Origin of the sequence: Companilactobacillus crustorum JCM 15951, assembly GCF_001434585.1 — a bacterium.
Taxonomy (GTDB): Bacteria; Bacillota; Bacilli; order Lactobacillales; family Lactobacillaceae; genus Companilactobacillus; species Companilactobacillus crustorum.
Genome location: NZ_AZDB01000012.1, coordinates 1 through 51,209 on the forward strand (window position 1 = coordinate 1; position 51,209 = coordinate 51,209).

Sequence of the window (51,209 nt, forward strand, 5' to 3'; positions counted from 1 at the left end):
CATTTACACAAGATTCTTGACGCTACCGATTCTTTTTTACGGTGTTCTAATCCGATTTTTAACAAATAAATAACTTGAAATACGATTTGAAGGGTAAGTTCTGTAAAGGAGAATCACAGTGTTTTTCAGAACTAGTATTTCAACAATTTAAGAATACTTTATCGAACGCGTTTCATGTCAAGCGCTTTTTTTATATAATTAAGTATGATAATTAAAAGGAGTATATATGAAATTATTTAGAAATGATATAACCAAGATTATTTTGGCTACGTTGATTTTTCCAGTAGTGTTAATTATAGTTGGATTAATGTCAAAGAAGCAAAGTACTGCCAGCATCTGGCAAGCAGTGGGAGATTTAGTAGTATTTGTTGTGGCGTATCTTTTGAACAAAAAATACTTTCAACAAAAAGTTACGTGGGTAAACAAAAATAATTTAATGTCGCAACTTTTTACGGCACTACCAGCAATTATTATCGTGGTATTTTTAGATTCGCCAATGTTAATGGTTTCAGATTTTCAAGTGAAGTTTAAGGTGATCGTTATTTGCTTGTTAGTCGGCCTAGCTGAAGAATATGTCTTTAGAGGAATTATGGTAGGGCTTTTCTTGAAAGTGCTGCATAACAATGTTTTTGGGGCTGTAATAGGATCTAGTATTATGTTTGGCTCAATTCATTTCATAAATTTAAAATCATTGCCTATTGGATATGTTTCAGGTCAAGTGATTTTTGCGGCTGCGATTGGAATTCTTTTTGGAACGATTTATATCAAGACTCATAATTTAACAATTGTTATTTTATTGCACGCTTTGAGGGATATGTTTCCCATGTTTTCAAGTAAGACCGTTTTACAGATGTCGCATACAACTTTCTCAATGGCTACTCTTTACGTCACTGTGGTCTTTTTGATAATTGCTTTGGTGATTTCATACATTCAATTAAAAAACTTTGAGATAAAAAAATAAGAAGCTAAGGCTTCTTATTTTTTTTAGTCTAATTTTAGTGGTTGCGTACTATCTAGCCAATTATTGGTTTGGATATTCTTGAAGTACATAGTGACTTCAGAAGTGGTGCTGTTAACCTTGACCAACAGGGCTCCATCAAAGCTTTTTCCAGGTTGTACCTGATTGTTGCTGCTGGCTTGAACCAATTGAGCGTTATCTCCAGTAGCGGTAGTAGCACTAAGCTGTTTATCATCTTGCTTAAGCATAATAGCATTATTTTGAACTTGTTGAGGAGTTTCAGCGGTACTAGTTTTATTGGTGTAATTATATTTAACTAATAAAGCTGCATCTCCATTAGCATCTTTGATCAATTTAACTTCATTAGAAATTTTGAAAGTATACCAATCGGTATCATAAGTTAAGTCATTATAAGTCCCTGGATTTTGAATCTTAGTAGTTGTCTGTTTTTGATCAGTCTGCTTTTCAACTTTTTAGCTGGTTGTTCTTTAGTTACTTTTTGAGCCTTATTAGGTTTGGAAGCTTTCTTAGTAGTTTTCTTTTTAGGTTTAACTTTTTCTATTTTATGTGATGGCTGTGTAGTATGAGTGGTGTTGCTATTGGTATTAGCTTTCCAGAATATGAATATACCAATTGCAATAATCAATATCAAAACAATCGAAATTAGAAAAGTCTTTTTTTGATAAAATGGTGTCTTTTTTCTTCGAAGTGCTTCACGAGTCATACGAGATCCAATGTTGCAATTTTCCCTTTTCATAATGCTACTCCCTATGAATAATTCGTTAACTTTATAATATCATAATTACTTAGCGGTAATTAATTAACTAAAAAATGCTTAGTTTTTTTTAAAAAAAGAATTTAAATCTAGGGTGTTGTATTGACCTAAAAAAAGTGGTATAAATATCTGGTCGAAGTTAATGAGATAGTTATTTTGTGTAGAAGGGGGTCACAATGATGTTGTTTTTTGGTAATCATGGCGACTATGAAGTTACTTGTAATTTCTTTAGCAAGGAAGGTCAAACCATTGCTAAGAAGCGCATTTGTCACAACGTTTCTAAAAAAGAGGCTCGTGACGGTATGAGAGATTATGTTACAAACAGATTCTCTGATATTATTGATGTAGCTCATCCCATTAAAGTTGTTGCTAAGCTAACAACTAAATAGAAGGATAAAATATAAGGGTACCTAAAAGATGAAACTCTCTGAGTTTCATCTTTTTTTATATCTCCAATAAAAAATTGGTATGATAGATACAAGGAGGCAATGTTATGGATCATGATAAAGTAACGGGTAAACGTTTCTTTTATGTGACAGTGCTTAATGTGTTAATTACTATTACAGAATTTATTGGTGGAGTATTATCAGGTAGCTTAGGATTGATATCTGATGCTTTTCACAACTTAGAAGATTCCTTATCAATAGTAATTGCCTATGTTGCCAATGTTGTCGGTAAAAGAAAAAATAATAGTAAGAAAACTTTCGGATACAAGCGGGCAGAAATTTTGGCAGCTTTTGTTAATTCGATTGTTTTAGTTGTAATTACGTTGATGATGGTTTTTGAATCGTTCAGGCGTTTGTCGCAACCACAACACATCAATGGAAAATTGATGATGATTGTAGCAATTATTGGATTAGTAGCTAATTTGGTTTCAATGCTACTATTGTTTTCTGGTTCTAAACATAATTTAAATATTAAGGCAACGTTTCTTCATATGTTAACTGATACCCTGTCATCTATTGGCGTACTGATTGCCTCAGTTTTTGTTATTTTATTCAATTGAAATTGGGTCGATCCACTTATTACAATAATCATTGCTATTTGGCTGTTAAAAGAGGCTTACAGCGTCGTTTCAGAAACAATTAATATTCTGATGGAGGCCAGTCCCAAAATTGATTTGGATGCAGTACAAGAGGCGATTTTAACAATTCCCGAAATAATTAAGGTTCATCACGTTCATGTTTGGATGATTGACGAAAATCATATCATGTTGGATGCACATATTAATGTAAAAATAAGCTGCAATATAGCCCAACTGGATGAATTGTACGATAAAGTAGACAAACTCTTGAACGATAAATTCAATATTACGCATGTAACCTTGCAAGCTGAAGGTTCTAGAGGCCTAGATGATTCATTGATAGATTAATAACTAAAGATAATTGTGCTAAGATTAATAGGTAATTCTATATGAAAGTTGGGAATGGCGTAATATGGTAAAACTTGTCATGGTAAGGCATGGAGAGAGTATTGCTAATGCTTTAAATCAATATACGGGGTGGAATAATGTTGGTTTAACTCAAGAGGGAATCATCCAAGCACATGTGGCTGCTAAGAAACTTCAAGGATTTGATTTTGATCACGTCCATACCTCGGTTTTAAAACGTGCAATTATAACTGCCTATATAATACAAGACGATTTAAATCTCAATTATGTGCCGATTACTAAGTCGTGGCGCTTAAATGAACGTCATTATGGAGCCTTGAGGGGTCTCAACAAAGATGTGACTAGAAAAGAATTTGGCGTTGAACAGGTACATCATTGGCGTCGAAGCTTTTATTCAGTACCACCAAAGCTAAAGCATCCAGATCCTAATATTGGTCCTTATAAATATTATGATTCAAGAATCATGCCTGTTGCCGAAAGCTTGTATGAAGCTTATCAACGAATCATTCCATACTATGTTGATCACGTTGCACCGCGTTTGTTGGATAACAAAAATCAATTGATTGTGGCTCATGGCAGTACGATTAGGGCTTTAATCAAGTATATTGAAGGAATCAGTGATAAAGATATCGATGGAGTCGAAGTAGCAAATGGAACGCCATTGATTTATGAGTTTGATTCAAGGCTAAATATTATTAATAGCAATCGTTAGTAAAAATAATTTAAAAGAAAATGCTTTCTTTTTAAATAATTTGCGTTAGAATATTTAAATGGTCTAGATAAGTTGGATAACATTTTTGATGCCAAAAGAACTTTTTAGATTAATTAATTGTAATAATGTTCATTTAAATGAGTACTAGAGATCGTATTATGAGAAACAATAGTTCCTTATGTATATCAGAGAGCTACCACGTTAAAAAATAATTATTACTAATGTTTGGTCAAATTGAGAGGGAGTTTTTTTATGAATATTTTAATTGCTTTGATCCCGGCTCTTGGTTGGGGATTTATGCCGATCATTACCGGAAAAGTTGGTGGTTCACCAGTTAATCAAATGTTTGGAATTGGTGCTGGTGCAACTATTGTAGGATTGATTTCTTATTTAGTTACACAGCCAAGTGTTAGTACACAGGCATTTTGGTTCTCAGTTTTGTGTGGAGCCTTATGGACTATTGGACAAATTGGTCAATTTATTTCTTTCAAACGAATTGGCGTTTCTGGAACCGTCCCATTATCAACTGTGTTTCAATTAGTTGGTAATTCAATTATTGGTATGTTAATTTTTGGCGATTGGTCAGGGGTACATGCTAAAGTTATTGGTATTATTGCTTTATTGATTGTTGTCGTAGGTGCGTTATTAACATCAGTTACAGATAATACATCTGGTAAAAGCTTAGAAGCTAAGGATGCTATTTTCCTTCTATGTACTACAGTTGGTTTTTGGATTTATTCTTCATTTCCAAATATGCCAATTGTTAAGGCTGAAAGTTCAACTGGAATTTTCTTGCCAGAAATGTTGGGAATTCTTTTAGGTGCTGTTATTTATGCTTTGTTTACTGATAAAAAATCATTTAAACAAAAACAACAGTATCAAAATATTATTGCTGGTATTGCTTGGGGAATCGCAGCTTTTGCTTACATCTTCTCAGCTAAGGCTAACGGAAATACATCTGCCTTTATTTGGACACAATTGAACGTAGTGATTGGAACCTTTGGTGGTATCTTCGTATTACATGAAAGAAAGAGCAAGCGAGAGCTAACTTATACTATTTTAGGTATTGTATTGATCGTTGTTGGTAGTGTGGCAACATCATTTGCTTAATAAAAGATAATAGGAGTCGTAACTTTAATTAGTTACCGACTCCTATTTTTTATATTCTGCAATAAATTTATTTGTTTCATGCCATCGATACTTCAAGCATGGTTTCTTTTAAATAGTCAAATTCTCCATATCCACTATATAAGAAGATATATTGCGTATTATTGTAATTGAATTTAATTCTATTCCATCCGTAATAATTATCTTCTTTGATATCGCTGATTTGATTAATTGGAATATTGATTTGATCAGTATTGATAAGCCCTTTTAAAGAAGAAATAGATAGGGTATCCTTGGAGATTTTAAAACTAACATATCCATATGAAACAGATGAATCCTTCTGAATAATTTAAATGTAAGCAAACATAACTTTCACGTTCCTTTCTTGATTCGCCTTTACCATAAGCCATCGAACGGGTTTTATAGCAAGGAGATTTTTCAAATTATAATAAATTGTTGTGTAATCGGTTACGTAACTTTAAAATATACTTATTTAGTTTAAGGAGGAACCGATTTTGATCAAGCATATCTTTTCTGACATGGATGGCACATTACTACAGGGCAATTGTAAAATCAGTGAAAATAATGTCAGGATAATTAAAGAAAGCCAGATTCCTTTTACATTAGTCTCAGCACGTTCACCAATGGAAATGACAGAGACGATTGATAAGTTAGCTTTAACAGAGCCACAAATCGCTTTCAACGGTGGTTTGATTTTTCAAAAAACTCATCAAGGTATTAAAATTCTTCAAGAAGATGCAATTGAAACTACTGAGGTCGTTCAAGTTTTGGATGAAGTTAAGAAAGATTTTCCTGAGGTTAGCTATAGCCTTTATGATTTGGAATACTGGTACGTTGAAAAAATGGATCGGGGCATCAAATATGAACAGGAATTAGGTGGACAAACACCTCAAAGGACTGATTTTGTTTCTTTATTAAAACAATCAACAACTAAGATATATAAAATTATGTTAATTTCCTTCTCCGAAGAGGAAATGAAAACACTGGTTGAAAAGATGGGAAATTTGAATCGAGGAGATTTAAGCGTCAATCAATCGAGCGAAAACTATCTAGAAATTACGAGTCAATTGGCCCAAAAATCTCGTGGCGTTCGCTATATCCAAAATCTGGAGAGCTTGAATACTGAAGATATGGCTGCCTTTGGGGATGGCTATAATGATTTATCAATATTAAAAATGGTTGGAACACCAATTGTAATGGACAATGCTCTACCCGGTGTAAAAAATCATGCTAAATATGTTACAAAAGATAATGATCATGATGGTGTGGCATTTGGAATTGAAAAATATTTAAAAACGCCATATTAGTCAATATATTGCTGTCTAAAGCAGATTTATCATTTATGAATAATTGATTATAATTGTCGTAAAAAAAGCCGTATGACTTTTAAATTGGCAAATAAAAACACTGAGAAGAATATCCTCAGTGTTTTTTTCAATTAATGGTTTTTGAAATGTGGTTTTCTAGATATAAAGATTCGCCATAACCAGTATTGATAAATGAAAATATTTTTTTGTTATAAATAAAACGAATCAGATCCTCGCCATAAAATTTTTCTATATTTAGGAAGAGAATCTTATCTAGGGGAATAATAGTACGTTTTAAAGGACGGACTCCACGACTCAGAGTTAGAGAGAGGTTGTTTCGGATAAATTCATAGTAGGCATAACCCTTAAAGTCGACAGTATCGTTAGAAAATATTTGAATATAGGTGAACATAATAATCACTTTCTTTTTCTGAATAGTACCAACCATGATAATTGACTGGTTGAAAGGATTATATGTGTGAAATCATATTAATTATATTCTTAACACTTGGTTGTTACGACATGTACAGCGTGAGCGTCTTTTTTGCTTAATAAGAATCAAAAAGCTATTTTTTATTTAAATTATTAAATGAATAATGGCTTAGAAAGTAGATGATGGAGATGGAAAAAGATTTTGCTAAAAAGTTAAATTGGAAGCCACTGATCAATAGTCTAATTTTAGGAGTTGCCTGTGGAACTTCTATGTTCATTCTTTTGAATTATAACTTGGTAGTAGGAATTGTAATTGGATTGATTGTTTTTCTTTTTCAAAGCATATGGGTCTATCCTCATTATTTACCTAATTTATATGGGCATTGGAAAATTACCGATAAAAGTATCTCGTATTATGATTACAGTACTTGGAGTAAACGAATTCAGGCAATCTTTTTGCCAATGTTTCAATCGCAAGTAGAGGTACCCTTTAAAAATATTTCTTCTTATTCATTAGTTGTTAATAAGCATCGAAACAAATGGCAACCACATTATATTATCTTGAAGTTATATGACGGCCATCAGGTGCTTTTAGATTTATCTTGGAATTTATTAAAATCAGGTGAACCAGAAAAGGACGTTGAATGGGCAGTTGATTTTATAACTAGTAAGTTAAATCAAAAAACAGTGCAAGTATTGCAGATGTGAAAAGAATTGCAGCAAAAAAGGCTAGCTTTACTAATTTAATTAGTGAGGCTAGCCCTTTTAATATTCATATTTATTCGTCATCATCGTCGTCAATTTCGCCGTCGATCTTAATATCTTTTAAGGCGGAACGATCTTTTCTAACGAGACGTAAACGATTGAGTGAAACTTTGCCAAGAACTAATGGGACACGTTCTTCCACAACATCATTGTATGATAGTCCAAACCAGTTAGCTGGAGAAATGAATTTTTGAAGGACTAAACGCATGTGAATGATACTTTTCTTAACGTTACTAATCTTAGTATCTGGTGAAAGGACCTCTTTGATGATAACGAAGGAGAAGTCGCCAACTTCACGATCAGGAATAGTTGTGTATTTCTGAGGTTGAGGTTTAATTTCTCCATTCGACATCATGTCATTAACAACTTGACGCAGATAAACATTAACTTTTTGATCAACTCTAAAACCTAAGTAGAGTTGGACACTGACCATATAGTCAGTATCAAAAGTTTCTACGCTATAAGCAGCAGTATAAGGTTCGTCCGTAACATTAACAGTTACGAACCAATAAACTTGAGCTCGCTTAGGACGTTTATCAAGAATGGAATAAAGAATATTTTTCTTAATGCGATATCCATCATGAATCTTAGTTAAGTAAACCAAGTTAGTTGTATAAAGCGGATAACTTGGGTCTTTTCTTAAATCATTTAATTGGTGTTTGAAAGCTAGTAGGGAAACAAAATGGCTCCGATAAGTATTGTCGTCTTTTAGACGTTCGCCGTATCTCCAAGTGAACATAACCACAATAAGAACTGCAGCAATGAACATAGTAATGTAAGCACCATGAATGAACTTACTACTATTAGTTACAAAGAAGATACTTTCAATAATAAAGAAGAAACTGATAATAACGGTCGTAAAGAAGCGATTAGCTCGTTTCATCAACAGCCATTGATGGAGCAAAATAGTCGTCATTAACATAGTAATAGTAATTTCTAGACCGTAAGCATTTGACATATTTTCCGAAGTTTTAAAGTAGAAAACAATAAACATACAAACGACCCAGATAATTGAATTAACAGTAGGAATATAAAGCTGTCCCTTAAAATTAGTAGGGTAGTAAGTCTTCAATCTTGGGAAAATTCTTAGTTTAGTAGCTTCAGATACTAAAGTATAAGAACCAGAAATCAAAGCTTGCGAAGCAATAATAGCTGCCATAGCTGAAAGGAAAATTCCGAATAGTCTAAAGTCAGCAGGAATGGATTGGTAAAATGGATTCATTGCTGATCCCATTTGTTGAAGAGAATGATTATCCTTCACGCTCAAGATCCAAGTAGCTTGTCCCAAGTAACTTAGCAATAAACAAACTTTAACGAAAGGCCAACTAGTATAGATATTAGGACGCCCAACGTGTCCCATATCTGAATACAAAGCTTCCGCACCAGTAGTAGCAAGAAAAATACTACCTAAGATGAAGACGCCTCGAATATTGATTGGGCTTCGTAATAATTCAAAAGCATAATAAGGATTCAAAGCTCGAATCATAGACCAATCTGATGAAAGGTTCATGATACCAACGAATCCTAAGAAAGCAAACCAAACTAGCATAATTGGTCCAAAAGCTCGGCCAATCAACTGTGTACCAAATCTTTGAATAAAGAATAAGGTAGATAAAATAATCAAAGTAACAATAATTACCTGATTTTGGGTACTGATCAAAATAGTATTGTTAATAGCAATACCCTTCAAACCTTCAATAGCTGCTGTAACAGTAACAGCAGGTGTCATCATACCATCAGCTAGAAAGGTTGCCCCACCGATCATAGCTGGGATGATCAACCACTTTGCTCGTTTTCTAACCAAGGTATAAAGAGCAAAGATACCACCCTCACCACGGTTATCAGCACGTAAAGCAATTAAAACATATTTAATTGTCGTGACTAAGGTTAGTGTCCAAAAAATTAATGAAACACTACCTAAAATAAAATTGGTGGACATTTTTTCAAGTCCGCCATTCCCAACCATCAAAGAGTGCATAACGTATAGAGGAGAAGTACCAATGTCCCCGTATACGATTCCTAAAGCAATAAGGAATCCTGCAACGCTCATCTTTGAATGTGGGTTATTTTTAAAAGAATTTAGTTGTGTCTTTTCCATATAAATAATCTCCAAAATAAACAGTTCAACGGCGATTATAACATTAGAATTGATAGTATGAAACAACTTAATTTTAGAGAAAGTCGTTTTGCTATATGTTAGGATATTTAACCGCTATTGATATTACTTTGTGTGGATTGGAACAATTAATGAGGAATCTGCAGTTTTAATTGTGTAGTCAATATCTTGATTTCCTCGCACGGTCATTCCAAAGTCGGTAGCATAAATAATTAATCCTAATTGGTGCCCCTGTAATATCTTATAAAAGGTAGGCTGCAATTCAACGTTAATATCATAAAAAACATTTGGATCTAGCTCATCATTTTTATAAGGAGCAGTACGATTTTGTAAGTTTAGATGTCCCTTGGTAATCATTTTAAAGGGGGTTTCTTTATCATAGGTAAATTCGCGTAGATCATCTTCGCGCCAATCATAGGTTGCAGCCAAAGCATTTTTAGCTAAAAGAATAGGTGAAACAGTTAGACGCTTTTGTGATCCATAGTCGATTAATTGAAAGCTTAATAATCCTAAATTTTGATTGGAGGATACTTTTAAATTAACTTCGGCTTTTCCATCAATAATAAGATCTTTTTTCAGTTCTGCGGTTTTAAAGATTAATTGGTTATTAGTAATTTTGGGATCATTAGATAATAAATCTTTTTCCCAAGCATCGTTATGCTTAATATAAAAATCAAAGTCCTTTTGAGCAAGCTTGTCGTTAAATGATAGTGATTGGTTCACACTATTTTCTGCTGATAATTTATCACTTGATAAATTATATTTAATTTGGTCATTATTGTTATCAGACCAGTCTTTGTAGCTATTCCAGGTTTCGACTTTGGTATTGTCTTGGATGATGACATTAGGGATGATTTCTTTTGCCTGGTTGTCCACACCTAGCAATTCATGAGTTAGCCAAAGGTTGATTATATCGTTATAATCAATTGATCTAAAAGCATTGATATAGATATGCTGACCTTGGTGAAGAATTATTTTTTCTGTAACGCCGTTATTCTTGATTCCATTCCAAAGTCGTTCTACGTTTCGAGGTTTAACATTCCAGTCATTTAAGCCGTGAATCATAAAAACATCAGCTTTAATGTTCTTGAAATTTTTATGATAATTTCTAGCATCCCAGAAGCGATTATAATTTCCTGTATTTCGATCTTCGCCAGTTTCAATATCTTTAATTTGTTGATTCCACAGTTGCTTTACGTTATGAAAATCCCCCGGTTGCAAACGACGACTAAAAGTTTCCTCTGCTAAAACGTCGGCGTCTTCGCCAGGAAAACCATCCGGAGCGATAACTAAGCCACCATCACGATAATAATCGTACCAACTAGAGATAGCAGCCTCACTAATCACTGTTTTTAATCCGGGAACCCCCGTTGTAGCAGCCGCTGTAGCTAACGTTCCCAAGTATGAACGGCCAGTCATGGCGACTTTTTTATTAGACCACCAAGCCTTGATTTCAATGTTATCGGTTCGATTAGTAAAGGCAGGAAGCTGACCTGTTAACCATTTAATAACCGAAACTGTAGAGATTGTTTCGTCCGGATCACCTGTGGTTCTTAAGCCATCTGAATCTTTGGTCCCAATACCAGCCATATAAACAACGGCAAAGCCACGCGCCAAGAAGTAGTTATTTAGCGTATATGAACTTTCTCGAGCAAAATCTTCTTCAGCACGCTTAGTTTGACCATTAATTTCTCGAGGTTCAGGAACCATTTTTGTCTCATTATATTCAATATCTTTATACTGTAAATTATTTGGTTCCTTATGTTTTAGAGGTATATTGACATTATGAGTAAGCTTTTCACCAGTTTCATCATTAGTTCCTTGATTATAGGGACTGGCAGTATACAAAATGGGAACTTTAAGACCTTGTTCAGTCTCTTGAGGACGGAGTATTTCCGCTTTGAGAAGATCTCTTTTTCCATCATGATCACTGTCTTGAGGCGATTCAACATAAACCACTTCGCGAATTAATTTATGGGGATCAAAAACAGGTAATGTTTTGCCATTGAATAAGAGCGGTTGAGTTATCTTGCCATAAAAGGACGTAAAGAACCCCTTGGCGGCTAATGAATCTATGAATGTTTCACCGTTTTTATTATGAGTTGCCAATAACCAATACCATGCGGATTTTAATTCATCAATTGTAAAATTATCGCCGTTATGGTCAGCAATCATCAATTGAATTTTTTTCATGGCTGAAAGAGGATCGGATAAGTTGAAATCAACATCGGGATTAAATTTTAATAGTTGAAGACTAACGTTATAAAAAGCCATAACGGATAAACTAGTGGCGTAATCTAAATATTCGTTGAGATTTTGATCCTCAGTTGCCATATAAGTTTTTAGTTTTTCTTCAAAAATGGAAGAAGTCTTTGCTTCAAGAAAACTCTTGCTGAGAAAACTTTTCCATAGGCGAATTGGGTTAGACTCTGATTCATTATCTTTGTCAAGAAAGCCAATTTCCTTAAGTTCTTTTATTTGATCATTAAAACTTGTAGGACGAATTGCAAATTGATTATTTTTCATATTGACAACTCCTTTTAAGTATTAATTTCATTATAGAGCAGAGACATGATCTTTTGATAGGTATAAGAAAAAAGCTCAATGGTTATTGGATTTTACTTAGGTTGAAGAGAGCATTGAAGCTTATTGATTGGATACAATTAATTTTAAATTCAAATATATAAAAAACAGTTAATGACTATGATGTAAAAAGTCATTAACTGCTTTAATTTTTTAATATTTAAAATTTGAAATCCTTATGCAAATTAAGTATCTATTAAGCTAAGGCTCCCATTGGGTCCCATGGTGCGAGAACTTTAGGTTCCTTGGATTCTGTTTCGAAGGTCTTTTTAAGATCCTCAGGTAAGTATTGCTTGTTGATGACAAGTTGATAAACAAATTCATTGAACCAAGAGTCGCTCATAACAAAGTATCCTTTGTTACCAACTTTTTCGCCCCATGAATTTTCAACTTTCCACTTCAATGGATTGCCGTTTTCGTCTAAATCGACACCAGTGATAACCATAGCATGTGTCATCATACTTTCGATATAGTCTAGGCGTTGAGCTTTAGTCATCTTAAGGTCGGTATTTAGTAAGCCTTCGAGATCATAGATATTTGTATCCATAATACCAATCTTACGATCAGAACTTTGACCAACATCACTACCGAACCAAACTGTTTCACCAGCTTGAAGTTGCTTGATAGCAAGTTTTTTAAAGTCGTTTATTTCTAGATTTAGATGACGAACTTGACGGCCACCAACAACGTTACCGAGCATTTCTACGGTATAGACATGATTATAAGGTTTGTCAGCAGTAGGAGCATTGATTGTTGAAATGTAGCTATCAAGATCCCAGCCAACGTACTTTTTGAAGAATTCTTGAGGAGTGATGCCAGTTTCTTTGTGATAGCTCTTATCATCATCACGATAAGCCCAATCGAACTTAGTAGGAGGAACGCCAACTGTGTAAACTAAAATCTTGTAGATTTCGCTTAGCAATTCATTTTTCTTACGTTCGATATCTTCTTCAGATTTGTTGTCATTTACTAAGTTACGTAGGATAATGGCGTCCTTACGTAGTTTTTTATTGAGAACTGAATTTAATTCAGAGGAATTAGTACGGCTGAATGTATCAGGCATAACGCTCTTAGGAACGACACCATATTTTTGAACAAGTGCCATAACCATATCCCATTGACCACCATCTTGTTGAGGTGTTGTCATTAGGAAGTCAACTTTGCGGTCACCAGTAGGCAATGCTGCAGTATTAATGACATTTTCGAAGAAATAGTTAGATTTTTCCAACTTATCCCAGAAAAGCATGTAACCTTGTGATAATTCCAAGCCTTTGATTTTAAAACTATCCTGAAGAGGGTGTCTCATTGTGTTCAAAGCAGCAAAGACCCAGCATAATCCAGATTGTTTTTGATCGGCAACTTTACCAGTATCAATTTCGACTGAGAAAGTAGGATCCATCGCTACTTTGGAAGCAATTGTTTCACTTGATTTGTATAAACCGTTGTTTGCAACAGCATTTTTAATTGCTGAAGAACCGGGTGTATTTTCAAAAGCGGTTTGAAATTTGTCTAATTCTGATGATGTGATTTCTTTAGTCATACAATATTCTCCTCTATCTGATATTATCGATTACTTTAGGTCCATCTTCGTAACCAACGATAATAGTATTTACTATATTAAGAAATAGTCCATGTGCAACTATTCCCACTTGGTGATCTAACCAATCAGCTAATAAATGCGGATGTTTAATTTCTCCCATTTTGAGATCGATAACGTAATTTTTATTATGCGTTAAGACACGTTTGCCTTGATCATCGAGACGGAACTCGGGTTGAAGATTTTCCTTTTGAAGGTCTGCAAAAGTTTTTTCACAACCAAAGGGAATAACTTCTAGTGGCAATGGAAAACTACCTAGAGTATCAGCCATCTTTGATTGATCAACAATCCAAATATTTTTAGTTGAATTGGTAGCAACCATTTTTTCAAGTAGGTGAGCAGCGCCGCCACCTTTGATGCCTTGATAGTTTTTGTCAATTTGATCGGCACCATCAATTGTTAGGTCGATATGATCAATGTCATTGAGATCCTTAGTAGGAATACCTAAAGATTTAGCTTGCTTTTCAGAGCGTGATGAAGTTGTAACTGCCACAATATTTTTGATGTCGCCAGCTTGATATCTTTTTCCTAATTCTTCAATCATATAGTAAACTGTAGAGCCGGTACCTAAACCTACAACCATATTGCTTTTAATAAAATCAACAGATCTAGTACCTACAGCTTTTTTTAATTCGTTTTGATCCAACTAATTTTCCCCCTTTAAGAGCTTGTGGTAATTTTCGGTTAACAAAAAGCGAATCTCCGGTTTTCTTTCAAAAGTAACTTTAGCATATTCACAAACCGGAACTATTTTAAGATTTTTCAAGTCTGCATAGTCTAAAGCAGCGTTGAGCAACTTGCCAGCGAGACCTTGACCTCGGTATGAGTCGCTAACATAAGTATGATCTAATGAAATTACACCATCAGTAACGGTGGAATAAGTGATTTCACCAATCATTTCATCGTTGTCTTCTAAGTAGAAACGACCGTCTTCGTGTTTCATTTCCATAAAACTACCTCCTGCTTGAATAATTTAATTTTATATTACTCTATTATAAGTAGAAAGTCAGTGTAATGAATAGTTTTATGGCGTCTAAAATGCTATTATTTTAGATATCTAATGCTTAAGGAGTTTTCAATTTGACAAAAAAACGTGGATTTGAAATTGTAAAAAAATACGAAGGTAAAGGAATCAATTTGCCTGTTCGTCAAACTAAAAATGCTGCTGGTTATGATATTGAAAGTGCTCAAGATTTTGTCGTACCATCAATTTGGAAATTTGGTGTTTTGAATGTTTTGAAATTTTTGCTCAATAAAGGCAAAATGGATGATGATAAAATTGTGGAAGTTCAAAAATCAATTAAACCGGTCCTAGTACCAACTGGTGTCAAAGCTTATATGCAAGAAGACGAGGTTCTGATTATTGCCAGTCGCTCTAGCAATCCATTGAAACGCGGTTTGTCGATTCCTAATGGTATTGGCGTAGTTGACGCAGATTACTATAATAATGATAGTAATGAAGGCGAATTGTTCGTTCAGCTGATCAATTTCTTTCCAGTTGATTATAAAGTTAAGAAGGGTGAACGTTTAGCCCAAGGTATTTTTATTAATTATCTTACAACAGACGATGATGAAGGCGGATTAACGAAACGTCATGGAGGATTTGGTTCTTCAGGAATATAATAAGAAAGGAACTATTTTATTGGCTAAAGCTAAAACAAAATTTGTTTGTCAAAACTGTGGGTATGTTTCTCCCAAATATTTAGGACGTTGTCCTAATTGTGGTGTCTGGAATCAAATGGTAGAAGAAGTTGATCATCCAGAGGCTGCCAAAGCAAGCGCTACACCAAGTCGCCGTGTCAGTGATGTAGAATCTAAACCAGTTAAGATTTCGGAGGTCTCTTTTGAAAAAGAACCTCGGGTTAAAACTGATTTAGGTGAGTTGAATCGAGTTTTAGGTGGAGGCATTGTTCCAGGATCATTAATTTTAATCGGTGGTGATCCTGGTATTGGTAAATCGACCTTATTAACGCAGGTTTCAGGACAATTAGCTAAAGACGGTGGCAAAGTACTTTATGTTTCAGGTGAAGAGAGTGCTTCACAGATTAAGATGCGGGCAGACCGATTGGGAATTACTGGCGATAATTTATATCTATATCCTCAGACTGATATGAGTTATATTCGTCAAACAATTGATGAAATGCATCCTGATTATTTGATTATTGATTCAGTTCAAACTATGGACGAACCAGAAATTACTTCAGCAGTTGGAAGTATTTCACAAATTCGTGAGGTTACAGCTGAATTAATGAATATTGCTAAGCAACAAAACGTTACAGTTTTTGTTGTTGGACATGTTACAAAAGGTGGGGCTATTGCTGGTCCTAAGATTTTGGAGCATATGGTAGATACAGTGCTGTATTTTGAGGGCGATACGCACCACAGTTATCGAATTTTACGGTCGGTTAAAAATCGTTTTGGCTCAACCAATGAAATCGGTATTTTTGAAATGCGAACTAAGGGATTGGTTGAAGTTGCTAATCCTTCAGAGATATTTTTAGAAGAACGTTTGGTAAATGCCAATGGTTCTGCAGTAGTTGTATCTATGGAAGGTACAAGACCTATTTTGGTCGAGATTCAATCACTAATTACCCCAACTATTTTTGGAAATGCCAAACGGACGGCAACTGGATTAGATCATAATCGGGTGTCTGTAATCATGGCAGTTCTTGAAAAGCGGGGTAATTTAATGCTTCAGAATCAAGATGCCTATCTAAAATCAACTGGTGGCGTTAAGTTGGATGAACCTGCAATTGATTTGGCTTTGGCAATGTCAATTGCTTCTAGCTATAAAAATACAGGTATTCCGGGAACTGATTGTTTTGTCGGTGAAGTTGGCTTGACTGGTGAAGTAAGACGGGTCAATCGAATTGATCAACGGGTTAATGAGGCTGAAAAATTAGGCTTCAAACGTATTTTTATACCTAAAAATAACTTGGGCGATTGGTCTAAGCATAATAAGATTCAGATAATCGGCGTCAGTACAGTTTTAGATGCAATGAATAAAATTTTTTAATGAGGAGGTTTATATGCGTAAAATTGTAATAAATATAATTTTTGCATTACTAGGAATTGCTGTCGGAATAACAGTGTTGCCTAGTTTGTGGGAAGTTTCAGGTTTAGCAGGAGTTGCTTTTATCAATAACGGCTATTTTGATGGACTTATTGGATGTATTATATTTTATTTCTTGTCGTTTTTGTTTGTTAAACCAATCTTGGATTTAAATCAAAAAATTGAAAAGTATTTAAATTCCAGATCACCGGGTTGGATCATTTATGGATCAGGATTTTTAATTGGTGGCTTAGTTTTGGCCAATATTATCTCAATTCCGTTTTATTTGATGCATAATATGTTTTCAAATGTAATTCCAGTTATTTTAATGATTGTTTTCGGTTGGATTGGTTTTAGAATGGGAACTAGTCGTCGAAATGATTGGAGTAATTTTTCAATTTCAAGACGAAATAATAACAATAATAAAACAGCTGAAAAGAATGACCAATTAGCTTCAGAAGGTGAAGTAACTCGTCGTTCAGCTAAAAAAGATTTTTATCCATATAAAATTTTGGATACTTCAGTTGTTATTGACGGTCGAATTCATCAATTGGCTCAAACAGGATTTTTGGAAGGGAAATTAATGATTCCAGATTTCGTGGTTCACGAGCTGCAATTAATTTCTGATTCCAGTGATAACCAAAAACGTGAACGTGGTCGTCGTGGTTTGGATATTTTAAATGAAATTAAAATGGACCAAACGATCAATTATGAAACAACTACTAGAGATTATGATAATATTCCAGAAGTTGATATGAAATTGCTTAAATTAGCTAAAGAAATCGGTGGTGCTGTCATCACAAATGATTATAATTTAAGTAAGGTAAGTGAATTTCAAAATGTTCAGGTACTTAACATTAACGAATTAGCCAAAGTTTTGAAACCAATGGTTTTGCCAGGAGAAACGATGACTGTTAAAGTTATAAAAGAGGGTACTGAAAGAGAGCAAGGTGTCGCATACCTAGAAGACGGTACGATGGTCGTTGTTGAAGAAGGTAAATACTTCATTAACAAGGATATTGAGGTTATCGTAACTAGCGCATTGCAAACTGATGCTGGTAAGATGATTTTCGCAAAACCTAAGCATTCAATGCATGGTATCCAGGAAAAGAGTAGTGCCAAGGAGAATTCCAATAATCATAATAACGGTGGCAATAATAATCATCGGAATAATGGAAACAAGAATTCAAATAAAAACAACTCAAGAAATAAAAGGGGAGTAAACAGAAATGGCAAAAAAGTCAGATAACAAAATTCGTGTAAGATATGCACCAAGTCCAACAGGTCACTTGCACATTGGGAATGCTAGAACAGCTATCTTTAACTACTTGTTTGCACGTAGTCACAAGGGAACTTTCGTTATCCGTATTGAAGATACTGATACAAAACGTAACGTTAAAGGTGGTACTAAGAGTCAACTAGATAACCTTAAGTGGCTTGGCGTTGATTGGGATGAAGGTCCAGATGTCGGTGGCGACTATGGTCCATATCGTCAATCAGAAAGAAAAGAGATTTATCAAAAGTATATTGATGAATTGCTAGAAAAGGGCTTAGCTTACAAATCATATCTGACTGAAGAACAACTAACAAAGATGCGTGAAGATCAAGAAGCTCATGGTCAAATGCCTCATTATGAATACGAGTTTGAAGGTATGTCTGAAGAAGAAAAGGCTGCCAAAATTAAAGAAGCCGAAGATGCTGGTTTACAACCAGTTGTTCGTTTCCACGTACCAGTAGGTAAGAACTATGAATGGGATGATATCGTTAAGGGTAAAGTTTCTATTGGTTCTGATACTATCGGTGGCGATTGGGTTATTCAAAAACGTGATGGTATGCCAACATACAACTTTGCAGTTGTTATTGATGACCATTTGATGGAAATTTCTCATGTTCTTCGTGGTGATGATCACGTTGCTAATACACCAAAACAATTGATGATTTATGAAGCACTTGGCTGGGAAGCACCTAAGTTTGGTCATATGACACTTATTATCAATACTGAAACAGGTAAGAAATTAAGTAAGCGTGACGAATCTGTCCTACAATTTATCGAACAATATCGTGAATTAGGTTACTTGCCAGAAGCTATGTTTAACTTCATTGCTTTACTAGGCTGGTCACCGGTTGGAGAAGACGAGTTGTTCACTCGCAAACAATTTATCAAGATTTTTGATGAACACCGTTTGAGCAAATCACCTGCTAAGTTTGACCAAAAGAAATTGGAATGGGTCAACAACCAATATGTTAAAAATGCTGATGTTTCAGAAATCACTGATTTAGTAATTGCTAACTTGATCGAGGCAAAACGTATCAGTGCTGATCCATCGACTGATGAAATTCAATGGGTAAGACATTTGACAGAACTTTACATGCCACAAATGTCTTATACACAACAAATTGTTGATTTGTCAGATATCTTCTTTAATCAACCAGAACATCTAACAGATGATGAGCAAAAAGAATTAGCTGATGATGACGCTAAGACTGCTATTGAAGATTTGAAGGGTAAATTAGAGAAGCTTGATCGTTTCACAGCTACTCAAATTATGAATGCTATTCAATCAGTTAGAGCTGATACTGGCGTTAAGGGTAGAAAGCTTTATATGCCTGCTAGAATTGCTACTACTAGAACAATGCATGGTCCAGCAATTGCTGAAACAATCGAATTGTTTGGTAAGAAGCAAGCACTTGCTAATATCGACAAGACATTGAAGGAAATGAATTAGTTTCCTCACCAAGTTAGGTGGAAAGCCAAGAGAAATTGGTTCAGTAGGGAGGTTGTCCTTTTAGAATAAAGTCAATCTTGGGGACAAGTTGTATCCCCCTTACGTTCCAGTCAATTTTTTCTCGACCTGGAGCCGACAATAAAAAAAGAAAACTCAAAAAGAGGTTGAAGGAAAACTTAGTTTGCCTCAATCCCTTTTTTTATAGGTGAAAATCATGTTAAAAATTTTCAATACATTAACTCGCGAAAAAGAAGAATTTAAACCGTTAACACCTAATGAAGTAAATATGTATGTCTGTGGACCAACTGTGTATAACTACATTCATATTGGAAATGCTCGCTCTATTGTAGCTTTTGATACTGTCCGTCGTTATTTAGAATTTTTAGGTTATAAAGTTAAGTTTGTTTCTAATTTTACTGATGTTGATGACAAAATGATTAAAGAGGCTAATCAAGAAGGTATTACAGTACCGGAAGTAGCTGATCGTTATATCAAGGCATTTTATGAAGATATTGCTGCCATCAATGTACAAAAGGCTACAATAAATCCACGAGCATCTGATAATATTCAAGAGATCATTGAATTTGTATCAGATTTGATTGAAAAAGGATATGCTTATGAATCACAAGGGGATGTCTTTTATCGAGCTAGAAAATTCAAGCATTATGGCGAATTATCTGGTCAGAATATTGATCAATTAGTTGAAGGTGCTAGTGAACATATTGGTGACGATGAATTCGACAAGAAACAGGATCCAATCGATTTTGCTTTATGGAAGAAAGCTAAGCCTAATGAGATCAAGTGGGATTCTCCTTGGGGAGCTGGTCGTCCGGGTTGGCACATTGAATGTTCCGTTATGTCAACGAAATATTTAGGCGATACTTTTGATATTCATGGTGGTGGACAAGATTTGGAATTTCCTCATCATGAGAATGAAATTGCTCAAAGTGAAGCTAAAACGGGCCAAAAATTCGTTAACTATTGGATGCACAATGGTTTTGTAACCGTGGAGAATAACGAAAAAATGAGTAAATCTCTAGGAAATTTTGTTACTGTGCATGATTTAGTACAAAAGACTGATCCTCAAGTTCTGAGATTCTTCTTGTCATCCACTCATTACCGTCGACCACTTGAATATTCGCAATCTAATTTGCAAAAAGCTGCTGATAATTTGAGCAAAATTAAAACAGCTTATAACAACTTGAAATTTAGACTGGATAGTGCTGAAGAAGATAACGATGATAGCGATATCTTCACTGACGTTGCTACGATCGTCGATGCTTTTAAGGAAGCTATGAACGATGATTTTAATGTTCAAAATGGACTAACGGAAATTTTCAATTTGGTTAGTTTGGCAAACAATTATGCTGCTCAAGACATAGTTGCGAAAAATGATGTAAATGTTATTCTAGAAGCTATGGTCAATTTGACAAGTATTTTAGGAGTTAAATTGGATGATCAAAAGGATCTTTCTGAAGAGATTCAACAAATGGTCGATCAACGTGATCAAGCACGAGCAGATAAAGACTTTGCTACGAGCGACAAATTACGTGACCAATTAAAAGAAATGGGTGTGATTCTTGAAGATACACCCCAAGGAACACGGTGGCATATTAATGACTGATGTTAAGAAATTCAATGGTGTGACTCTAGCTTATCTAGGGGATGCAGTTTACGAAGTTTTTATCCGTGAACATTTGCTCTCAAAGAATATCGTTAAAGTTAATGAATTACAGCACCAAGCAAAACATTATGTTTCTGCAAAAGCTCAAGCTTCGTTGATAACTTTGATGCTTGATAATGATGTTTTATCTGAAGAGGAAATTCGTGTCTATAAGAACGGACGCAATGCTAAAAAGCAAACGAAAGCAAAGAATACGAGTGTTGTCACATATCATATGTCCACTGGTTTTGAAGCGGTTTTTGGTTATTTGGATATTACAGGAAACAAAGAACGCGTGAAAGAACTAGCACAATGGTGCATAAATGAAGTGGAAAGTGGTGCTGCAGATGACAGACAATTTAAATAATAGTGAAGAAAAAGAATTAGTTTATGGAGTTCATTCAGTAATTGAATTATTGAAGTCCGCCACAGCTAATCAACGTGTTAACAAAGTTTTAGTTCAAAAGGGACTTTCAAGTGAACATATTGCTGAAGCTATCAAATTAGCTAAACGCGATCGTTTAATCGTGCAAGAAGTACCTAAGAACAAATTGGATGATATTAGTGATGGCGGCAATCATCAAGGGATGGCTGCTTATATTGCTCCTTATCAGTATGCGGAAATGGAAGACATTTTTAAGAAGGCTGAAAAGAAGGGCGAAGATCCTTTCATTTTAATTTTGGATAAAATTGAAGATCCACATAACTTAGGTTCAATTATGCGTACAGCTGATGCAGTTGGTGTTCATGGAATTATCGTTCCTAAACACCGCTCAACTGGACTTACTTCAACCGTTGCTAAAACATCGACAGGTGCCATTGAACATGTACCTGTTGTTCGAGTAACTAATTTGGTAAATACGATTAAAGACTTGAAGAAACGTAATGTTTGGGTCTTTGGAACGGCTATGGAAGGCGATAACTACCGTAACTGGAATGCTAAAGGTGCAGTTGCACTTATCATTGGCAACGAAGGTAAAGGTATTTCACCACTAGTTTTGAAACAAGCAGACCAAACTTTGAATATTCCTATGGTTGGACATGTGCAAAGTCTGAATGCTTCTGTTGCAACAGGTATTTTGTTGTATCAAGCTTTTGCTTCTAGAAATGCTTAATTAAACGAATAAAGTATAATTGTAAAAATTATATTTTATTCGTTTTTTTTGTAAACTAATGTTCGCTTTCAAAGCTGTTTTTAAACATGTTATGTTATAAGTATAAAATTATTATTTGTAACGAATTGCCGGATGTACAACGAAAAGGAATTATCATTGATTGAAAAGGTCAGAGATGACGAAGACTCGGTAGCTTTAGATAAATTGGTTCAAAGATATCGTCCCATGATCGATAATATGTACTCGCGGTATTACATTACTAGTTTTGAGCGTAATGATTGGTATCAGGAAGCCCTTTTAGTTTGTTATCAAACTTGTAAATTATTTGATGGAACAAGTGGATCAAGATTTGGTAGTTTTTATAAAATGAAGTTTAAGCATCGAGTTATTGATATAATTCGCCGTGAAAATTCCCTTAAACGGAAAGTCAATAGTCTGACTGAACCGTTTGAAAGTAGCGATGTCAAAGGTCTGGTAATTCCTTGTCATAAAGAATTAGTAGAGTTTAAAGAATATTTCAAATATGTTTCTACAAAAATGAATCTTAGAGAACTAATAGCAGTGCAATATATTTTAGGACATATCTCCATTGAAGAAGCTTGTCAAAATGCTGATTGCAGTAAAAAGTCTATGCGACAAGCGGTTTATAACTGTCATCAAAAGATAAAAAAATTTGATAACCTGTAATCGTCATGAGATTGCAATGGACAAAATTCAATCGAGAGTTTACAATTAATAAGATTAATATTGAATTTTGGAGATAAACATGGGATTAAGAAAAGTCGCCCTTGCTTGTACAGTTTGTGGTTCAAGAAACTACACAATAACTGAGAACCCTAACAGAACAGAACGTCTCGAAGTTAAGAAGTTCTGTAAGCACTGTGGTAAACATACGTTACATAAAGAAACAAGATAACTTCGGAGGATCTAATGAAACTATTTAAATTTTTTGGTAGTGTCAACAAGGAAATGAAATTGGTTGTTTGGCCTACATTCAAAGAAAATAGACGTGATACATGGATTGTTATCGCTACATCATTGATGTACGCAATCTTCTTTGCTTTAGTTGATTGGGGTCTAATTGAACTTTTGCAACACTTCGTAATGGGTAAATAGATTGTAAGACAATCAAAAATTTGCTATTATGGAACTAACGAAAAAAACTTCGACTTGTTCGGAGTTTTTTTATTTTGAATTTTGGAGGAAATTATGGCTGAAGCTGGCGAAAAACAATGGTATGTTTTGCATACCTATTCAGGATATGAAAATAAGGTTAAGGAAAATCTCGAATCACGTGCTCAATCAATGGGTATGGAAGATTACATTTTCCAAGCAGTTGTTCCTGAAGAAGAAGAAACAAAAGTAAAGAACGGTAAAGAAAAGAAAGAAATGGAAAAAACTTTCCCTGGATATGTTCTAGTAGAAATGGTTATGTCTGATGAATCATGGTTCATCGTTCGTAATACTCCAGGTGTTACCGGATTTGTCGGCAGTCACGGTTCAGGTAGCAAGCCTGCACCACTATTACCTGAAGAAATTGATAATATCTTGAGTCAATTCGGTATGAGCACTAACAAGCCATCTGACTTTGAAGTTGGCGAAACGGTTAAAATTACTGATGGTGCCTTTGCTGATAAGACAGGTAAGATCACTGAAATTGATGAAGAACATCGAAAAGTTAAGATTGATGTTGATATGTTTGGACGTATGACTTCTGCTGAAGTTGATTTCACAGGTGTTGAAAAAGAAAAATAACCATTGTTATTGCTAGTAGACCGTGCTACTATATAACGGTATGTTTTTGAGACATACATGTGGGAGAGAAAATTTTGATTCTCATCATGACCACATCACGGAACAAGGAGGTATGCACCGTGGCTAAAAAAGTTGCTAACGTAGTAAAATTACAAATCCCTGCTGGACAGGCTACTCCAGCTCCTCCAGTTGGTCCTGCTTTAGGACAAGCTGGTATTAACATTGTTGCCTTTACAAAGGACTTCAATGCACGTACACAAGATCAAAAGGGTATGATTATCCCTGTTGTTATCTCAGTATATGAAGACCGTTCATTCGATTTCGTTACTAAGACACCACCAGCTGCTGTTCTATTGAAGAAAGCTGCTGGCGTTGAAAAGGGCTCTGGCGAACCTAACACAAATAAGGTTGCCACTGTTACTGAAGACCAAGTTCGCGAAATTGCTGAAACCAAGATGAAAGACCTAAACGCTGCTAGTGTTGAATCTGCAATGCGTATGGTTGCTGGTACTGCAAGAAGTATGGGCTTTGAAGTAAAGTAAAAGACTAGATTTAAGCAGTTTACAGGAATGTGAAAGCATTCTTAACAAGTGGGAGGGGAAAATTTAATTCTCCGAAAGACCACAAAGCAAGGAGGAACTTAGCATGGCTAAGCATGGAAAAAAATATACAGAAGCACTAAAACAAGTAGATAAAAGCAAAACTTATACTGCTGAAGAAGCTGTTGAGTTATTAAAGAAAGTCGATTTCGCCAAATTTGACGCAACTGTTGAAGTTGCTGTTAACTTGGATGTTGATCCTAAACAAGCTGATCAACAAATTCGTGGTGCTATCGTACTACCTAATGGTACTGGTAAGACACAAAAGGTTATCGTCTTCGCTGAAGGACAACAAGCTAAGGATGCAGAAGCAGCTGGCGCTGATGTTGTTGGTTCAGATGATCTTGTTGAAAAGATCCAAGACGGTTGGTTGGACTTTGATGTTGCTGTAGCAACACCACCAATGATGGCTAAAGTTGGACGTTTAGGTCGAGTTCTTGGACCTAAAGGTTTAATGCCTAACCCTAAGACTGGTACAGTTACTATGGATGTTACAAAGGCTGTTAATGATATTAAAGCTGGACAAGTTACATACCGTGTTGACTCAAATGGTCTTATTCACGCACCAATTGGTAAGATTTCATTCGATACAGCTAAGATTGTTGAAAACTTTGATACATTCTATGGTGCAATCGCCAAAGCACGTCCTGCATCATTAAAGGGTAACTATGTAGTTAGTGTCAACATGACATCTACATTTGGACCTGGTCTAAAGATCAACGCTTAATTAGTGTTGACTAATAACCAAAATAATGATAGATTAATATAGTTGATTTCTACCGTAGACTCAGGTGATGAAAGTCTTAATATCCTGCCGAGGCCAGAAGATTATTTCACTTAATCTCTGTGTCCCTTGGGCACAGAGATTTTATTGTTTTTAAGCCGTATTTGTAGAAAATTGACTAAAAAATTGTGGAGGTGAAACGTAATAATGAAGCAAGATGTATTAGCACAAAAACAAGCACAAGTTGATGAAATTGCTAAACAACTAACAGGCGCAAAGTCAGTAATCGTTGTTGATTACTTAGGTCTAACTGTTGAACAAGCAACTGAAATGCGTGCCGAATTACGTGAACAAAATGCTACGATGCAAGTCGTTAAGAATACAATCTTAAGACGTGCTGCTGAAAAAGCTGGTGTTGAAGGTCTAGAGAAGTTCTTCGTTGGACCAACTGCTATTGCTTATTCAGAAGAAGATCCTGTTGGACCTGCTAAGATCGCTGCTAAGTTTGCTAAAGATGTTGACGCCGTTGAAATCAAGGGTGGAATCATCGAAGGTAAAGCTGCGTCTCTTGATCAAATTCAAGAATTAGCTACATTACCAGACAGAGATGGCTTGCTATCAATGTTGGTATCTGTATTACAAGCTCCAGTTCGCGACTTTGCTATGGTTGTTAAGGCCGTTGCAGATAAAGAAGACGGACAAGAAGCTTAATTAATTTAAAAAAACTCATAATATTTGGAGGATACAAACATGGCTTTAGATACACAAAAGATTATTGATGATTTAAAAGATGCTTCAATTCTAGAACTTAACGACCTTGTTAAGGCTATTGAAGAAGAATTTGACGTTAAGGCTGCTGCTCCAGTTGCTGCTGCCGGTGCTGCTGGTGGCGACGCTGCTGCAGAAAAGGATTCATTCGACGTTGAACTTACAGAAGCAGGTCAAGAAAAGGTTAAGGTTATCAAGGAAGTTCGTGGTATCACAGGACTTGGCTTGAAGGACTCAAAGGACCTTGTTGATGGCGCTCCTAAGGTTATCAAGGAAGGCGTTGCTAAGGCTGACGCTGACGATATGAAGGCTAAACTAGAAGCTGTTGGTGCAACAGTTACATTGAAGTAATTCACTTTAATGATAAAATTAATCCTCGTAAGAGGATTTTTTTTTACCCTCAAAAGGAAAGGTGAAACCTATGGCTAATCAGTATTTTGAAAATGATCCTAGTTTGGAACATGAAATAAAAAACTTTAACTTTACGCTTCGCAAACATAATTTGGATTTTATGTCGGATAGTGGAGTTTTTTCACGTCAAACCATCGATTTTGGATCTCGCGTTTTGATTGAAGCAATTGACTTTCAAAATATTCCCCAGGGAAACATTTTGGACGTTGGCTGTGGATATGGACCAATTGGTTTAGCTCTGGCAAAGGATCAATCTAATCGCCAAGTAACGATGGTTGATGTTAATTTGCGAGCTTTAGATTTGGCAAGGAAAAATGCCCAAACTAATCAGATTAAGAATGTGAATATCTTTGAGTCTGATACTTATAAGAGCGTTGAAGGTAAGTATGCCTTGATTGTTTCAAATCCGCCAGTACGTGCCGGCAAGAGCGTTGTAACTTCTATTTTGGCCGATGCTAAAGATTATTTGGAACCAAATGGTGAATTATGGATTGTTTTACAAAAAAAGCAGGGTGCTCCATCTGCTAAAAAACTTATGGACCAAACTTATGGTAATGTTGAAATTGTTACCCGTGATAAAGGTTATTATATTTTGAAAAGTAAAATGATATAAAATTTTACCGAGTAATGTTATATTCATCATGGAGGCGTTTTCTTATGAAGAAAAAAATATTAATCGGTTTAATTCTCGCTGCAGGTTCAGCAGGAACATATTTTGCAATATCTTCTTTAACCAAGCTTTTGAAAAATAAGGCGGTTCAACAAGATCGTAAAAAATTAGAATCTTATGTTGACGAATATCTGCATGGCAATGAAAAATTAATGGAATTTGTTGGAACCTTATCCGACGACCAGGTCAAAGAATTAATTGAAATTCTTGATGCCTTAAAGAAAGAACAGAATCAATTAAAATTAAAGGCACCAGTTTTTCCAAAATACTTAGAAAAGAAAGTAACTAACTTAATTAGCTAAAATGATATTTTCAGAAGAAAAAATAAATGAATATATGGATTTGGCCCTTGATGAAGCAAAAAAGGCCGAGACCAGAAGAGAAGTACCAATTGGCTGCATTATCGTCGACAATATAACGGGTGAAGTGATTTCTCAAGGTTCTAACGAACGTGAAGAAACTCAAGACGCTATTAAGCATGCCGAGATTATTGCAATTGAAGCAGCTTGTCAAAAGGTTGGCAGTTGGCGTTTGGAACATACAAGTTTATTTGTAACTTTAGAACCATGTCCAATGTGTGCAGGCGCTATAATTAATAGTCGAATCGAGGAAGTTGTTTTTGGAGCTAATGATCCTAAAGCGGGATCAGTCGGCTCTATTAATAATCTGTTGGCGGAAATGCGCTACAATCATCAACCGGAAGTATTGAGCAATGTCAAAGCTGATGAAGCAGCTGAATTATTACGGAACTTTTTCAGAGAAATTCGACGTAAAAAGTAGAAAAAGATTTTAATTTATAGTATGATAGTTATTGCCGTAAGGCCTTAGGGCAATGGTGCTCTTACAAATCGTGTCAGATCCGGAAGGAAGCAGCACTAAGTAAGGTGTGTCATGTGCCTTTTGTTATGTATATAAGCCTCTCAATCTGTTCAAGATTGGGAGTTTTTTTGTGTTAAAATTTACATATCAGTTTTTTTGAAGGAGAAAAAATGGCATATCAAGCACTTTATCGAGTTTGGCGACCCCAAACTTTTTCTGATGTAATCGGCCAGGAGGTCATTACCCAGACATTGCGCAATGCGGTTGCTAGTCAGATGACTAGTCACGCTTATTTGTTCAGTGGACCACGTGGTACTGGTAAAACATCCTGTGCCAAAATTCTAGCCAAAGCGGTCAACTGCCTTAATCCACATGACGGTGAACCATGCAACGAATGTGAAATTTGTGTAGCTGCGAATGAGAACCGCTTAAATGACGTGATTGAGATCGATGCTGCTTCAAATAATGGTGTCGAAGAGATCCGTGATATTCGAGACAAAGTTAAATACGCACCAACTGAAGCTAAGTTTAAAGTTTATATTATTGATGAAGTTCATATGCTTTCTCAAGGTGCCTTTAATGCTTTATTGAAGACATTGGAGGAACCACCTGCAAATGTTATGTTTATTTTAGCTACAACTGAACCTCAGAAGATTCCAGCAACAATTATTTCCAGAACGCAAAGTTTCAATTTCCGAAGAATTTCTCGTCAAGATATTTTAAAACGAATGACTTTTATTTTAGATGATAAAAAAATCAAGTACGATGAGGAAGCCTTGAATATTATCGCTGCTTCTGCTGAGGGTGGAATGCGTGATGCTTTGAGTATTTTAGATCAGGCATTATCGTATGGCGATGACGAGCTGACTTTGAAGAATGCTCAAGAAGTAACTGGCGCTTTAAGCAATGAACAAATTGTTTCTTATATGACGGCAATCGCTGACAATAAACCTGCTGAGGCTTTAACAAGCTTGTATCAGATCTTGGCTAGTGGACGTTCGGCTTTGCGTTTTACAGAAATGATTATTCGGGTTTGTCGAAATTTAATTCTTTATAATTCTAATTCCGATCTATCTAAGCAAATGGATAATTCAGTGATGACTCAAGAATTATTGGATATTGCCAATAAGTTTGACAATGCACGTTTGTTCTATATCGTTGATCAAGTTAGCGCTACGCAAAAGAATCTGAAAAATTCCAATCAAACTGATATTTACATGGAAATTTTAACTGTAAAAATCAGTGAACCTAAGTTGGAAGAGGCAACGTCAGAAGAAACAGATACTGCAAGTTCAATTGATAATGTAGAAATTGATAAATTACGTGATGAAATTTCCCATCTTCAAAGTGAGGTTAAAGATCTCTCTAATGGGAAACCTGCAACACCTGTTCAATCAAAACCCAAGGCACATCATCGAGCAAATACAACTGCACGTTTGAATAAAACAGCTATTTATAAAGTATTAGGCAGTGCTACCAAGGACGATTTAGCTAATGCTAAAGATGTCTGGCCTGATTTAATGAGTATGTTAGAGATATCTCAACGTGCTATGATGAGAGTGGCTGAACCTGTAGCAGCTTCTGCCGAAGGAATCGTTGTCGCTTTTGACTACGCAATGTGGTTTGAACAAGTACAAGATGACAGTGAATTTTTGAAAGAACTGACAGATAACGTTAGTCGCTTAATGAAAAAGGATTGTCAGATCGTTCTTGTCCCCAAAGCTGATTGGCCTAAAATTCGTAAAGAATATATTGACAATAATATTGATTCCAGCAATAAAGACAAGGTAAAATCTAAGAAAGAAACTAAAAAAACTGATCCCACCGTTGAAGAAGCAGTAAAATTATTTGGTGACGATATAGTTGATATAAAAGATGACTAGGAGGAATTACTATGAGTAAAGGAATGCCAAATATGGGTGGAATGGGTGGCAATATGGCTAACATTATGCGCCAAGCCCAAAAGATGCAAAAAGAAGTGCAAGCAACAACAGAAGAATTAAATAAAAAAGAGTATACTGGTAGTTCAGTTGATGACTTTGTCACTGTTAAAGTTACTGGTGAAAAGAAGATTGCTGATTTGACAATCAGTGAAAAAATTATTGATCCAGATGATCCTGATACATTGCAAGATATGTTGATCGATGCTTTAAACAATGCTTTTGAAGAAGTAGACAAAGACAAACAATCTAAATTAGGTAAATACACAAACGGGTTGATGTAATGAAATATCCAGAACCAATATCAAAGTTAATTGATAGTTATATGATGTTACCAGGTATCGGTCGTAAGACTGCTACCCGAATGGCATTCTTTACACTTGGAATGGAAAAAGATCAAGTGCAAGAATTTGCTGATAATTTAATTTCTGCAAAGACGGATTTAAAATCATGTAAGATTTGTGGAAATATTACAACTGAGGAAATTTGTCCGATTTGTAGTGACAAGAGTCGTGATCAGTCGACTATTTTGGTAGTTGAACAGGCTAAAGATATCATGTCGTTAGACGACATGAATGGTTATAATGGCTTGTATCACGTGCTAGGAGGGGTCTTATCGCCAGTTGATGGAATAGGGCCAGAGGATTTGAATATTAAGTTGTTGTTGAATCGTTTGAAGCAAAATCAAGCCGTTAAGGAATTGATCATTGCTACAAATGCAACTCCAGAAGGGGAAGCAACTGCTCAGTATTTGGCCAAATTGGTTAAGCCAGCAGGAATAAAAGTAACCAGACTAGCACATGGATTGGCCGTTGGATCTGACATTGAATATGCAGATGAAATGACACTGAAGAGTGCTGTTCTTGGACGCAGGGAGATTTAACATGTTTGGTAGAAAAAAAGTATCCGTCCAAAAAATGGAAGACGATCGCCTTTTAGATAATATTCACCAGATTCAGCAAAGAATTAACAATACACAGAAAATGATCAATAATTCAGTTGATGTTGATGAAACAACGAGAATCAATTTGAAATTAGATAAGCTAAAGTATCAATTCTTGTATTTGGAAGCCAGAAGAAGAAAAGCTAAAGCTAAGGCTACTACCAATATTATCTTCGGTGATGAAGATACATTTTTGAAGCAACCTAGCCGTGCTGAAAAACACTGGTAAAAGATAATAAACTTAAAAAACTGATAATTCAGGTGGATGGAAGATATCTTGCCTAGTTATCAGTTTTTTTATATAAAAATTTGGTAATTGAAAGATATATTGAATTATTGTCGACTGGAAGTTAGCCTAAAGAAAACCCAAGACGTAAAGTTTCATTTCTTTCTGATTTCAAGTAAAATAGTAGTAATCATCTAGGAGAGATATTATATGTCAGGAATATTTATATCATTTGAAGGACCAGACGGAGCGGGTAAAACAACTGCTCTCAAAAAATTAATGCCACTTTTACAGGCAAAGACCGACCAAGAGATCGTGCTTTCACGCGAGCCTGGCGGCAGTCCCATTTCTGAAAAAATCAGAAAGATTATTTTGGATATTCATGATGAAGAAATGGATCCAAGAACAGAAGCGTTGCTATATGCGGCTTCCAGAAGACAGCATTTGATCGATGTTATTTTGCCGACTTTGAAAGCTGGAAAGATTATGCTAAGCGATCGCTTCGTTGACAGTTCTATCGCCTACCAAGGTGGAGGTCGACAAATTGGAACTAGAGAAGTAGCTGCTGTTAATGATTTTGCCATTGATGGACATTTACCAGATTTGACGATTTACTTTGATGTAACCCCAGCGGTTGGATTAGCCCGAATTAAAAAAGATCATGAGGGAGCAATGGATCGCTTAGAAAAAGAAGCTATCAGTTTTCATAATCGAGTTTATGATTCATATATTGATCTGCTTAAAGAAAATCCTGATCGAATTAAAAAAATCGATGCGCAACAAAGTCCTGAGCAAGTTGTTCAAGATGCATTAAAAGTTATTACAGAAAAATTTCCAGAAACTTTTAACAAAGGAGAATAAATTATGAAACTCATTGTAGCCATAGTGCAAGATAAGGATAGTCAACAATTACAAACGAATTTGGTTGAAAAGGATTTTAGAGCCACACAATTACCATCAACCGGTGGCTTTTTGAAAGCCGGCAACTGTACTTTCTTAATCGGTGTTGAAGAGGAAAAGGTTGATGACGCTTTAACTGTTATCAAAAAAACTTGTCATACTAGATCACAATATGTCACACCAACTTTCCTTATGCCAGAAGCGGCCTCTAGTTTAGGCGATCCTGTGGAAGTTCAAGTTGGTGGAGCTACATGCTTTATTTTGCCAGTAGATAAATTTGTGAGATTTTAAAAATGGAGAGTTTAGTAGAAGAGCAGCCAAGGGTTGTCCATGAATTTCAAAAGATTATCTCTTCTCAAATGTTGTCTCATGCGTATTTAATCGATAATGCTTCTTCCAAAGTTAGACAACAAATGGCCATCTGGTTAGCTCAGTCACAGTTTTGTGAGAATCCACAAGAGGGTGCGCCTGATCAGACTTGTCAAAAATGTCGAACGATTGCTTTGGGAGATAATCCCGACGTTTTGGAAATTAAAACTGAAAAACAGAGTATTGGTGTCGATGATATAAAATTTTTCAAAAAGGAAGCCAATATGGCTGCCACTCAAGGAAATCGACGCATTTTAATCATTGATGAAGCTGAAAAAATGACGGTGCAAGCAGCTAACAACCTGTTGAAAACAATTGAAGAACCTGAAGGCAATTTAATGATTATTCTATTGGCTGATTCAGCCAAGCAACTTTTGCCGACGATTCAATCTCGAGTTCAGACCTTCCATTTGTCCAATAAAAGCAATGAGGATGAAATTGCTAGTTTAGTTAAAGAGGGATTTAAAACAGAGCAGGCACAAAGGGCGCTACAAGTTACCGATATTAAATATTTGATTAATATTTCTGGCGATAAGTATGAGTCATTAATGAATGCAATTACTAATTGGCTGAAGGAAGTTAACAAACAAAAAATAAATTGTTTTGTCGACATACAGACCGATATAATGCCTTTAGTTGAGAATAAAAACCAACAACATTTGGTTTTTGACATGTTGAATCAAATTTTTAGTGATATATTATCAATTAGGTACAATTTAGAAAAATCAACATTAGTGTCTGTGGATATCTTGAATAATAAAAATATTAAACGAGTCATCGAAATGTCTGATGACTTATTCACAGCCGAACAAATGTGGAAAAGTAATGTATCGTTCCAGGCTATTTTAGAAGATTTGTCATTAAAATTTGTGGATTAGTAGGTGAAATCATGGCAGAGAAAGATTTATATGATGAATTTGAGACAATCACAAATCAACTAAATGATATAAGTAAAAAAGTTTCTTTGCTTAAAGAAGAGTTATCTAAGACTTTGGAAGAAAAAGAAGAGTTAAAGATAGAGAATCAAAATCTTCGCAAGCATTTAGAAAAAATGGGTTATGAGGATAAGGATTTTAAGGGCAATGAGCTGTCTTACTCACGATTGAATTTGGAAAATTTATATCGTAAAGGATTTCATGTTTGCCAACAATTCTACGGAACTCATCGTAAAGATAAGGAAGAGTGCATTTTTTGTACGAACGTTCTTTATGGCAGTAACGATAAAGGCAAAAAGAAAAAAGTTAAGATTAATTAGATAAGGGGAGCTATTTGAATGAAAGAACAAAGGAGTTTTGTTGATAATTCGAAGGGCTGCCTTTTTTTAGTGCCAACACCAATTGGCAATTTAGAGGACATGACTTTTCGAGCTGTTAACACGTTGAAAGACGTTGATTTAGTAGCTGCTGAAGATACACGTAATACTAAAAATTTATTAAATCATTTTGAAATACCAACAGAATTAATAAGCTTTCATGAGCACAATACTGCACAACGTATTCCGGAATTAATAGAAAAAATGAATGCTGGACTAAAAATTGCTCAAGTCAGTGATGCTGGAGCACCTTCAATTAGTGATCCCGGTAAAGAGTTAGTTAAGGCAGCTATCAAAGCTGATATTGCTGTGGTTCCTTTACCTGGTGCAACAGCTTCTGTAACTGCCCTAATTGCTTCAGGAATCGCTCCGCAACCATTTTATTTCTTTGGCTTTTTGCCTCGGAAGGGTAAGGAAAGAACTGAAGCCTTGAGTGACTTGGCACAACGTCAGGAAACTACGATTGTTTACGAATCGCCTTACCGAGTAAAAAAGACGATTCAAGATTTAATTACCAATTTTGGTGCTGAACGTCAGATCACTTTGGCCCGTGAATTGACTAAGATTCATGAAGCTTTTTTGCGTGGCAGTTTGGCTCAAGTGGCTCAGTACTATGAAGAAAATGATTCCAAGGGTGAGTATGTGTTAATTATTGCTGGCAAGCCTGAAGAAGCAGTTGCGGTTGAATCAGATGATGATTTAGTATCAACTGTGGACAAGTTAATCAAGCAAGGACAAAAACCAAATAAAGCTATTAAAGAAGTAGCTAATCAAAATGGATTAAAAAAGCAAGATGTTTATAATCTTTATCATGGAATTGGAGAGAACGACTAGTGGCAAATGATAGAAACTATACGCTAGAGATGGAAGTACCTTATTATTTTGTCAATTTTACTGGAGACATTCGCTTGTCTGCCTTGGTGGATATGATGTTATTAACTTCTGAGAAGCAATTGCATCAATCTAATGTTGACAGTACTGAAATGGTCAAAGATAACGGTTTAGGTTGGGTCGTAGTACAGTATCATATGGATATTGATAAGATGCCTCGATTAGGACAAAAGTTAAAAATTACTACTCAAGCAACGAGTTATAATAAGTACTTTTTCTATCGTGATTTTTGGGTAGATGATGAAAAAGACAATCGAATGGTTACCGCACAAAGTTCGTTTGTTTTAATTGATATCAAAGAACGTAAAATGGTCAGTGTAAGCGATCGTTTGGATGATAAGTTTGGAGCCGAAGAAACAAGTAAATTACGTCGCTTTAAACGTTTACGAGTGCCAGAAGAGTATGATTTTAAGCAACCGCAGCATATTGGATACTACAATATTGATGTTAATAAACATGTTAATAATTCATATTATTTTGACTGGATGGTTGATACTTTAGATCTCGATTATATTGCCCACCATCAAATCAAGAGTATTGATATTAAATATGAAAAAGAGTTGAATATGCAAAGTGATCCTCTTTCATATGTCAAAGTGGATAATACGAACAATAAATCTATTCATTGGATAAAAAATGGTGACGTACTGAATGTTATCGCTGAATTTGAGTGGGAAAATAAATAAAAAGCAAACTAAATACTTGTTCAGAAAAAATTTAGTGTTAATATAGACGAGTACTAAAAAATTTGGGGTAGGATTCAAGGCGTTAAGTGCTGATGGAACGGAATGTGAACATCGGACAAAGAGTTTTCTCGCGATCTTGTTTCCGCATTCGCCACTTTATATATGTCTCTTTTGCCTATATCTGGTGGCAGCTCCTTTGGGGAGATGTCGATTATGAACAGTAGTAAAAGTACAGTAATAAGCGTTCAAGAAGTCACATGGATGGCTTTGTTGATTGCTATGCAGATGGTTTTATCCAAACTATCAATCGGTAGCAATGTTATGCAAGTAGGTTTTAGTTTTCTTGCAGTAGGTTTGTTAGGTTATTATTTTGGACCAGTTAAGGCTGGAATTGCCAGTGTCATTTCTGATGTTATCAGTAATGTCATAATGCCATCAGCTGGAGGATTCTTCTTTGGATTTACTTTTTCAGCTTTGGTAACAGGGGTTATCTTTGGTTTCATGCTATACAACCATAAAGTAACCATATGGCGGAGTTTTTTAACAATTTTGTTGATTACAGTGATTGTTAATACCGGTTTGAATACATTATGGATTCACATGATGACAAATATTCCTTATGTGACATTATTAATTCCAAGACTTGCAAAAGAGGCGTTCAGTTTAGTTTATCAAACGGGTCTTTTATACATTGTCCTTAGATGGATTTCAAATTCTAAATTTAATAAAATTGGCCAATAAGGTCAATTTTTTTTTTGTAGAAAATTCTGTGCTAAAATAGGTTTTATTAAGAATGAGGGATAATTATGAAAATATTAGCATTTGATACATCTAATAAGCCGCTAACCGTTGCTGTTGTAGAGGACGGTAAGGTTTTAGCGCATTATGAGTCGACTGAAAAAAAGACTCATAGTATTACAATTTTGCCAGATATAAAAAAAGCTTTAGAGAAGGCTAATTTAACCGTAAATGATATTGACCTGATCGCCGTTGCTAAGGGACCAGGCTCTTATACTGGTGTCAGAATTGCTGTTACCGTAGCTAAAGTTTTAGCAGATACGTTATCTAAGAAATTAGTTGGTGTTTCTAGTTTAGAATTATTAGCTGCTAATGGTGACAAAGCACACATTTTGGTGCCTTTGATGGATGCTAGAAACGATAATGCTTTTGCGGGAGTCTATCAAAATTCACGTGATAAATTTGTCAGCATTATTGGCGACCACCATACATCAATGGAAAAATTATTTGATGCATTGAAAGAATATAATGAAGATCAATTAGAATTTATTAATGCAACACCAAGACTACAGGAATTAATTCAAAATCAATTTCCAAATGCCAAAATCATTACGAGTGATAATTCATTGCCAGATGCCGCCAAGTTAGCTCAATTAGCTGAAACAAAGAAGCCTGTTACTGATATAGATGACTTTGTACCGACTTATCTTCGTCTAACTCAAGCTGAACATGATTGGTATGCTAAGGGAAATAAGGACGACGGCAATGTTTCCTATGTTGAAGAAGTTTAAGCAGCTTTTTTCTAAAAATACTATGAAATTTGATTTTGAAGATCAGTCAATAACAATTGAAGATCGTAAGTTTACTTTGAGAAAGGCTAATTCTAAGGATGCTGTGGAATATATGCAAATCCAAGAAACAATTTATCCCATTCCAGTACCGTGGCCAATTGATATTGTACAAATGGAGATCGACAATAAAAACGCCCTTTATTTGTCATTAGTTAATGAGCAGGAAGTAGTTGCCTTTATTGGAATATCGCTGAGCAACAAGGAAGAATCGCATGTAACTAATTTGGCAGTTCATGCAGATTATCAAAATATGGGAATTGGACATCTGTTATTGAATCAAGCTTTTGCTTATTGTCGTAAACGAAATTTTAAAAAAATGTCTCTGGAAGTTGATGTGACCAACAAGTCAGCACTTGCGTTGTATGAAGCTTTTGGATTTAAAGTTAAAACTGTGCATAAAAAGTATTATTTTAGAAATCATCACGACGCATTAGAAATGATCGTTGATTTGTGAGGAGAGTATTGTGGAAAAAGATACATTAATATTGTCATTTGAAAGTAGCTGTGATGAAACTTCAGTTGCGGTTATTAAGAATGGTAAGGAGATCCTATCGAACATAATTGCAACTCAGATTAAAAGTCATCAACGCTTTGGGGGCGTTGTTCCAGAAGTTGCTAGTCGTCATCATGTTGAAGAAGTTACGAAGTGTATTAATCTAGCTTTGGATGAGGCTAAGGTAGGGTATGAAGATTTGAATGCCGTTGCTGTGACCTATGGTCCCGGATTAGTGGGTTCACTTTTAATTGGTATTATGGCTGCCAAAACAGTAGCTTTTGCTCATGATTTGCCGTTGATCAAGGTTAATCATTTGGCTGGTCACATTTATTCAGCTAACTTTGTGACTGAATTACAATATCCCTTTATGGCTTTGCTGGTATCTGGCGGACATACCGAACTTGTTTTAGTTACCGCTCCAGGAGAGTTCCATACTTTGGGAGATACACGTGATGACGCTGTTGGGGAAGCCTACGATAAGATTGGTCGAGTACTTGGCATCAATTATCCAGCTGGTAAAAAAGTTGACCAAATGGCAGCTATTGGGAAAGATACGTTTGATTTTCCACGAGCAATGGTTCAAGAAGATAATTTGGACTTCAGTTTCAGTGGTTTGAAGAGTGCCTTCATCAATACAGTACATCATGCTGATCAAATTCATGAAGAACTCAATAAAGATGACTTAGCAGCTAGTTTCCAAGGAGCTGTTTTAGATATCTTGAGTAATAAAACTTTCCGTGCATTAAAAGAACACCCCGTTAAGCAATTGATCGTTGGTGGGGGTGTTTCAGCTAATCAGGGATTACGTAAACGCCTAGCAGATGAAATAGCTAAACGTCATTTAGATATGGAATTAGTTTTCCCTCCATTACGTTTGTGTGGCGACAACGCTGCTATGATTGGGGCAATGGCTCAGATTCAATACGACAAAAATGATTTCGCTGACTTGGATTTGAATGCAGACCCTAGTTTAGATTTTGATATGGAATAAAAAATTTATTTCGCCAAAATGATTATATATTTAGAAAATTTATGGTACAAAGTAATGGAGGTGTGTTAATGAAAAGCAAAACAAAAATTTCGTATGTTATTTTAAAATATGATGATCAGACTGATAATATTTATACTAAAACTTTGAACAATGGTAATCATGTCTATGAGATTCCTAATTCTGAATATGTTCAAAAAGCAGATTCAACGCTTAGTGATATCAAAAAATATATTATCGGTAAGTTGATTGATTTTAATACGACAATTGATGAAAATCATTTGTTCATTCCTTTTGTTAATGTAACTGTTGATAAGGGAATACGAATTTACAATTATGTGGCGCTGATCTTGGAATCAAACCAAAATACCTTCTCATCCATGAATTTTGAATCTTGGCATCGAGTAAAATTAAATCAAAGGGAAAGAGTTTGGAATCTTGCTTGGGGTAGTGGTTTGACTGATCCGGTCGATTTCAAATTTAAAAATACGGCGATTATGGATTATGCAGCCAATCCTAAGGATAGTCATGAAATCACTTTTTCAAATGTGATGCACTTTATTGATGAACAGACAAATGATTTTCCAATTTTAGGATTATTGTCTGGCAATAAATTTACGATGAAACAAGTCTTTCATTATCAAGATTTATTGGGAGTTGAGGCTTTGAAGGCTGGCGATAATGCTACTTTTGAAAATCAATATTCCGACTCGATCCAAGCTATTAAGGACAATAGAATCACGACTTCTTATAAAATAAAAAATGATTATTTAAAAAAATAACATTCAATTTTAGTATATAAATAAAGCTCAGATGACTTATTAAGTCGTCTGAGCTTTATTGGTTTAAAAAACAAATTTTCTGAAAATTAGCATTTCACTTTATCCTTTATAGCGATCTTCCAACTTGCTCATCCAAAAGGCCAGAGCCATGCCAACAAGGAAAAGGACTAAGCTGAGTCCCCAGTCGCTGATGGTTGCATTTTGATAAGTGATGCTTTCGCTGGAATAAGGATTGGGTACCAAGATTAAAATGGTGCTGGCTAAAACGATTCCCAAAATAAAATGATAAACGCGAGAATGATGTTTTTGAATTAGTTTTTCCATAGCTTTGGAGAAAACGAGCATGGAAATGATTCCTCCAATTGCAATGGGAAGAAAAACTAGTGGATCAAATGATTTAAAGCCTTTTAACATAGGTGCGTATAGTCCTAAGATAATCAATAAATTAGAAGGACTTAATCCGGGAACTAATACTCCCAAAGCTATCAAAATGCCGGAAATAACGAAGCCAAAAAAGTTAGCAGGGATGGTTCCAAATATTTCACTCATGAAGAAGAGGAACAATCCGCCCAAAATTAACATACTGAAAAACCAGATGATATCAATTTTGTCACGTTTGGTTCGGGAAGTAGATTCACGTAATAGTGTCGGTAACGTACCAATTATGGTTCCAGCAAAGCCCCAAAGAACAATCATTTGATAATGGGCCAATAAATATTCTAATGGCTGGGATAGAACTCCGATTCCAACAATTCCACCGATGCCAATGGGTAAGAAATAAAAGAAATCGCGTCGAAAATTTTGACGAATATGAGCCATAAAACTGAGCATTCGTCCATAAATGCCCATGATTGCAGCTAAGACGCCACCGGAAACTCCGGGGAGAATGAATCCTAAGGCAATAATCATTCCTTTCAGAAATCTACTTAAAATATTGTCTTGTTTTGTTTTCATAGACCCTCTCTGTGAAAAGCTTTTTATTAAAATTATCAAATTTTCGATATTTAAGCAATAAAAATAGCGGACCTAAAAGTCCACTATTTATCAAAATCTTCTAATTCAATGGATTTTTCGGTCCATTGTTCTTCAATTTTATCTTGTTGTTCCTTATTCTCATCAAGTTCTTTTTGGAGATCAGCTAATTTGCTGTAAGAAGTTAAATTTTCATCTTTAACCATTTCTTTTTGAATAGCAGTGTTTTTAGCTTCTAATTCGGCTATTTGTTGTTCCAAATCTTCCACTTGACGACGAATCTTACGTTCTTGTTTTTGCTGTTCTTTAGATTGCTGATACTGCATTTTCTTTTCACTGACGGAAGTGCTCTTTTGAGAGGTGTCTTCAGCAGGAGTATCGGTAGTCTTTTCTACATAATAATCATAATCGCCAAGATAGACTTTGCTGCCCTTTTCGCCGATATCAACGATTCGATCAGCTAAAGTATTGAGAAGATATCGATCATGGGAAACGAAGAGAACTGTTCCTGCAAAGTTTTTCAAAGCATCTTCCAAAACTTCCTTGCTATCGATATCCAAATGGTTAGTAGGCTCATCCATTACTAGAAAATTATCATTTTCCATTGATAATTTTGTTAAAGTTAAACGAGCTTTTTCACCGCCAGATAAGCCGGCAATGGGTTTCAAAACATCATCGCCGCTGAATAGAAAGGCTCCTAATTTTTTACGGATAATTTGTTCATCTAAACGAGGGTATAGGTCCCAAATTTCGTGAAGAACATCCTTTTTAGGATCAAGCCCCTTTAGATTTTGATCATAGTAACCAATTTGAACGTTAGCACCAAACTGTGAAGTTCCTTTGATCATAGGAATTTTACCAAGAATAGATTTAAGGAAGGTTGATTTACCAATTCCATTAGGACCGATAATACCAACACGTTCGCCTTTTTTAACGTCCAGATTGATTGGTTCCGACATAATTTGTCCATCATAACCGATAGCAGCATCCTTGACTAATAAGACGTCATTTCCGCTCTCTTTGTCGATGTCAAAGGAAAAATGAACTGATCCTTGATCACTACCAGGGCGATCCAAAACGTCCATATGCTCTAATTTTTTGCGACGACTTTGAGCCATTTTAGTTGTTGAAGCACGGACAATATTTTTTTGAATGTATTCTTCAGTCTTTTTGATCTCAGCTTGTTGCTCTTCATAATGTTTCCAAGCTACTTCTTGATTCTTCTTCTTTTCTTGAAGATAGAAAGTGTAGTTGCCAGAATAGTGAGTTGATGAATGGTGATTGATTTCAACAATTTCATTAACAACTTTGTCCAGGAAGTATTGATCATGGGAAACAATTACTAAAGCGCCACGATAGCCTTTAAGATAATTTTCTAACCATTCAACAGTATTGATATCCAAATGGTTAGTAGGTTCATCCAAAAGCAGGATGTCATGATGTTCCAATAACATTTTGGCCATTGCTAAACGTGATCTCTCGCCACCAGAAAGTGTAGAGATCTTGTCATGCCAAACTTCTTCATCAAAGCCAAATCCTTTCAAGACACTACGGATCTCTGATTGATAGCCGTAGCCATTTTCTTGGCGGAAGGTATTTTGAAGTTGATCATATTGTTTTAGAATATTGTCATAATCAGCAGTGTTGGGATCAGCAATTTTTACTTCTAAGGCATGCATCTTTTTTTCTTGAGCCTTTAAGTAATCAAAGACATGTTCCATTTCAGAAAAGATTTCACTATCGCTATTTAAACCAGAATCCTGGGCTAAGTAACCGATATTAGTATCTTTTTTGAGGGCAATATTGCCACTGTTATAACTCTCTTGGTCAGAGATGATTTTTAGTAGAGTTGATTTACCAACTCCGTTACGTCCGACAAGGCCAATACGGCTGTTGTCTTGGACTTCAAAGCTAACATTGGAAAATAATTTTTTAGTTCCAAAATTTTTGGTTAGGTTTTGTGCTTGTAATAAAATCAAGTTAATAACTCCTTTATCTTATTCACAATTTTATCATTAATTAATATTTTATGTCTTTATAGGATTAACGTATTGCGTTTTTGATGATTTTTATTTACTATGAATGTTAGTGAAATGACACACATATGGTGGTAAATTATGACAAAAACAACAGTTCCAAACGCAACGATAAAGCGTTTACCCATTTATTATCGCTACTTCCAATTCTTAAAGGATGAGGGCACGAAAAAAATCTCTTCTGGTGAATTGTCAGAAGGGGTCAAGATAGATAGTGCTACAATTAGACGTGACTTCTCATATTTAGGAGCATTAGGAAAACGTGGCTATGGTTATGATGTAAACGATTTAGTAGCTTTCTTTAAGAAACTATTGAATCAAGACAAACGGACCAATGTGGCCTTAGTAGGTGTCGGTAATTTAGGTAATGCCTTACTAAATTATAACTTTTCTCGGACAAATAATGTTCGAATTGCAGCAGCTTTTGATATAAATAAAGAAATTGTTGGAACAGTTAAGAGTGGCGTTCCGGTTTATGATATTAGTGAACTTAAGGAACAACTTAACTTACAACAGATTGATGTCTGTATTTTGACCGTTTCATCAAATGCTGCCCAGACAACAGCGGATCTTTTGGCAGATGCTGGCGTACGCGGAATTTTGAACTTTACGCCAGTTATTATCAATGTTCCAAATAGCATTCGCGTTCACTATGTCGATTTGGCAAATGAATTGCAGACATTAATTTTCTTCCTAGACCGTGATAAGTCTATGTCAGAAGAATCAAATTAAACTTTTTGGGGGAAATTTTTATGAGTGAACCATTATTTCTAAAACCAGTATTTCATGAAAAAATTTGGGGTGGCAGAAAGTTAGAAACAAAGTTTGGCTATGATATTCCTGAAGGAACAATTGGCGAATGCTGGGCTATTTCTGGACATCCACATGGTAGATCTCAAGTTGAGAACGGCGAATTTGCTGGACAATATGTTGATGACTTGTGGAAAAATCACAGCGAATTATTTGGTAATCCTAAGGGCAAAGTTTTTCCACTTTTAACGAAAATTTTGGATGCGGAAGCCAGCTTATCAGTTCAGGTTCATCCAGACAACGAATATGCTGCAAAGCATGAACATGAACTTGGCAAGACCGAATGCTGGTATATTATCGATGCCGAACCGGGTTCATATTTGATTTATGGTCACAATGCTAAAAATAAAGCTGAATTGGATCAAATGATCGAATCAGGCGATTGGGATCATCTCTTAAGAAAAGTTCCTGTTAAAACTGGTGATTTCTACTATGTACCAAGTGGTACAGTTCATGCCTTAAATAAGGGTATTATGGCCTTAGAGACACAACAAAGTAGCGATACAACTTATCGTTTGTATGATTATGATCGTGTAGACAAGACTACTGGTAAGAAACGTGATCTTCATATTAAACAATCAGAAGACACAATTACTGTTCCTCATAAAGATCCAAAATTAAATATCGAATCGAAGCAAGTGGGTAAGAATAAGTTTACTACTTTCGTTCAACCACCAGTTTCACCATTCTTCTCAGTTTATCACTGGGAGATTAAAGAACCAGTTGAATTGCATCATCAAATTGGTAAGTATACTCTGCTTTCAGTATTGAACGGAGAAGGTAAAATTACCGTTGATGGCAAAGATTATGACTTGAAGAAGGGTATTCACTTAATCGTTCCAGCTACAGTTAATGAATGGACATTAGCAGGCGATTTGGATATTATTGCTTCAGAATCTGGCGAAGAGTAATTTTAATCAAAATCTAAAAAATCATTCTAAAATACAGAATAATGGAAAAATAAATCCGTATATTCTGTATTTTTTTATGCAAAATTCAAGCAAAAATAGAACAATATTGACGTTATGCTTTGTTTTAGTTCGCACTAATTAATAAAATGAAAAATATTTTAATTTGAAATCGCTATCATTTTCCAATTTCATAAAAAGTCCTCTATAATTAAAGTTAAGTTAATTCAAAGGGGACTTAAAATTGCAAAAACAACGGTTTTTTCGAGTCAGTTTAGGATGGCAAATTATTATTGGTTTGATCCTAGGTATTATTTTAGGGCAGATTTTTTATCAGAATAAGGCTGCTATTCAGGTAATGCAGAACATTGGAACCATGTTTATCTCTATGATCCAAATGATTGTTTTACCAATTGTTATATCTTGTTTGACAGTTGGGATTGCCAATATGGGCGATATTAAAAAGCTCGGTCGAATTGGATTAAAAACTTTAATATATTTTGAAATTATGACAACATTAGCGATTATTATTGGTATTATCGTTGCTAATGTTACCCACCCAGGTACATATATTGACATTCATAGTCTAAAAGGTTCGGATATTAGCCAATATACTGCTACCGCTAAAACGGCAAAACATTCGGGTATTTGGTCAATTCTGATGAGCATCATTCCTACCAACATCTTTGCTTCGCTTGGTAAGGGCGATATGTTGCCAATCATTTTCTTCTCAGTTCTATTTGGTTTAGGAACAGCTTCAATTGGTAAACAGGGGAAAATTATCACCGATACTTTGAATGCTGTTGCTAACGTAATGTTCAAGGTTACTAATTGGGTAATGCGTTTAGCTCCAATTGGTGTCTGTGCTTTGATTGGTGTTACTGTTGGCGAGATGGGCTTTAATTCACTGAAACCGTTGGCGCTATTTATTGTAATAGCTTATGCAACTATGGCATTTTTTGTTTTTGTCGTGATGGCTGCCGTCGGACATTTATTCCATGTTAGATTCTATGAAATGTTTAGAATTATTGAAAATGAAGTTACTTTAGCTTTTACAACCGCAAGTTCTGAAGCAGCTTTGCCAAAGATGATGGAAAAAATGCAAAAGTATGGTTCCTCAAAGGGAATCGTTTCCTTTGTTATTCCTACTGGATATACATTTAATCTTGATGGATCAGCTATTTATCAATCTTTAGCAGCACTATTTTTGGCTCAAGCTTATAATATTCACTTAACTCTAGGGCAACAAATTACCCTTGTAGTTGTATTGATGTTAACATCTAAGGGGATGGCCGGAGTACCCGGAGCATCATTCGTTGTGCTACTAGCCACAGTATCGACAATTGGTGTGCCAATGCAAGGATTAACCTTCATTGCTGGGATTGACCGTCTTGTAGATATGGGACGTACTGCCGTTAACGTTGTCGGAAATTCACTTGCTACAGTTATTATTGCTAAGAGTGAACATGAATTTGATGAAGATAAACGTGAGAAGTATGTTGCATCCTACAAACGTGGAGAATAAAAATCTCTACATGTAGTAAAAAAACAAACTATTTAAACACACAGAAATAGCCTACCGAATTTGGTAGGCTATTTTTTCTGTTCAGCGAAAATATTAATTACATTATTCCCATGGTTAAAACAAAGGCATTCATAATGATATGACTGCCGGCACTGACATAAATGTTCTTCGACTTGTAATAAATAAATGAGAACCAAAGCCCCATTGCTACATAAACTAAAAATCTTGTATCTTGATGCATAAAAGCAAATAAGCAAGCAGAGATAATAGCGGCCAGATAAACATTCATCGGTTTGATCAAGTTAGCGAAGAAAACGCGTCTAAAAATAATTTCTTCCATGATAGGGGCAGCAATCATCACGTAAAGAAAATAATAAGGGTATTCTTTGACCATCAACAATAATCCGATAGTATTTTGTGAACTGGTACTAGCATGAAAAATCAATTTATCAGCGAAACCGATGACATATTGAAGTACAACCGCACCAACAGTTCCTAAGATAATCCATTGTAAATCATGATTTAAATTAGATTTTTTTTCAAAACTATTAGGTCCACTTAGTTTAACTAAGTAGATCATAATGCCAGTAGCTACGATTGCTCCGACGGTGATTGTCAAAAAGTAGGCTGAGCCCGTGATTGACATCATTGAGAGAATAGTTCCTAATGACAATAGCAAAATATAAGTAAGCAACGTGAAGAACTGATTTTTTTGGTAAGACATGATTCCTCCTAAATTTTTAAAGGTAAATACTTGCAACTTCACAATATAATGTTAATATAAAACTTGTGATTAGCACAAGAGATGATTGAGTGCTAAATAAATTAAAAAAACAAAGAATTACTAATATTGGAGGTATTTAAATTGTTAAAACCACTTGGAGATAGAGTCATTGTAACAGTCGATAAAGAAGAAGAAAAGACAGTTGGTGGCATTGTTTTAGCAAACAACGCTAAGGAAAAGCCACAAACAGCTGAAGTTGTTGCTGTAGGTGATGGTTTAGTTGCTGATAACGGTACTAAATTACCTATGAACGTTAAAAAGGGTGACAAAGTTCTTTTTGACAAGTATTCAGGCTCAACAGTTAAGTATGAAGACAATGAATATTTAATCCTTCATGAAAAAGATATCATGGCAATCGTTGACTAATTAAAATTTAAAAAAATAGAATTACAAATATTAAATTAATGGAGTGTGAAAATTAATGGCTAAAGAAATTAAATTTTCAGAAGATGCACGTTCAAAGATGATGGACGGTGTTAACAAACTAGCTGATACAGTTAAGACAACTATCGGACCTAAGGGTAGAAACGTTGTTCTTGAAAAGAGCTATGGTTCACCAGAGATTACAAATGATGGTGTTACTATTGCTAAGAGTATTGAACTAGAAGATCACTTCGAAAATATGGGTGCTAAACTTGTTTCTGAAGTAGCTTCAAAGACAAATGACATTGCTGGTGACGGTACTACTACAGCTACTGTTTTGACACAAGCAATTGTTAAGGAAGGTATGAAGAACGTTACAGCCGGTGCTAACCCTGTTGGTATCAGAACTGGTATTGAAAAGGCTACAAAGGCTGCTGTTGACGAACTTCACAATATTTCACATAAAGTTTCTGGCAAGAATGATATTGCTCAAGTAGCTTCAGTTTCATCAGCTAGTGACGAAACTGGTAAATTAATTGCTGACGCCATGGAAAAAGTTGGTAACGACGGTGTTATCACAATTGAAGAATCAAAGGGTATCGATACAACACTTGATGTTGTTGAAGGTATGCAATTTGATCGTGGCTACATTTCACAATACATGGTTACAGATAATGACAAGATGGAAGCTGACCTTGATAATCCTTACATTTTGATCACAGACAAGAAGATTTCAAATATCCAAGATATCTTGCCATTGCTACAAAAGATTGTTCAACAAGGCAAGTCACTATTGATCATTGCTGATGATATTGATGGTGAAGCTCTACCAACACTTGTATTGAATAAGATTCGTGGTACATTCAATGTTGTTGCTGTTAAAGCTCCTGGCTTTGGTGATCGTCGTAAGGCTCAACTTGAAGATATTGCTACATTAACTGGTGGTACAGTTATTACTTCAGATCTTGGACTTGAACTAAAAGACACAACAATGGATCAATTAGGTCAAGCTGGTAAGGTTACTGTTACAAAGGACAATACAACAATCGTTGAAGGTTCTGGCGACAAGGCTGCTATCAGCGAACGTGTTGATTTGCTTAAGAAACAAATTGCTGAATCAACATCAGACTTTGACAAAGAAAAGCTACAAGAACGTTTAGCCAAATTAGCTGGTGGTGTTGCTGTTGTTAAAGTTGGTGCTGCTACTGAAACAGAATTAAAGGAACGTAAGTACAGAATTGAAGATGCTCTAAATGCCACACGTGCTGCCGTTGAAGAAGGCTACGTTGCTGGTGGTGGTACAGCCTTGATGAATGTACTTGGCAAAGTTACTGCTCTTAAAGAAGAAGGAGACGTCCAAACAGGTATCAATATCGTTGCACGTGCTCTTGAAGAACCACTACGTCAAATTGCTGAAAATGCTGGTATGGAAGGTTCAGTCATTGTTGAACACATCAAGAATGAAAAGAACGAAATTGGTTATAATGCTGCAACTGACAAGTGGGAAAACATGGTTGACGCCGGAATTATCGACCCAACTAAAGTAACACGTTCAGCTTTGCAAAATGCTGCTAGTGTTGCCTCACTATTGTTGACAACAGAAGCTGTTGTTGCTGACAAACCTGATGAAAATGCTCCTGCTGCACCAGCTGCTAACCCAGCTGCCGGTGGTATGGGCGGTATGATGTAATTTACCTAAATAAGAATATTGAACGCAGAACAAATTTTGTTCTGCGTTTTTTTTGTTTCCTATCTGTCGCCTAAAAGTATAGAATTATTGATTAGCAGATAAATAGAAGAGAGAGTCAGAATGGAAAGTATAGGATTTGGTCGAAAAATAAATTATGTACCAATGGCAATCAGTTTGGCAGTTGGAATAATTGTTGGGTTAATAACATTGATATTTACGCATGCTGCCCTGTTGGCAGTTATTTTAGGGGTTACTGGGTTAGTAGTAAGTGCATTGCTTTTTGCTCAAAGCATGTCCGATTTTTACGGTCATTGGGAAATTAACGATAAGGAAATTAAAGCTCGCAATTATCAAAATTTTGCAGTGAGATTTCAAACGGTTTTGATTCCTTTTATTGAAGATGAAGTAAAGATCAAGTATTCCGATATTAAGGCGTTAACAGTGGTTGTAGGCAAAAATATGAATGCTCCAGCTAATATACTAGGGGGATCATTTTATGCTCCTAAGAAGATTATGTTCCATTTGCCAACACCTTATTATTTGAACTTGAAATTAAAAGACGGTCGAGAGGTCAATTTAGACTTATCAGTTGACTGGGATGATAGTGAAACGATTGAATATATAATTGCACTTATTTGTTCAGAAGCTGAAATTGGTGCGGAGATTGTTAAACAGGAAAATTAAATAAAGAAAGTATAAAAATGCTAGTAGGAATTAAGGCCTACTAGCATTTTTATGTTTGGTTCTATACTTTTTGGTATTGATGAATAATCAATACCAGTTTTTTTGTCTTTAGAAAATAAAAAAAGAACATTACTGTTCTCATGTTAAGATTTAAGCGACCAAACCCAATCAAACATGGAGGAAACCAATAATGTCCCAAGACAATTCTATACTATGTGCACTTGATATAAAAGACAATAACATGAGAAACATTTCAGTTAAGGACGCTACGATTAAAAATCGTGGCGTTATAAAACATATAAAAATCGTAAGGGCTGATTTAACTTATAAACTGTACAGATGTCCTCAATGCGGTTTAAATTCATTAGTCAAAAATGGGAAAAGAAAAACTAATGCCAGACTGGCGAGTTTTAACGGTATTGAATATCATTTGGTACTCAATAATTAAGGTATTTTTTTCTGAGATTGAATAAAAACTATTATGAGAAGGAAATGAACTTTATGGATCAATTATTTACTATCGGACAGTTAGCAAAATTGTTTAATACCAAGGTTCCAACGCTGCGTTATTACGATGAAGTTGGTCTTTTAAAACCGGCTAGAGTTGACCCACAGACACATTATCGTTATTACACAACAGAACAGTTTGAAAGATTGAATGTCATCACTTATTTAAGGACACTTGATCTACCACTTGATGCAATTCGTGATTTTTTCGAGGCTCGTGATACCTCTAAATTGGAGGCAATGCTGCGAGAACAAAAGTCACAAGTTAAAAAACAAATTACAATTTTAGAAAATATTGAACAAATAATCGATGCTCGATTGACTCAAGTAGAGGATGCTATGCACAGTTCTTTGGAAAAAATCGAGATTATAAAATTACCAGCTATACCGATTATTTCTTTGAGGGAAAACTATCGGTCAAATGAAGATATTGAATTTCCAATTTCTATCTTGCGTCAACGATATGATGTGAATAAGAATATATTCTTAGGTAAAGTCGCCTTAACTATTTCTCAAAAAAGGTTACAGAATTATAAGTTTGATGAATATACCAGTTTATTATTAATTTTAGAACCGGGCGATAATAATCAAACAAACGAGTATTTACAAGCAGGCAGGTATTTAAGAATTAGATTTCATGGAACTCATGATACTGCTCCAGTGCAGTATCAAAAATTGATTGATTATTGTTCAGACCATCATTATCAAGTCGTTGGAGATGCGGTGGAAACAACGTTGATTGATTACGGTATTACGGATGATTTATCTAAATATGTCACTGAAATAAGAATTCCTATAGCAGATTAATAAAATAATATTGACCCTCTAGTCACTAGAGAGTTTATAATTTAAAATTAACATCTTTATTAATTAGGGGGAATCTTATGATAGGGACAATCTTTAACGTCTGTATGATTTTGGTAGGAAGTACAGTCGGGAGTTATTTTAAAAAGGGAATTAAACCTGCGTATAATGAGATCCTAATGCAGGCTCTAGGAATGGTTGCCATGATGGTTGGAATCAATGCTGTAGTGCAACATATGCCAAAGAGTCATTATCCAGTACTGTTTATCGTCAGTTTGGCTGTCGGAGGATTATTGGGACAATGGTTAGATTTAGAGAAACATTTTGATAACTTAGTTAATAAATTTTCTAAGCCTAAGGCCGATGGCAATAATTTAGCTGAAGGATTGGCAACGGCTGTGTTGTTATACTGTATCGGATCATTGTCGATATTGGGACCAATTCAAGCGGCCTTGAATAAGGACTACACATTCTTGTTTACTAATGGGATGTTAGATGGAATTACTTCTATTGTATTGGCATCAACTTTTGGAATAGGGATGGCCTTAGCTGCTGTGGCAGTTTTATGTTGGCAAGGCAGTATCTATTTGATAGCTATGTTGCTGCAGAATTCAATTAATACTAATATGATTACCGAGTTAACTATTGTTGGGGGATTTTGATTTTTGCCTCTGGTTTAGGATTGTTGAATATCAAGAAGATTAAAGTTTTGAATATGTTGCCATCGCTGTTGGTACCGATTGTGGTCATTGCAGTTTTACAATTATTTTAAAAAGCAAAAAGATCAGTCATTCTGTCTGGTCTTTTTTTATAAGTTCATGTTATTTATGGAAATAAAAGTTATTAATAATTGGAACTAAATATTAATAGTTTTATAATATAAATGGGTTATTAGATATAAAAATAAATGAAATTGGTAGATTGCAAATTTAATCCGAA

Annotated in this window: 59 protein-coding genes, 1 other RNA gene, 1 pseudogene, 1 riboswitch and 1 other annotated feature; of the genes and pseudogenes, 51 read left to right on the plus strand and 10 right to left on the minus strand. The window is 35.2% G+C overall.

What is annotated here, in order from left to right; translation table 11 throughout:
* Positions 1 to 226: 226 nt before the first annotated feature.
* Positions 227 to 961 (plus strand): CPBP family intramembrane glutamic endopeptidase, encoded by a 735-nt coding sequence (locus tag FD26_RS04800; protein ID WP_057867293.1) that lies wholly within the window; start codon positions 227 to 229, stop codon positions 959 to 961.
* A gap of 23 nt (positions 962 to 984) precedes the next feature.
* Here the strand turns inward: FD26_RS04800 and FD26_RS04805 are convergent, their stop codons facing one another.
* Both FD26_RS04805 and FD26_RS04810 read right to left on the minus strand, forming a co-directional pair.
* Entirely contained in the window at positions 985 to 1,389 is a 405-nt protein-coding gene (locus FD26_RS04805; protein ID WP_082596235.1) for a DUF5067 domain-containing protein, read from the minus strand.
* Positions 1,359 to 1,715, minus strand: coding sequence for a hypothetical protein (locus FD26_RS04810; RefSeq protein ID WP_057867295.1), 357 nt, complete (start codon positions 1,713 to 1,715; stop codon positions 1,359 to 1,361). The genes FD26_RS04805 and FD26_RS04810 overlap by 31 nt, the downstream gene beginning before the upstream one ends.
* Positions 1,716 to 1,909: 194 nt before the next feature.
* Between FD26_RS04810 and FD26_RS04815 the strand changes: the two genes are divergently transcribed.
* From FD26_RS04815 to FD26_RS04845, 7 genes are all read left to right on the plus strand, one after another.
* Positions 1,910 to 2,122 carry a hypothetical protein gene (locus tag FD26_RS04815; protein WP_232230838.1) on the plus strand — a complete coding sequence of 71 codons (213 nt, stop codon included), beginning with the start codon at positions 1,910 to 1,912 and terminating at the stop codon, positions 2,120 to 2,122.
* 104 nt (positions 2,123 to 2,226) lie between these two features.
* Entirely contained in the window at positions 2,227 to 2,739 is a 513-nt protein-coding gene (locus FD26_RS11285; protein ID WP_235525329.1) for a cation diffusion facilitator family transporter, read from the plus strand.
* A 90-nt stretch (positions 2,740 to 2,829) separates the two neighbouring features.
* Positions 2,830 to 3,105, plus strand: a complete 276-nt coding sequence (locus FD26_RS11290) for a cation transporter dimerization domain-containing protein (protein WP_235525325.1) — start codon at positions 2,830 to 2,832, stop codon at positions 3,103 to 3,105.
* Positions 3,106 to 3,169: 64 nt separating this feature from the next.
* A complete protein-coding gene (locus FD26_RS04825) occupies positions 3,170 to 3,835 on the plus strand; it encodes a 2,3-bisphosphoglycerate-dependent phosphoglycerate mutase (protein WP_057867297.1) in 666 nt (221 codons plus the stop codon).
* A gap of 252 nt (positions 3,836 to 4,087) precedes the next feature.
* Complete coding sequence (locus FD26_RS04830; RefSeq protein WP_057867298.1) at positions 4,088 to 4,945, plus strand: GRP family sugar transporter; 858 nt, start codon at positions 4,088 to 4,090, stop codon at positions 4,943 to 4,945.
* A 512-nt stretch (positions 4,946 to 5,457) separates the two neighbouring features.
* Positions 5,458 to 6,270: an HAD family hydrolase gene (locus FD26_RS04835; protein WP_057867299.1), complete on the plus strand. Its 813-nt coding sequence runs from the start codon at positions 5,458 to 5,460 to the stop codon at positions 6,268 to 6,270.
* Positions 6,271 to 6,891: 621 nt separating this feature from the next.
* Entirely contained in the window at positions 6,892 to 7,410 is a 519-nt protein-coding gene (locus FD26_RS04845; RefSeq protein WP_147000146.1) for a hypothetical protein, read from the plus strand.
* Positions 7,411 to 7,480: 70 nt separating this feature from the next.
* On the opposite strand, the gene FD26_RS04850 is transcribed toward FD26_RS04845, so the two are convergent.
* The 5 genes from FD26_RS04850 to FD26_RS04870 all read right to left on the minus strand — a co-directional run bounded on the left by FD26_RS04850 (position 7,481) and on the right by FD26_RS04870 (position 14,712).
* Positions 7,481 to 9,565, minus strand: a complete 2,085-nt coding sequence (locus FD26_RS04850) for a KUP/HAK/KT family potassium transporter (protein ID WP_057867302.1) — start codon at positions 9,563 to 9,565, stop codon at positions 7,481 to 7,483.
* A 123-nt stretch (positions 9,566 to 9,688) separates the two neighbouring features.
* A complete protein-coding gene (locus FD26_RS04855; protein WP_057867303.1) occupies positions 9,689 to 12,109 on the minus strand; it encodes a Xaa-Pro dipeptidyl-peptidase in 2,421 nt (806 codons plus the stop codon).
* A 253-nt stretch (positions 12,110 to 12,362) separates the two neighbouring features.
* On the minus strand, positions 12,363 to 13,706 hold the full coding sequence (locus tag FD26_RS04860) for a C1 family peptidase (RefSeq protein WP_057867304.1): 1,344 nt from the start codon (positions 13,704 to 13,706) through the stop codon (positions 12,363 to 12,365).
* A gap of 13 nt (positions 13,707 to 13,719) precedes the next feature.
* On the minus strand, positions 13,720 to 14,409 hold the full coding sequence (rpiA, locus tag FD26_RS04865) for a ribose-5-phosphate isomerase RpiA (RefSeq protein ID WP_057867305.1): 690 nt from the start codon (positions 14,407 to 14,409) through the stop codon (positions 13,720 to 13,722).
* A complete protein-coding gene (locus tag FD26_RS04870) occupies positions 14,410 to 14,712 on the minus strand; it encodes a GNAT family N-acetyltransferase (protein ID WP_057867306.1) in 303 nt (100 codons plus the stop codon). It lies immediately after the preceding gene.
* A 131-nt stretch (positions 14,713 to 14,843) separates the two neighbouring features.
* Here FD26_RS04870 and FD26_RS04875 point away from each other — a divergent pair, with 131 nt between their 5' ends.
* From FD26_RS04875 to FD26_RS05030, 34 genes are all read left to right on the plus strand, one after another.
* Complete coding sequence (locus FD26_RS04875) at positions 14,844 to 15,386, plus strand: dCTP deaminase/dUTPase family protein (protein WP_057867307.1); 543 nt, start codon at positions 14,844 to 14,846, stop codon at positions 15,384 to 15,386.
* Positions 15,387 to 15,405: 19 nt separating this feature from the next.
* A complete protein-coding gene (gene radA / locus FD26_RS04880) occupies positions 15,406 to 16,779 on the plus strand; it encodes a DNA repair protein RadA (protein WP_057867346.1) in 1,374 nt (457 codons plus the stop codon).
* A 13-nt stretch (positions 16,780 to 16,792) separates the two neighbouring features.
* Positions 16,793 to 18,064, plus strand: coding sequence for a PIN/TRAM domain-containing protein (locus FD26_RS04885; RefSeq protein ID WP_057867308.1), 1,272 nt, complete (start codon positions 16,793 to 16,795; stop codon positions 18,062 to 18,064).
* Positions 18,045 to 19,541, plus strand: coding sequence for a glutamate--tRNA ligase (gene gltX, locus FD26_RS04890; protein WP_057867309.1), 1,497 nt, complete (start codon positions 18,045 to 18,047; stop codon positions 19,539 to 19,541). Before FD26_RS04885 ends, gltX begins: the two co-directional genes overlap by 20 nt.
* A 214-nt stretch (positions 19,542 to 19,755) precedes the next feature.
* Entirely contained in the window at positions 19,756 to 21,165 is a 1,410-nt protein-coding gene (cysS, locus tag FD26_RS04895) for a cysteine--tRNA ligase (protein WP_057867310.1), read from the plus strand.
* The gene (locus FD26_RS04900; protein ID WP_057867311.1) at positions 21,158 to 21,571 is read left to right on the plus strand and encodes a Mini-ribonuclease 3; all 414 of its coding nucleotides are present in this window, start codon (positions 21,158 to 21,160) and stop codon (positions 21,569 to 21,571) included. Before cysS ends, FD26_RS04900 begins: the two co-directional genes overlap by 8 nt.
* On the plus strand, positions 21,552 to 22,319 hold the full coding sequence (gene rlmB / locus FD26_RS04905; protein WP_057867312.1) for a 23S rRNA (guanosine(2251)-2'-O)-methyltransferase RlmB: 768 nt from the start codon (positions 21,552 to 21,554) through the stop codon (positions 22,317 to 22,319). Before FD26_RS04900 ends, rlmB begins: the two co-directional genes overlap by 20 nt.
* A 132-nt stretch (positions 22,320 to 22,451) precedes the next feature.
* Positions 22,452 to 23,006 (plus strand): sigma-70 family RNA polymerase sigma factor, encoded by a 555-nt coding sequence (locus FD26_RS04910; RefSeq protein WP_082596236.1) that lies wholly within the window; start codon positions 22,452 to 22,454, stop codon positions 23,004 to 23,006.
* A 79-nt stretch (positions 23,007 to 23,085) separates the two neighbouring features.
* Positions 23,086 to 23,235 carry a 50S ribosomal protein L33 gene (gene rpmG, locus FD26_RS10885; RefSeq protein WP_075887434.1) on the plus strand — a complete coding sequence of 50 codons (150 nt, stop codon included), beginning with the start codon at positions 23,086 to 23,088 and terminating at the stop codon, positions 23,233 to 23,235.
* 14 nt (positions 23,236 to 23,249) lie between these two features.
* Positions 23,250 to 23,435, plus strand: coding sequence for a preprotein translocase subunit SecE (secE, locus tag FD26_RS04915; protein ID WP_057867314.1), 186 nt, complete (start codon positions 23,250 to 23,252; stop codon positions 23,433 to 23,435).
* Between the two features lie 93 nt (positions 23,436 to 23,528).
* Positions 23,529 to 24,074 carry a transcription termination/antitermination protein NusG gene (nusG, locus tag FD26_RS04920; RefSeq protein WP_057867315.1) on the plus strand — a complete coding sequence of 182 codons (546 nt, stop codon included), beginning with the start codon at positions 23,529 to 23,531 and terminating at the stop codon, positions 24,072 to 24,074.
* Positions 24,075 to 24,193: 119 nt separating this feature from the next.
* Positions 24,194 to 24,616, plus strand: a complete 423-nt coding sequence (gene rplK / locus FD26_RS04925) for a 50S ribosomal protein L11 (RefSeq protein ID WP_010018673.1) — start codon at positions 24,194 to 24,196, stop codon at positions 24,614 to 24,616.
* A 103-nt stretch (positions 24,617 to 24,719) separates the two neighbouring features.
* On the plus strand, positions 24,720 to 25,400 hold the full coding sequence (gene rplA, locus FD26_RS04930; protein WP_057867316.1) for a 50S ribosomal protein L1: 681 nt from the start codon (positions 24,720 to 24,722) through the stop codon (positions 25,398 to 25,400).
* 34 nt (positions 25,401 to 25,434) lie between these two features.
* Positions 25,435 to 25,554: a sequence feature (ribosomal protein L10 leader region), on the plus strand.
* Between the two features lie 50 nt (positions 25,555 to 25,604).
* On the plus strand, positions 25,605 to 26,108 hold the full coding sequence (gene rplJ, locus FD26_RS04935) for a 50S ribosomal protein L10 (protein ID WP_057867317.1): 504 nt from the start codon (positions 25,605 to 25,607) through the stop codon (positions 26,106 to 26,108).
* A gap of 39 nt (positions 26,109 to 26,147) precedes the next feature.
* Positions 26,148 to 26,516, plus strand: a complete 369-nt coding sequence (gene rplL / locus FD26_RS04940) for a 50S ribosomal protein L7/L12 (protein ID WP_057867318.1) — start codon at positions 26,148 to 26,150, stop codon at positions 26,514 to 26,516.
* Between the two features lie 70 nt (positions 26,517 to 26,586).
* On the plus strand, positions 26,587 to 27,189 hold the full coding sequence (locus FD26_RS04945) for a class I SAM-dependent methyltransferase (protein WP_057867319.1): 603 nt from the start codon (positions 26,587 to 26,589) through the stop codon (positions 27,187 to 27,189).
* Between the two features lie 44 nt (positions 27,190 to 27,233).
* Positions 27,234 to 27,548, plus strand: coding sequence for a hypothetical protein (locus tag FD26_RS04950; RefSeq protein WP_057867320.1), 315 nt, complete (start codon positions 27,234 to 27,236; stop codon positions 27,546 to 27,548).
* A gap of 1 nt (position 27,549) precedes the next feature.
* The gene (locus FD26_RS04955; RefSeq protein ID WP_057867321.1) at positions 27,550 to 28,026 is read left to right on the plus strand and encodes a nucleoside deaminase; all 477 of its coding nucleotides are present in this window, start codon (positions 27,550 to 27,552) and stop codon (positions 28,024 to 28,026) included.
* A gap of 43 nt (positions 28,027 to 28,069) precedes the next feature.
* Positions 28,070 to 28,152, plus strand: an RNA gene (gene ffs / locus FD26_RS10890) — signal recognition particle sRNA small type.
* An 83-nt stretch (positions 28,153 to 28,235) separates the two neighbouring features.
* Positions 28,236 to 29,948, plus strand: coding sequence for a DNA polymerase III subunit gamma/tau (gene dnaX / locus FD26_RS04960; RefSeq protein ID WP_057867322.1), 1,713 nt, complete (start codon positions 28,236 to 28,238; stop codon positions 29,946 to 29,948).
* Positions 29,949 to 29,980: 32 nt separating this feature from the next.
* Positions 29,981 to 30,289, plus strand: a complete 309-nt coding sequence (locus FD26_RS04965; protein ID WP_222593836.1) for a YbaB/EbfC family nucleoid-associated protein — start codon at positions 29,981 to 29,983, stop codon at positions 30,287 to 30,289.
* A complete protein-coding gene (recR, locus tag FD26_RS04970) occupies positions 30,289 to 30,888 on the plus strand; it encodes a recombination mediator RecR (RefSeq protein ID WP_057867324.1) in 600 nt (199 codons plus the stop codon). The genes FD26_RS04965 and recR overlap by 1 nt, the downstream gene beginning before the upstream one ends.
* A gap of 1 nt (position 30,889) precedes the next feature.
* A complete protein-coding gene (locus FD26_RS04975) occupies positions 30,890 to 31,177 on the plus strand; it encodes a YaaL family protein (protein WP_057867325.1) in 288 nt (95 codons plus the stop codon).
* Positions 31,178 to 31,384: 207 nt separating this feature from the next.
* Entirely contained in the window at positions 31,385 to 32,035 is a 651-nt protein-coding gene (gene tmk / locus FD26_RS04980; protein WP_057867326.1) for a dTMP kinase, read from the plus strand.
* Positions 32,036 to 32,038: 3 nt separating this feature from the next.
* Positions 32,039 to 32,365, plus strand: a complete 327-nt coding sequence (locus tag FD26_RS04985) for a cyclic-di-AMP receptor (protein ID WP_057867327.1) — start codon at positions 32,039 to 32,041, stop codon at positions 32,363 to 32,365.
* 2 nt (positions 32,366 to 32,367) lie between these two features.
* The gene (locus FD26_RS04990; RefSeq protein WP_057867328.1) at positions 32,368 to 33,321 is read left to right on the plus strand and encodes a DNA polymerase III subunit delta'; all 954 of its coding nucleotides are present in this window, start codon (positions 32,368 to 32,370) and stop codon (positions 33,319 to 33,321) included.
* Between the two features lie 11 nt (positions 33,322 to 33,332).
* Positions 33,333 to 33,698, plus strand: a complete 366-nt coding sequence (locus FD26_RS04995) for an initiation control protein YabA (protein WP_057867329.1) — start codon at positions 33,333 to 33,335, stop codon at positions 33,696 to 33,698.
* 18 nt (positions 33,699 to 33,716) lie between these two features.
* Positions 33,717 to 34,589: a 16S rRNA (cytidine(1402)-2'-O)-methyltransferase gene (rsmI, locus tag FD26_RS05000; protein ID WP_057867330.1), complete on the plus strand. Its 873-nt coding sequence runs from the start codon at positions 33,717 to 33,719 to the stop codon at positions 34,587 to 34,589.
* Positions 34,589 to 35,332, plus strand: a complete 744-nt coding sequence (locus tag FD26_RS05005) for an acyl-[acyl-carrier-protein] thioesterase (protein ID WP_235525323.1) — start codon at positions 34,589 to 34,591, stop codon at positions 35,330 to 35,332. Before rsmI ends, FD26_RS05005 begins: the two co-directional genes overlap by 1 nt.
* A gap of 61 nt (positions 35,333 to 35,393) precedes the next feature.
* Positions 35,394 to 35,488, plus strand: a riboswitch (THF riboswitch).
* A gap of 57 nt (positions 35,489 to 35,545) precedes the next feature.
* Positions 35,546 to 36,073 carry a folate family ECF transporter S component gene (locus FD26_RS05010; protein WP_057867331.1) on the plus strand — a complete coding sequence of 176 codons (528 nt, stop codon included), beginning with the start codon at positions 35,546 to 35,548 and terminating at the stop codon, positions 36,071 to 36,073.
* 65 nt (positions 36,074 to 36,138) lie between these two features.
* Positions 36,139 to 36,861: a tRNA (adenosine(37)-N6)-threonylcarbamoyltransferase complex dimerization subunit type 1 TsaB gene (gene tsaB / locus FD26_RS05015; protein ID WP_057867332.1), complete on the plus strand. Its 723-nt coding sequence runs from the start codon at positions 36,139 to 36,141 to the stop codon at positions 36,859 to 36,861.
* Positions 36,836 to 37,375: a ribosomal protein S18-alanine N-acetyltransferase gene (gene rimI, locus FD26_RS05020; RefSeq protein ID WP_057867333.1), complete on the plus strand. Its 540-nt coding sequence runs from the start codon at positions 36,836 to 36,838 to the stop codon at positions 37,373 to 37,375. Before tsaB ends, rimI begins: the two co-directional genes overlap by 26 nt.
* Before the next feature lie 10 nt (positions 37,376 to 37,385).
* Positions 37,386 to 38,408, plus strand: a complete 1,023-nt coding sequence (gene tsaD, locus FD26_RS05025) for a tRNA (adenosine(37)-N6)-threonylcarbamoyltransferase complex transferase subunit TsaD (RefSeq protein WP_057867334.1) — start codon at positions 37,386 to 37,388, stop codon at positions 38,406 to 38,408.
* A gap of 68 nt (positions 38,409 to 38,476) precedes the next feature.
* The gene (locus tag FD26_RS05030) at positions 38,477 to 39,187 is read left to right on the plus strand and encodes a hypothetical protein (protein ID WP_057867335.1); all 711 of its coding nucleotides are present in this window, start codon (positions 38,477 to 38,479) and stop codon (positions 39,185 to 39,187) included.
* Positions 39,188 to 39,286: 99 nt separating this feature from the next.
* On the opposite strand, the gene FD26_RS05035 is transcribed toward FD26_RS05030, so the two are convergent.
* Both FD26_RS05035 and FD26_RS05040 read right to left on the minus strand, forming a co-directional pair.
* On the minus strand, positions 39,287 to 40,141 hold the full coding sequence (locus FD26_RS05035) for a DUF368 domain-containing protein (RefSeq protein WP_057867336.1): 855 nt from the start codon (positions 40,139 to 40,141) through the stop codon (positions 39,287 to 39,289).
* 83 nt (positions 40,142 to 40,224) lie between these two features.
* On the minus strand, positions 40,225 to 42,138 hold the full coding sequence (locus FD26_RS05040) for an ABC-F family ATP-binding cassette domain-containing protein (RefSeq protein WP_057867337.1): 1,914 nt from the start codon (positions 42,136 to 42,138) through the stop codon (positions 40,225 to 40,227).
* Positions 42,139 to 42,276: 138 nt separating this feature from the next.
* Between FD26_RS05040 and FD26_RS05045 the strand changes: the two genes are divergently transcribed.
* The 3 genes from FD26_RS05045 to FD26_RS05055 all read left to right on the plus strand — a co-directional run bounded on the left by FD26_RS05045 (position 42,277) and on the right by FD26_RS05055 (position 45,438).
* Positions 42,277 to 42,927 (plus strand): redox-sensing transcriptional repressor Rex, encoded by a 651-nt coding sequence (locus tag FD26_RS05045; protein ID WP_057867338.1) that lies wholly within the window; start codon positions 42,277 to 42,279, stop codon positions 42,925 to 42,927.
* Positions 42,928 to 42,947: 20 nt separating this feature from the next.
* Positions 42,948 to 43,916 (plus strand): mannose-6-phosphate isomerase, class I, encoded by a 969-nt coding sequence (gene manA / locus FD26_RS05050; RefSeq protein ID WP_057867339.1) that lies wholly within the window; start codon positions 42,948 to 42,950, stop codon positions 43,914 to 43,916.
* Positions 43,917 to 44,157: 241 nt separating this feature from the next.
* On the plus strand, positions 44,158 to 45,438 hold the full coding sequence (locus FD26_RS05055; protein WP_057867340.1) for a cation:dicarboxylate symporter family transporter: 1,281 nt from the start codon (positions 44,158 to 44,160) through the stop codon (positions 45,436 to 45,438).
* A 97-nt stretch (positions 45,439 to 45,535) separates the two neighbouring features.
* On the opposite strand, the gene FD26_RS05060 is transcribed toward FD26_RS05055, so the two are convergent.
* The gene (locus FD26_RS05060) at positions 45,536 to 46,162 is read right to left on the minus strand and encodes a CPBP family intramembrane glutamic endopeptidase (RefSeq protein WP_235525314.1); all 627 of its coding nucleotides are present in this window, start codon (positions 46,160 to 46,162) and stop codon (positions 45,536 to 45,538) included.
* A gap of 141 nt (positions 46,163 to 46,303) precedes the next feature.
* Here FD26_RS05060 and groES point away from each other — a divergent pair, with 141 nt between their 5' ends.
* The 6 genes and pseudogenes from groES to FD26_RS05090 all read left to right on the plus strand — a co-directional run bounded on the left by groES (position 46,304) and on the right by FD26_RS05090 (position 51,042).
* On the plus strand, positions 46,304 to 46,588 hold the full coding sequence (gene groES, locus FD26_RS05065; RefSeq protein WP_057867341.1) for a co-chaperone GroES: 285 nt from the start codon (positions 46,304 to 46,306) through the stop codon (positions 46,586 to 46,588).
* Between the two features lie 55 nt (positions 46,589 to 46,643).
* Entirely contained in the window at positions 46,644 to 48,275 is a 1,632-nt protein-coding gene (gene groL / locus FD26_RS05070) for a chaperonin GroEL (RefSeq protein ID WP_057867342.1), read from the plus strand.
* Between the two features lie 120 nt (positions 48,276 to 48,395).
* Positions 48,396 to 48,959 carry a hypothetical protein gene (locus tag FD26_RS05075; RefSeq protein WP_057867343.1) on the plus strand — a complete coding sequence of 188 codons (564 nt, stop codon included), beginning with the start codon at positions 48,396 to 48,398 and terminating at the stop codon, positions 48,957 to 48,959.
* A 190-nt stretch (positions 48,960 to 49,149) separates the two neighbouring features.
* Complete coding sequence (locus tag FD26_RS05080) at positions 49,150 to 49,407, plus strand: hypothetical protein (RefSeq protein ID WP_057867344.1); 258 nt, start codon at positions 49,150 to 49,152, stop codon at positions 49,405 to 49,407.
* Positions 49,408 to 49,460: 53 nt separating this feature from the next.
* On the plus strand, positions 49,461 to 50,273 hold the full coding sequence (locus tag FD26_RS05085) for a MerR family transcriptional regulator (RefSeq protein ID WP_160318169.1): 813 nt from the start codon (positions 49,461 to 49,463) through the stop codon (positions 50,271 to 50,273).
* A 104-nt stretch (positions 50,274 to 50,377) separates the two neighbouring features.
* Positions 50,378 to 51,042, plus strand: a pseudogene (locus FD26_RS05090) (DUF554 domain-containing protein).
* Positions 51,043 to 51,209 lie beyond the last annotated feature (167 nt).

Excerpts from the sequence above, each read along its gene's own strand:
- FD26_RS04860 (WP_057867304.1), bottom strand. The coding sequence starts at position 13,706 with ATGACTAAAGAAATCACATCATCAGAATTAGACAAATTTCAAACCGCT.
- FD26_RS04945 (WP_057867319.1), top strand. The coding sequence starts at position 26,587 with ATGGCTAATCAGTATTTTGAAAATGATCCTAGTTTGGAACATGAAATA.
- secE (WP_057867314.1), top strand. The coding sequence starts at position 23,250 with ATGAAACTATTTAAATTTTTTGGTAGTGTCAACAAGGAAATGAAATTG.
- FD26_RS05075 (WP_057867343.1), top strand. The coding sequence starts at position 48,396 with ATGGAAAGTATAGGATTTGGTCGAAAAATAAATTATGTACCAATGGCA.
- FD26_RS04955 (WP_057867321.1), top strand. The coding sequence starts at position 27,550 with ATGATATTTTCAGAAGAAAAAATAAATGAATATATGGATTTGGCCCTT.
- cysS (WP_057867310.1), top strand. The coding sequence starts at position 19,756 with ATGTTAAAAATTTTCAATACATTAACTCGCGAAAAAGAAGAATTTAAA.
- FD26_RS05085 (WP_160318169.1), top strand. The coding sequence starts at position 49,461 with ATGGATCAATTATTTACTATCGGACAGTTAGCAAAATTGTTTAATACC.
- FD26_RS04810 (WP_057867295.1), bottom strand. The coding sequence starts at position 1,715 with ATGAAAAGGGAAAATTGCAACATTGGATCTCGTATGACTCGTGAAGCA.
- FD26_RS11285 (WP_235525329.1), top strand. The coding sequence starts at position 2,227 with ATGGATCATGATAAAGTAACGGGTAAACGTTTCTTTTATGTGACAGTG.
- rpmG (WP_075887434.1), top strand. The coding sequence starts at position 23,086 with ATGGGATTAAGAAAAGTCGCCCTTGCTTGTACAGTTTGTGGTTCAAGA.
- FD26_RS04985 (WP_057867327.1), top strand. The coding sequence starts at position 32,039 with ATGAAACTCATTGTAGCCATAGTGCAAGATAAGGATAGTCAACAATTA.
- FD26_RS04990 (WP_057867328.1), top strand. The coding sequence starts at position 32,368 with ATGGAGAGTTTAGTAGAAGAGCAGCCAAGGGTTGTCCATGAATTTCAA.
- dnaX (WP_057867322.1), top strand. The coding sequence starts at position 28,236 with ATGGCATATCAAGCACTTTATCGAGTTTGGCGACCCCAAACTTTTTCT.
- FD26_RS04900 (WP_057867311.1), top strand. The coding sequence starts at position 21,158 with ATGACTGATGTTAAGAAATTCAATGGTGTGACTCTAGCTTATCTAGGG.
- FD26_RS04850 (WP_057867302.1), bottom strand. The coding sequence starts at position 9,565 with ATGGAAAAGACACAACTAAATTCTTTTAAAAATAACCCACATTCAAAG.
- rplL (WP_057867318.1), top strand. The coding sequence starts at position 26,148 with ATGGCTTTAGATACACAAAAGATTATTGATGATTTAAAAGATGCTTCA.
- FD26_RS04975 (WP_057867325.1), top strand. The coding sequence starts at position 30,890 with ATGTTTGGTAGAAAAAAAGTATCCGTCCAAAAAATGGAAGACGATCGC.
- FD26_RS05045 (WP_057867338.1), top strand. The coding sequence starts at position 42,277 with ATGACAAAAACAACAGTTCCAAACGCAACGATAAAGCGTTTACCCATT.
- rimI (WP_057867333.1), top strand. The coding sequence starts at position 36,836 with ATGTTTCCTATGTTGAAGAAGTTTAAGCAGCTTTTTTCTAAAAATACT.
- groL (WP_057867342.1), top strand. The coding sequence starts at position 46,644 with ATGGCTAAAGAAATTAAATTTTCAGAAGATGCACGTTCAAAGATGATG.
- FD26_RS04830 (WP_057867298.1), top strand. The coding sequence starts at position 4,088 with ATGAATATTTTAATTGCTTTGATCCCGGCTCTTGGTTGGGGATTTATG.
- nusG (WP_057867315.1), top strand. The coding sequence starts at position 23,529 with ATGGCTGAAGCTGGCGAAAAACAATGGTATGTTTTGCATACCTATTCA.
- FD26_RS04870 (WP_057867306.1), bottom strand. The coding sequence starts at position 14,712 with ATGGAAATGAAACACGAAGACGGTCGTTTCTACTTAGAAGACAACGAT.
- FD26_RS05035 (WP_057867336.1), bottom strand. The coding sequence starts at position 40,141 with ATGAAAACAAAACAAGACAATATTTTAAGTAGATTTCTGAAAGGAATG.
- FD26_RS05030 (WP_057867335.1), top strand. The coding sequence starts at position 38,477 with ATGAAAAGCAAAACAAAAATTTCGTATGTTATTTTAAAATATGATGAT.
- rplA (WP_057867316.1), top strand. The coding sequence starts at position 24,720 with ATGGCTAAGCATGGAAAAAAATATACAGAAGCACTAAAACAAGTAGAT.
- FD26_RS04885 (WP_057867308.1), top strand. The coding sequence starts at position 16,793 with ATGCGTAAAATTGTAATAAATATAATTTTTGCATTACTAGGAATTGCT.
- rplJ (WP_057867317.1), top strand. The coding sequence starts at position 25,605 with ATGAAGCAAGATGTATTAGCACAAAAACAAGCACAAGTTGATGAAATT.
- FD26_RS04950 (WP_057867320.1), top strand. The coding sequence starts at position 27,234 with ATGAAGAAAAAAATATTAATCGGTTTAATTCTCGCTGCAGGTTCAGCA.
- FD26_RS05080 (WP_057867344.1), top strand. The coding sequence starts at position 49,150 with ATGTCCCAAGACAATTCTATACTATGTGCACTTGATATAAAAGACAAT.
- FD26_RS05010 (WP_057867331.1), top strand. The coding sequence starts at position 35,546 with ATGAACAGTAGTAAAAGTACAGTAATAAGCGTTCAAGAAGTCACATGG.
- FD26_RS04995 (WP_057867329.1), top strand. The coding sequence starts at position 33,333 with ATGGCAGAGAAAGATTTATATGATGAATTTGAGACAATCACAAATCAA.
- FD26_RS04845 (WP_147000146.1), top strand. The coding sequence starts at position 6,892 with ATGGAAAAAGATTTTGCTAAAAAGTTAAATTGGAAGCCACTGATCAAT.
- FD26_RS11290 (WP_235525325.1), top strand. The coding sequence starts at position 2,830 with ATGGAGGCCAGTCCCAAAATTGATTTGGATGCAGTACAAGAGGCGATT.
- manA (WP_057867339.1), top strand. The coding sequence starts at position 42,948 with ATGAGTGAACCATTATTTCTAAAACCAGTATTTCATGAAAAAATTTGG.
- tsaB (WP_057867332.1), top strand. The coding sequence starts at position 36,139 with ATGAAAATATTAGCATTTGATACATCTAATAAGCCGCTAACCGTTGCT.
- FD26_RS04910 (WP_082596236.1), top strand. The coding sequence starts at position 22,452 with ATGTACAACGAAAAGGAATTATCATTGATTGAAAAGGTCAGAGATGAC.
- FD26_RS04965 (WP_222593836.1), top strand. The coding sequence starts at position 29,981 with ATGGGTGGAATGGGTGGCAATATGGCTAACATTATGCGCCAAGCCCAA.
- FD26_RS04800 (WP_057867293.1), top strand. The coding sequence starts at position 227 with ATGAAATTATTTAGAAATGATATAACCAAGATTATTTTGGCTACGTTG.
- recR (WP_057867324.1), top strand. The coding sequence starts at position 30,289 with ATGAAATATCCAGAACCAATATCAAAGTTAATTGATAGTTATATGATG.
- tmk (WP_057867326.1), top strand. The coding sequence starts at position 31,385 with ATGTCAGGAATATTTATATCATTTGAAGGACCAGACGGAGCGGGTAAA.
- FD26_RS05060 (WP_235525314.1), bottom strand. The coding sequence starts at position 46,162 with ATGTCTTACCAAAAAAATCAGTTCTTCACGTTGCTTACTTATATTTTG.
- rsmI (WP_057867330.1), top strand. The coding sequence starts at position 33,717 with ATGAAAGAACAAAGGAGTTTTGTTGATAATTCGAAGGGCTGCCTTTTT.
- FD26_RS04855 (WP_057867303.1), bottom strand. The coding sequence starts at position 12,109 with ATGAAAAATAATCAATTTGCAATTCGTCCTACAAGTTTTAATGATCAA.
- gltX (WP_057867309.1), top strand. The coding sequence starts at position 18,045 with ATGGCAAAAAAGTCAGATAACAAAATTCGTGTAAGATATGCACCAAGT.
- rlmB (WP_057867312.1), top strand. The coding sequence starts at position 21,552 with ATGACAGACAATTTAAATAATAGTGAAGAAAAAGAATTAGTTTATGGA.
- FD26_RS04825 (WP_057867297.1), top strand. The coding sequence starts at position 3,170 with ATGGTAAAACTTGTCATGGTAAGGCATGGAGAGAGTATTGCTAATGCT.
- FD26_RS04815 (WP_232230838.1), top strand. The coding sequence starts at position 1,910 with ATGATGTTGTTTTTTGGTAATCATGGCGACTATGAAGTTACTTGTAAT.